General features: G+C 31.4%; 57 protein-coding genes (2 of these 57 cut by a window edge). 49 read left to right on the top strand and 8 right to left on the bottom strand.

Going from position 1 to position 57,671, the window contains the following annotated elements; translation table 11 throughout:
- The 21 genes from rfbD to ACVCZW_RS15510 all read left to right on the top strand — a co-directional run.
- Positions 1-577: the 3' portion of a dTDP-4-dehydrorhamnose reductase gene (gene rfbD, locus ACVCZW_RS15410; protein WP_452232823.1), read on the top strand. 281 nt of this gene lie to the left of the window's left edge; the window shows 577 of its 858 coding nt (coding positions 282-858); the start codon falls outside the window, past its left edge; its stop codon occupies positions 575-577.
- Positions 570-1,364, top strand: a complete 795-nt coding sequence (gene cysQ / locus ACVCZW_RS15415; protein WP_452230580.1) for a 3'(2'),5'-bisphosphate nucleotidase CysQ — start codon at positions 570-572, stop codon at positions 1,362-1,364. The genes rfbD and cysQ overlap by 8 nt, the downstream gene beginning before the upstream one ends.
- Positions 1,365-1,790, top strand: coding sequence for a DUF2061 domain-containing protein (locus ACVCZW_RS15420; protein ID WP_452230581.1), 426 nt, complete (start codon positions 1,365-1,367; stop codon positions 1,788-1,790). It abuts the gene before it with no gap.
- A 94-nt stretch (positions 1,791-1,884) separates the two neighbouring features.
- Complete coding sequence (cysC, locus tag ACVCZW_RS15425) at positions 1,885-2,487, top strand: adenylyl-sulfate kinase (protein WP_452230582.1); 603 nt, start codon at positions 1,885-1,887, stop codon at positions 2,485-2,487.
- A 69-nt stretch (positions 2,488-2,556) separates the two neighbouring features.
- Positions 2,557-3,534: a lysylphosphatidylglycerol synthase transmembrane domain-containing protein gene (locus ACVCZW_RS15430; RefSeq protein ID WP_452230583.1), complete on the top strand. Its 978-nt coding sequence runs from the start codon at positions 2,557-2,559 to the stop codon at positions 3,532-3,534.
- 275 nt (positions 3,535-3,809) lie between these two features.
- Positions 3,810-4,715 (top strand): sulfate adenylyltransferase subunit CysD, encoded by a 906-nt coding sequence (gene cysD / locus ACVCZW_RS15435; RefSeq protein WP_452230584.1) that lies wholly within the window; start codon positions 3,810-3,812, stop codon positions 4,713-4,715.
- A gap of 260 nt (positions 4,716-4,975) precedes the next feature.
- Entirely contained in the window at positions 4,976-6,214 is a 1,239-nt protein-coding gene (locus tag ACVCZW_RS15440; RefSeq protein WP_452230585.1) for an MBOAT family O-acyltransferase, read from the top strand.
- 9 nt (positions 6,215-6,223) lie between these two features.
- A complete protein-coding gene (locus ACVCZW_RS15445; RefSeq protein ID WP_452232824.1) occupies positions 6,224-7,660 on the top strand; it encodes a hypothetical protein in 1,437 nt (478 codons plus the stop codon).
- A gap of 131 nt (positions 7,661-7,791) precedes the next feature.
- The gene (locus tag ACVCZW_RS15450; protein ID WP_452232825.1) at positions 7,792-9,045 is read left to right on the top strand and encodes a sulfate adenylyltransferase subunit 1; all 1,254 of its coding nucleotides are present in this window, start codon (positions 7,792-7,794) and stop codon (positions 9,043-9,045) included.
- An 18-nt stretch (positions 9,046-9,063) separates the two neighbouring features.
- Positions 9,064-9,615, top strand: coding sequence for a hypothetical protein (locus tag ACVCZW_RS15455; protein WP_452232826.1), 552 nt, complete (start codon positions 9,064-9,066; stop codon positions 9,613-9,615).
- A 52-nt stretch (positions 9,616-9,667) separates the two neighbouring features.
- Complete coding sequence (locus ACVCZW_RS15460) at positions 9,668-10,966, top strand: flippase (RefSeq protein WP_452232827.1); 1,299 nt, start codon at positions 9,668-9,670, stop codon at positions 10,964-10,966.
- Positions 10,967-10,968: 2 nt separating this feature from the next.
- Positions 10,969-11,529, top strand: coding sequence for an acyltransferase (locus tag ACVCZW_RS15465; protein WP_452230590.1), 561 nt, complete (start codon positions 10,969-10,971; stop codon positions 11,527-11,529).
- A complete protein-coding gene (locus ACVCZW_RS15470; protein ID WP_452232828.1) occupies positions 11,529-12,410 on the top strand; it encodes a sulfotransferase family protein in 882 nt (293 codons plus the stop codon). Before ACVCZW_RS15465 ends, ACVCZW_RS15470 begins: the two co-directional genes overlap by 1 nt.
- On the top strand, positions 12,392-13,381 hold the full coding sequence (locus ACVCZW_RS15475; protein ID WP_452232829.1) for a glycosyltransferase: 990 nt from the start codon (positions 12,392-12,394) through the stop codon (positions 13,379-13,381). Before ACVCZW_RS15470 ends, ACVCZW_RS15475 begins: the two co-directional genes overlap by 19 nt.
- A gap of 157 nt (positions 13,382-13,538) precedes the next feature.
- Positions 13,539-14,567 (top strand): hypothetical protein, encoded by a 1,029-nt coding sequence (locus ACVCZW_RS15480; protein WP_452232830.1) that lies wholly within the window; start codon positions 13,539-13,541, stop codon positions 14,565-14,567.
- Entirely contained in the window at positions 14,564-15,733 is a 1,170-nt protein-coding gene (locus tag ACVCZW_RS15485; protein ID WP_452232831.1) for a glycosyltransferase, read from the top strand. The genes ACVCZW_RS15480 and ACVCZW_RS15485 overlap by 4 nt, the downstream gene beginning before the upstream one ends.
- Positions 15,734-15,972: 239 nt before the next feature.
- Positions 15,973-17,013: a hypothetical protein gene (locus tag ACVCZW_RS15490; RefSeq protein ID WP_452232832.1), complete on the top strand. Its 1,041-nt coding sequence runs from the start codon at positions 15,973-15,975 to the stop codon at positions 17,011-17,013.
- Positions 16,988-18,088, top strand: coding sequence for a DUF1972 domain-containing protein (locus ACVCZW_RS15495; protein ID WP_452232833.1), 1,101 nt, complete (start codon positions 16,988-16,990; stop codon positions 18,086-18,088). The genes ACVCZW_RS15490 and ACVCZW_RS15495 overlap by 26 nt, the downstream gene beginning before the upstream one ends.
- A 39-nt stretch (positions 18,089-18,127) precedes the next feature.
- Complete coding sequence (locus ACVCZW_RS15500) at positions 18,128-19,525, top strand: UDP-glucose 6-dehydrogenase (protein ID WP_452232834.1); 1,398 nt, start codon at positions 18,128-18,130, stop codon at positions 19,523-19,525.
- Positions 19,526-19,537: 12 nt separating this feature from the next.
- On the top strand, positions 19,538-20,524 hold the full coding sequence (locus ACVCZW_RS15505; RefSeq protein ID WP_452230598.1) for a UDP-glucuronic acid decarboxylase family protein: 987 nt from the start codon (positions 19,538-19,540) through the stop codon (positions 20,522-20,524).
- A 1-nt stretch (position 20,525) separates the two neighbouring features.
- On the top strand, positions 20,526-21,884 hold the full coding sequence (locus ACVCZW_RS15510) for an undecaprenyl-phosphate glucose phosphotransferase (RefSeq protein WP_452230599.1): 1,359 nt from the start codon (positions 20,526-20,528) through the stop codon (positions 21,882-21,884).
- On the opposite strand, the gene ACVCZW_RS15515 is transcribed toward ACVCZW_RS15510, so the two are convergent.
- The 3 genes from ACVCZW_RS15515 to ACVCZW_RS15525 are packed head-to-tail and all read right to left on the bottom strand — an operon-like array spanning position 21,881 to position 25,453.
- Complete coding sequence (locus ACVCZW_RS15515) at positions 21,881-23,047, bottom strand: glycosyltransferase family 4 protein (protein ID WP_452230600.1); 1,167 nt, start codon at positions 23,045-23,047, stop codon at positions 21,881-21,883. The two genes, ACVCZW_RS15510 and ACVCZW_RS15515, sit on opposite strands and share 4 nt — an antisense overlap.
- Positions 23,047-24,141, bottom strand: a complete 1,095-nt coding sequence (wecB, locus tag ACVCZW_RS15520) for a non-hydrolyzing UDP-N-acetylglucosamine 2-epimerase (RefSeq protein ID WP_452230601.1) — start codon at positions 24,139-24,141, stop codon at positions 23,047-23,049. The genes ACVCZW_RS15515 and wecB overlap by 1 nt, the downstream gene beginning before the upstream one ends.
- A 1-nt stretch (position 24,142) precedes the next feature.
- Positions 24,143-25,453, bottom strand: a complete 1,311-nt coding sequence (locus tag ACVCZW_RS15525) for a phenylacetate--CoA ligase family protein (RefSeq protein WP_452232835.1) — start codon at positions 25,451-25,453, stop codon at positions 24,143-24,145.
- A gap of 84 nt (positions 25,454-25,537) precedes the next feature.
- Here ACVCZW_RS15525 and purD point away from each other — a divergent pair, with 84 nt between their 5' ends.
- Complete coding sequence (purD, locus tag ACVCZW_RS15530) at positions 25,538-26,809, top strand: phosphoribosylamine--glycine ligase (RefSeq protein ID WP_452232836.1); 1,272 nt, start codon at positions 25,538-25,540, stop codon at positions 26,807-26,809.
- Positions 26,810-26,812: 3 nt separating this feature from the next.
- Here the strand turns inward: purD and ACVCZW_RS15535 are convergent, their stop codons facing one another.
- Positions 26,813-27,040, bottom strand: coding sequence for a DUF6341 family protein (locus tag ACVCZW_RS15535; protein ID WP_452230604.1), 228 nt, complete (start codon positions 27,038-27,040; stop codon positions 26,813-26,815).
- Positions 27,041-27,087: 47 nt separating this feature from the next.
- Between ACVCZW_RS15535 and ACVCZW_RS15540 the strand changes: the two genes are divergently transcribed.
- Positions 27,088-28,029 (top strand): DUF6427 family protein, encoded by a 942-nt coding sequence (locus ACVCZW_RS15540; RefSeq protein ID WP_452232837.1) that lies wholly within the window; start codon positions 27,088-27,090, stop codon positions 28,027-28,029.
- On the opposite strand, the gene upp is transcribed toward ACVCZW_RS15540, so the two are convergent.
- Positions 28,000-28,659, bottom strand: a complete 660-nt coding sequence (gene upp, locus ACVCZW_RS15545; RefSeq protein ID WP_452230606.1) for a uracil phosphoribosyltransferase — start codon at positions 28,657-28,659, stop codon at positions 28,000-28,002. The two genes, ACVCZW_RS15540 and upp, sit on opposite strands and share 30 nt — an antisense overlap.
- A gap of 213 nt (positions 28,660-28,872) precedes the next feature.
- Between upp and ACVCZW_RS15550 the strand changes: the two genes are divergently transcribed.
- The 3 genes from ACVCZW_RS15550 to ACVCZW_RS15560 all read left to right on the top strand — a co-directional run bounded on the left by ACVCZW_RS15550 (position 28,873) and on the right by ACVCZW_RS15560 (position 33,435).
- Positions 28,873-31,626, top strand: coding sequence for an SdrD B-like domain-containing protein (locus tag ACVCZW_RS15550; protein WP_452232838.1), 2,754 nt, complete (start codon positions 28,873-28,875; stop codon positions 31,624-31,626).
- An 89-nt stretch (positions 31,627-31,715) separates the two neighbouring features.
- Entirely contained in the window at positions 31,716-32,324 is a 609-nt protein-coding gene (locus tag ACVCZW_RS15555) for a DUF4254 domain-containing protein (RefSeq protein ID WP_452230608.1), read from the top strand.
- 97 nt (positions 32,325-32,421) lie between these two features.
- Positions 32,422-33,435 (top strand): glycosyltransferase family 9 protein, encoded by a 1,014-nt coding sequence (locus tag ACVCZW_RS15560; protein ID WP_452232839.1) that lies wholly within the window; start codon positions 32,422-32,424, stop codon positions 33,433-33,435.
- Between the two features lie 276 nt (positions 33,436-33,711).
- On the opposite strand, the gene ACVCZW_RS15565 is transcribed toward ACVCZW_RS15560, so the two are convergent.
- Positions 33,712-34,764 (bottom strand): 2Fe-2S iron-sulfur cluster-binding protein, encoded by a 1,053-nt coding sequence (locus tag ACVCZW_RS15565; protein ID WP_452232840.1) that lies wholly within the window; start codon positions 34,762-34,764, stop codon positions 33,712-33,714.
- A 108-nt stretch (positions 34,765-34,872) separates the two neighbouring features.
- On the opposite strand from ACVCZW_RS15565, the gene ACVCZW_RS15570 reads away from it, so the two are divergent.
- The 22 genes from ACVCZW_RS15570 to ACVCZW_RS15675 all read left to right on the top strand — a co-directional run bounded on the left by ACVCZW_RS15570 (position 34,873) and on the right by ACVCZW_RS15675 (position 55,264).
- The gene (locus ACVCZW_RS15570; RefSeq protein ID WP_452230611.1) at positions 34,873-35,211 is read left to right on the top strand and encodes a PadR family transcriptional regulator; all 339 of its coding nucleotides are present in this window, start codon (positions 34,873-34,875) and stop codon (positions 35,209-35,211) included.
- Positions 35,211-35,975 carry a hypothetical protein gene (locus ACVCZW_RS15575; RefSeq protein WP_452230612.1) on the top strand — a complete coding sequence of 255 codons (765 nt, stop codon included), beginning with the start codon at positions 35,211-35,213 and terminating at the stop codon, positions 35,973-35,975. Before ACVCZW_RS15570 ends, ACVCZW_RS15575 begins: the two co-directional genes overlap by 1 nt.
- A gap of 42 nt (positions 35,976-36,017) precedes the next feature.
- Positions 36,018-37,496: a DUF5687 family protein gene (locus ACVCZW_RS15580; protein ID WP_452232841.1), complete on the top strand. Its 1,479-nt coding sequence runs from the start codon at positions 36,018-36,020 to the stop codon at positions 37,494-37,496.
- Positions 37,497-37,507: 11 nt separating this feature from the next.
- The gene (locus ACVCZW_RS15585) at positions 37,508-38,215 is read left to right on the top strand and encodes an ABC transporter ATP-binding protein (protein ID WP_452230614.1); all 708 of its coding nucleotides are present in this window, start codon (positions 37,508-37,510) and stop codon (positions 38,213-38,215) included.
- A 150-nt stretch (positions 38,216-38,365) separates the two neighbouring features.
- The gene (gene porW, locus ACVCZW_RS15590; protein ID WP_452232842.1) at positions 38,366-40,936 is read left to right on the top strand and encodes a type IX secretion system periplasmic lipoprotein PorW/SprE; all 2,571 of its coding nucleotides are present in this window, start codon (positions 38,366-38,368) and stop codon (positions 40,934-40,936) included.
- A 13-nt stretch (positions 40,937-40,949) separates the two neighbouring features.
- A complete protein-coding gene (locus tag ACVCZW_RS15595) occupies positions 40,950-41,369 on the top strand; it encodes a bactofilin family protein (protein WP_452230616.1) in 420 nt (139 codons plus the stop codon).
- Positions 41,362-41,571, top strand: coding sequence for an AtpZ/AtpI family protein (locus tag ACVCZW_RS15600; RefSeq protein WP_452230617.1), 210 nt, complete (start codon positions 41,362-41,364; stop codon positions 41,569-41,571). The genes ACVCZW_RS15595 and ACVCZW_RS15600 overlap by 8 nt, the downstream gene beginning before the upstream one ends.
- Positions 41,564-41,950, top strand: a complete 387-nt coding sequence (locus ACVCZW_RS15605; RefSeq protein WP_452232843.1) for a DUF6168 family protein — start codon at positions 41,564-41,566, stop codon at positions 41,948-41,950. Before ACVCZW_RS15600 ends, ACVCZW_RS15605 begins: the two co-directional genes overlap by 8 nt.
- A 141-nt stretch (positions 41,951-42,091) precedes the next feature.
- Positions 42,092-43,237: a F0F1 ATP synthase subunit A gene (atpB, locus tag ACVCZW_RS15610; protein WP_452231165.1), complete on the top strand. Its 1,146-nt coding sequence runs from the start codon at positions 42,092-42,094 to the stop codon at positions 43,235-43,237.
- A 36-nt stretch (positions 43,238-43,273) separates the two neighbouring features.
- Positions 43,274-43,462, top strand: a complete 189-nt coding sequence (gene atpE, locus ACVCZW_RS15615) for an ATP synthase F0 subunit C (RefSeq protein WP_013993139.1) — start codon at positions 43,274-43,276, stop codon at positions 43,460-43,462.
- A 92-nt stretch (positions 43,463-43,554) separates the two neighbouring features.
- Positions 43,555-44,055, top strand: coding sequence for a F0F1 ATP synthase subunit B (locus tag ACVCZW_RS15620; RefSeq protein WP_452230619.1), 501 nt, complete (start codon positions 43,555-43,557; stop codon positions 44,053-44,055).
- Between the two features lie 9 nt (positions 44,056-44,064).
- Entirely contained in the window at positions 44,065-44,601 is a 537-nt protein-coding gene (gene atpH, locus ACVCZW_RS15625; RefSeq protein WP_452232844.1) for an ATP synthase F1 subunit delta, read from the top strand.
- 4 nt (positions 44,602-44,605) lie between these two features.
- Positions 44,606-45,067, top strand: coding sequence for a hypothetical protein (locus ACVCZW_RS15630; RefSeq protein WP_452232845.1), 462 nt, complete (start codon positions 44,606-44,608; stop codon positions 45,065-45,067).
- Positions 45,068-45,131: 64 nt separating this feature from the next.
- Complete coding sequence (gene atpA / locus ACVCZW_RS15635; RefSeq protein WP_452230621.1) at positions 45,132-46,712, top strand: F0F1 ATP synthase subunit alpha; 1,581 nt, start codon at positions 45,132-45,134, stop codon at positions 46,710-46,712.
- A 116-nt stretch (positions 46,713-46,828) separates the two neighbouring features.
- Positions 46,829-47,689 carry an ATP synthase F1 subunit gamma gene (gene atpG, locus ACVCZW_RS15640; protein ID WP_452232846.1) on the top strand — a complete coding sequence of 287 codons (861 nt, stop codon included), beginning with the start codon at positions 46,829-46,831 and terminating at the stop codon, positions 47,687-47,689.
- Positions 47,690-48,022: 333 nt separating this feature from the next.
- A complete protein-coding gene (locus ACVCZW_RS15645; RefSeq protein WP_452232847.1) occupies positions 48,023-48,559 on the top strand; it encodes a hypothetical protein in 537 nt (178 codons plus the stop codon).
- A gap of 64 nt (positions 48,560-48,623) precedes the next feature.
- Positions 48,624-50,087 carry an oligosaccharide flippase family protein gene (locus ACVCZW_RS15650; RefSeq protein ID WP_452232848.1) on the top strand — a complete coding sequence of 488 codons (1,464 nt, stop codon included), beginning with the start codon at positions 48,624-48,626 and terminating at the stop codon, positions 50,085-50,087.
- A 91-nt stretch (positions 50,088-50,178) separates the two neighbouring features.
- Complete coding sequence (gene dut / locus ACVCZW_RS15655; protein ID WP_452232849.1) at positions 50,179-50,613, top strand: dUTP diphosphatase; 435 nt, start codon at positions 50,179-50,181, stop codon at positions 50,611-50,613.
- A gap of 205 nt (positions 50,614-50,818) precedes the next feature.
- The gene (locus ACVCZW_RS15660) at positions 50,819-51,838 is read left to right on the top strand and encodes a sugar phosphate nucleotidyltransferase (RefSeq protein WP_452232850.1); all 1,020 of its coding nucleotides are present in this window, start codon (positions 50,819-50,821) and stop codon (positions 51,836-51,838) included.
- 61 nt (positions 51,839-51,899) lie between these two features.
- Positions 51,900-53,261, top strand: a complete 1,362-nt coding sequence (locus tag ACVCZW_RS15665) for a tetratricopeptide repeat protein (protein ID WP_452232851.1) — start codon at positions 51,900-51,902, stop codon at positions 53,259-53,261.
- On the top strand, positions 53,262-54,032 hold the full coding sequence (locus tag ACVCZW_RS15670; protein ID WP_452230628.1) for a DUF4292 domain-containing protein: 771 nt from the start codon (positions 53,262-53,264) through the stop codon (positions 54,030-54,032).
- The gene (locus tag ACVCZW_RS15675) at positions 54,032-55,264 is read left to right on the top strand and encodes a murein hydrolase activator EnvC family protein (RefSeq protein WP_452230629.1); all 1,233 of its coding nucleotides are present in this window, start codon (positions 54,032-54,034) and stop codon (positions 55,262-55,264) included. Before ACVCZW_RS15670 ends, ACVCZW_RS15675 begins: the two co-directional genes overlap by 1 nt.
- 181 nt (positions 55,265-55,445) lie before the next feature.
- Here the strand turns inward: ACVCZW_RS15675 and ACVCZW_RS15680 are convergent, their stop codons facing one another.
- A complete protein-coding gene (locus ACVCZW_RS15680; RefSeq protein ID WP_452230630.1) occupies positions 55,446-55,961 on the bottom strand; it encodes an acyl-CoA thioesterase in 516 nt (171 codons plus the stop codon).
- 364 nt (positions 55,962-56,325) lie between these two features.
- A complete protein-coding gene (locus ACVCZW_RS15685; protein WP_452230631.1) occupies positions 56,326-57,264 on the bottom strand; it encodes an HU domain-containing protein in 939 nt (312 codons plus the stop codon).
- Positions 57,265-57,367: 103 nt separating this feature from the next.
- On the opposite strand from ACVCZW_RS15685, the gene dprA reads away from it, so the two are divergent.
- A protein-coding gene (gene dprA / locus ACVCZW_RS15690) for a DNA-processing protein DprA (RefSeq protein ID WP_452230632.1) crosses the window boundary here: on the top strand, positions 57,368-57,671 show its start. 800 nt of this gene lie beyond the right edge of the window; 304 of the gene's 1,104 nt are visible here — the first part of the coding sequence; the start codon lies at positions 57,368-57,370; its stop codon lies beyond the right edge, outside the window.

Genomic DNA, 57,671 nt, shown 5'->3' on the forward strand with positions numbered 1-57,671 from the left:
AAACGCAACCTTGATTCAAGTGTCTACCGATTTTGTGTTTAATGGCGAAAAATCTGTAGCATATACAGAAACAGATACCACAAATCCAACAGGGGTTTATGGAGCAACAAAACTAGATGGCGAATTAGAAGTCGCTAAAAATCTAGAACAACATTTTGTTATAAGAACTTCTTGGTTATATTCTGAAAATGGTAATAATTTCATGAAAACCATGATTAGATTATCCGAAAACAGAGAGGTATTAAATGTCGTCGCAGACCAAATAGGGACACCAACTTATGCTACAGACTTAGCAGAAACGATTATTGAAATAATAACTTCACAAAACCAACAATATGGTGTTTATCATTACAGTAATGAAGGAGTAGCTAGTTGGTATGATTTCGCAAAAGCGATTTTTGAAGAAAGTAATATTCAAATAAAAGTCTTACCAATTCCATCGGAAGCATATCCTACACCAGCCAAAAGACCACATTTTAGCGTGTTAGATAAAACCAAAATAAAAACGAATCTTCAAATAGAAATACCACATTGGAGAGACAGTTTAAGAAAAGCAATTGCCAATAACCATGAATAAAAATTTAGAAATAGCTATTCAAGCAAGTTTAGAAGCAGGAAAAGTCATCATGGAAGTATATGATACTGCCTTTGATGTAGAAATTAAAGATGACAAATCTCCTTTAACCGAGGCAGATAAAAAAGCCAATGATGTGATTAACGCATATTTGGTAAATACAGAATTTCCAATTATTAGTGAAGAAAATAAGCAAACCGATTACGCAGTAAGAAAAACATGGAAGACTTGCTGGGTTGTAGATCCGGTAGATGGAACCAAAGAGTTTATAAAACGTAACGGAGAGTTTACAGTAAATATAGCACTAGTGACTAATGGTAAACCAGAATTAGGAGTTATTTATGTGCCAGCGACAAAAACTATTTATGTTGCAGATGTTACTAATAAGGAAGCTTTTAAAGCAGAATTAAACAGTCATGACACTTCTTTGCAAGATGTTGTTAAAGCTGCTGTAAAACTACAACCAAAAGAGGCAGGATCAAATCCAGTGCAGGTTGTAGGTAGTCGATCGCACATGAGTCAAGAAACTTTAGATTTTATTGAGACCATTAAAACAGAAGGCAAAGAGGTTGCTGTTGTTTCTAAAGGAAGCTCACTAAAGTTTTGTTTAGTTGCAGAAGGTAACGCAGATGTGTATCCAAGATTTGCACCTACGATGGAGTGGGATACTGCTGCAGGACAAGCTATTTGTAACGCAGTAGGTTTACAGGTTATTTCTAAAGACACCAATAAACCGCTTCTATACAATAAAGAAAATTTATTAAATAGTTATTTCTTAGTAACTAAATAAATGGCAGACGTATCTTATAAAAGGCATATTGCTAAAACTATTACGTGGAGGTTTGTAGGTACTATAGATACTATTATTTTATCTTGGATCATCTCAGGAGATCCATTTATAGGGCTTCAAATAGGTTTTGCTGAGGTACTCACAAAAATGACTTTATACTACCTGCATGAACGTGTTTGGTTTAAAATAAACCTATCTAAGGAAGGGGAGATTTTAGAAAGTAGAAAAAGACATATAGCAAAAACCGTTACTTGGCGATTTATAGGTACTATGGATACGATGTTATTAGCTTGGCTAATTTCAGGAGACCCATTAACAGGTCTTAAAATAGGATTTGCAGAAGTAGTAACAAAAATGATATTATATTATTTACACGAACGTGTTTGGTATAAAGTGAATTTTGGACTTGTAGATCGAAAGAACTAATAAATAAGCACTGTAACGAATTGCGCTAGAAGGAAATTAACCTAGTTCATTATTTACACATTGCATCTGCAAATAAAATAATAAAACGATACAGATGAAAGAAAATATTATAGCACATAACTATCAGGTTTCTAAAGAGGATAGACAAGAAAAAAATAAACATAAGTCTTTTTTATTATGGTTTACAGGACTTTCAGGTTCTGGTAAATCTACCATTGCAAATGTCGTTGAGCAAGAACTATATAAATTAGGAATAAGCACCTATACACTAGATGGTGATAATATTAGAAAAGGTATAAATAGTGATTTAACTTTTGCTCCTCAAGACCGAACAGAAAACATAAGACGAATTGCTGAAATAGGAAATTTAATGGTAGAAGCTGGCTTGGTTACATTAGCAGCATTTGTTTCACCATATAGAAAAGATAGAGAGAATATTAAAGACATCATTAAGGATGTTAATTTTATCGAAATATATATAAATACTAGTGTCGAAGAGTGCGAGCGTAGAGATGTTAAAGGGCTTTATAAAAAAGCAAGAGCTGGTGAAATAAAAAACATGACAGGTATTTCTGCTCCTTATGAAGCTCCAGAAAACCCAGATATAGAAATTAAAACGGAAGAGAAAACCGTAGAAGAAGCAGTGCAGCTTATTATGGAATTTATTAAACCTAAATTAGCATTGGGAGTGCTTTAACTTCGTTTTTTAAATGAATTATAGCATTGGGATATCCATATAATTAAGCAGCGTTTTTTTTAATATAACATGAGTAACAAAAAGAATTTTTTTTTAAAAAATATAAAGCTAATACTTCCCATCGTATTGGCTGTTTTTTTTGGGTGGCTAACTTTTTCTAAGCTTCCAATTTCTGAAATCATTCCCTATTTTAAATCCGCTAATTATTGGTGGATTGCTTTAGGTTTGTTTTTTGGAGTTCTTAGCCATTTATCAAGAGCGTATAGATGGAATTACTTACTACAACCAATGGGGTACTCTATAAAAACCCCAAACAGTATCATGTCTATATTTATAGCATACTTAGCCAATTATGGCGTGCCAAGATCTGGGGAAGTTTTACGTGCCGCAGTTGCTACTAATTATGAAGGTATTCCTTTTGAAAAAAGCTTTGGTACTATTGTAACAGAGCGCATTTTTGATTTAATTATGATGCTTACAATTTGTGTTATAACATTGTTTTTTCAGTTCGATTTTATTTATGGTATTCTAGTAGCAAAGTTTAATCTAGTTAATCTTATTTTTATGCTACTGGGTTTATGCCTATTGTTTGGTGTTATCCTTTTCTATATTAGAAAGTCTAAAGGGAAGTTTGCTAATAAAATTAAAGGATTTACATTAGGTCTTTTAGAAGGGATTACTAGTATTTATAAAATGAAGCATAAAGGTGCTTTTATTTGCCATACTATTTTTATTTGGTTAATGTATATCTTAATGTTTTATGTAACATCCTTTTCTGTACAAGAATTGGAAGGAGCGCCTTTTTCATCTATGATTGTTGCATTTATTGCAGCAAGTTTTACTGTTGCAGCAACAAATGGAGGTGTATTTTTTTACCCAGCAGCCGTATTATCGGCACTCACGTTATTTGGATTGGCAGAGGAACCTAGTTTTGCTTTTGGCTGGATTGTTTGGACCTCTCAAACGGTAATGATTATTGTAGTAGGTGTTCTGTCGTTTGTTTTTTTACCAATTTATAATAAAAACAGTATGCCATTAAATAAATAGAATAACATCAATATTTAATGTCTTGATTATGAAATGGGTTAATATATCTACTATCATAAAAAAAATGGTTAAAGAGTTTAAAATACCGTCAAAGATGTTAACTTTGGCGATATTCATAGAAACAATATTATGAATAAATAGGAAAGTACAACGGTAATTCCGTTTTATTTAGTATATAGATAAAGTCTTGATAATTAAGAAAGAACGGAAAAAGGATGTTCTGTGAAAAATTAATATATTAGGAAAAATATAAAGACAATATTAAAATTCGAGCAATGAGTAAATATTACTTAAATTATTTAGATGAATTAGAAAGTGAAGCAATCTTTATTTTACGTGAAGTTTGGGCACAATTTGAAAACCCAGTAATTCTGTTTTCTGGAGGAAAAGATTCTATTTTAGTAACACATTTAGCTAAGAAAGCTTTTTACCCTGCTAAAATACCATTTCCATTAATGCATGTAGATACGGGACATAACTTTCCTGAAACTATAGAGTTTAGAGATGCTGTTATAGAAGAATTAGGCGTAAAACTTATTGTTGGTTCTGTACAAGAATCTATAGATGATGGTCGAGTAGCAGAAGAAAAAGGTAAGAATGCTACGCGTAATGCACTTCAAATTACAACGCTTCTGGATGCTATTGAATCTAATAAAATAGATTGCGCAATTGGTGGAGGAAGACGTGACGAAGAAAAAGCAAGAGCAAAAGAACGTTTCTTTTCACATAGAGATGATTTTGGACAATGGGATCCTAAAAACCAAAGACCAGAATTATGGAATATATTTAACGGTAAACATTTTGAAGGAGAACACTTTAGAGCGTTTCCTATAAGTAACTGGACAGAAATGGATGTTTGGAACTACATAAAAAGAGAAAACATTGCCATTCCATCTTTATATTTTGCACATGAACGTGAAGTAGTTTGGAGACAAGATACATGGATTCCAAACTCAGAGTTTTTAATTTTAGAAGCGCATGAAGAGGTCGTAACTAAAAAAATTCGTTTTAGAACTTTAGGAGATATTACCATTACTGGTGGCGATGAATCGGAAGCAGATACTTTAGAGAAAATTGCGACAGAAGTTGCGGGTATGCGTAACACAGAAAGAGGAAATAGAAGTGATGATAAGCGTTCCGAATCTGCAATGGAAGACAGAAAACGTCAAGGATACTTTTAATAAACAACCCGATTTACTAATTACTTATGCTGTTTAATTCCTTAGACTTTGCTATATTTTTTCCAATAGTTTTTGTTCTTTATTGGCTCGTTGCTAAAAATAGAAATTATAGAAATATACTTTTACTTGTTTCTAGTTACGTGTTTTACGGCTGGTGGGATTGGAGGTTTTTATTACTAATAGCTTTTAGTTCTTTGGTTGATTTTTTAATTGGCCAAAAAATTTATAATACGGATAACAAGAAAAAACAAAAGCAATATTTGTTAGTTAGTCTTGTCATTAATTTAGGTTTCTTAGTCTATTTTAAATATACGAACTTTTTTATAGACACTTTTGTAGATTCTTTTAGGTTATTTGGTACTGAGTTAGAAGTTTCTACACTAAATATCATCTTACCAGTTGGGATTAGTTTTTACACCTTTCAAACGCTTAGTTACACTATCGATATTTACAGAAAACAGCTAGAACCTACTAAAGATTGGCTTGCTTTTTTCTCGTTTGTGTCTTTCTTTCCGCAACTAGTTGCAGGACCTATTGAGAGAGCATCCCATTTATTACCTCAGTTTTATAAAACCTACAAGTTTAATTATAATCAGGTTAAATCCGGATTATTATTAATGGCTTTTGGGTTGTTTAAAAAGATGGTTATAGCAGATCGTGCTGCACTTTATGTTAATGAAGTTTATAATAATACTTCAGATCATGATGGTGTTGCATTCTTTTATGGAACCATTTTATTTGCCTTTCAAATTTATTGTGATTTTTCTGGTTATTCAGACATTGCCATAGGAATTGCAAGAACTATGGGGTTTGACTTAATGAGAAACTTTGATAGTCCTTATTTTTCTAAATCCATAACTGAATTTTGGAGACGTTGGCATATATCCTTATCCACATGGTTTAGAGATTATGTATACATTCCATTAGGAGGAAGCAGAAAAGGAAAGTACAGAACCTATTTTAATTTGTTCTTGGTCTTTCTCGTTAGTGGCTTATGGCATGGAGCAGCTATGACATTTGTAATTTGGGGAACAATACACGGCTTAATCATTGTTTTTGAAAAAGCTACTTATAATTTGAAAAAACCACTATTTGAAAAAATAGGATTAGGTAAAAGTAACTATGCAAACAACTTTTTTTTTAGCACGATAACCTTTTTTATAGTTTGTTTTGCTTGGGTATTTTTTAGAGCAAACTCCTTACAGGATTCTTTTGATATTATTAGTGGAATCTTTTTTAATTTTGATTTTGGAGAAATTTTTAAAAAGGAAACTTATTTAATTGGTTTTAAGGTAAATGAATTTAGGGTAATTGTATTCTTTATACTTACACTACTGCTTTTCGAAGTGCTTCACAGAAAGTATAATTTAATAAAGTTTTTGAATCATCAAGGTGTTGTGTTTAGATGGAGTATCTACTTAATGATTGTCTTTACAATTACTATATTTGGTATCTATGGAGATAGAGCAATTCAGGAATTTATTTATTTTCAATTTTAGAGATATAAAATGAAAACATTAATTTTAAAAATATTTTTATTCAGTATATTAATTAGCGTTATAGTTTATAACGTTGATGGCTATTTTGTTAAAGATGATCCTGCTTTTGAAAAATATAAGTTTTATAATGAAAAAGAAAAGAATACAGTAGATGTGCTTTTTTTAGGAAATTCACATTTAGCAAACGGAGTTAACACCAAAATTATAAACGCAAAATGTAAATTAAGTTCCTATAATTTAGGTTTACGTGCAACAAATATTTTTCATACTTATTATAATTTAGTAGAAGCATTAAAAAATCAAAAACCTAAACTAGTAGTAATTGAAAATTTTACTTTTTTAGAAAATGCAGCTGAATCTGAATTTTTAAATGAAGAAGGTAAAATGTTTGTTAAAAACTATGGAGCTATTCATGCAAAAAAACCAGGTTTAAACAAGTTTGAAGAAATTAATTTAGCATATAAAGAAAACAAACTTTATAACTTTTTTAATCTTTTTAGAGGCCATGAAAATTGGAGTGATTTAGAAAATCAATCTAAAGTTTTATACAAGTATACTTCTAGTAATTTTAAAGATAAAGACTATAAAGATCATTATCAATCTTTAAAAATATTGAGAAAAGAAAGAGCGTCAAAAATTGACAATTTAAAAATTAAGGACACAATTAATATTTCAAAAGATCAAGAAGTATTTATTGAAAGAATTATAAAACTTTCTCAAGAACATGATTTTGAACTTTTATTTGTAACTATTCCTTTTTATAATAATTATTACGCTAAAATAGAAGACCAATTAAAGCAAGTAAACAAAAAGCTGAACGCTATTATTAAAGAACATAATAATGTTAAGTTTTTAGATCTAAATACGATGTCTGATTTTTCTAGAACTTATTTTCTGGATGAAAAACCATCAAGAAATCAACACCTAAACTATAAAGGAGGTATTAAGGCTACAAATATATTAGCCAATTATATTAATAAAGAATACAATTTTAATCTAAATAAAGTAAATAGATTAAAACCCGAGTCTTTTGTTTATAATAAAAAGGCAATAGATACCTTAATTGAAAAAGGACGTATTTTATCAAACCTAGAGAGAATTAATGGGCTTAAAGATAAAAAGTTCTCCTTAAGGCAAGGAAAGTCTTCTATTGTTTTTGAAGGTTGGATGGTTATAGAAAATCAAGAGTCCAAATTCAATGAATTATTTATTGCATTAGAAAAGAATGAAGATTTCATCCTGGTTAGGCAGATGAATAATAGAAAAATAAGAAAGGATGTTTCTAAATTTTTTAAAAAGGAAGCAATTTATGATCATTCGGGATTTAAATTAGAAATCGAAAGCGAATTATTAGAGAAAGGAAACTATTCTATATCGCTTATTATAAGAGATGAAAACGGGAAGGTTTTGGTAAAGCCAGTTAAGAATAAAATTAAAATTTTATAAGTTCATTTATTTACCATAAATGAAATATAATTTTATTAAATTATATTAATATAGAGATAAGTTACTTTTTATTTAGTAATAGATAAAAGGTAAAGTATTAGTAAAAAACGAATAGAAATAATATAAGAACCATGTTAGACAATAATCAATTATTACGTTTTACAACAGCAGGAAGTGTAGATGATGGAAAAAGCACCTTAATTGGACGTTTATTATACGATTCAAAATCTATTTTCGAAGACCAATTAGAAGCCATTACAAACACAAGTAAGAAGAAAGGCCACGAAGGTGTCGATCTAGCTTTGTTTACAGATGGTTTACGTGATGAACGTGAACAAGGTATTACTATAGATGTTGCTTATAGATATTTTACAACACCTAAACGTAAGTTTATTATAGCAGATACTCCAGGGCATATTCAATACACTCGTAATATGGTTACAGGAGCATCTACCGCAAACGTTGCAACTATTTTAATAGATGCAAGACACGGTGTAATAGAACAAACTAAAAGACACGCATTTATTGCTTCTTTATTACAAATACCTCACATTATTGTTTGTGTTAACAAAATGGATTTGGTTGACTTTTCTGAAGAGGTATACAATAATATCGTTAAAGAATTTGAAGACATTTCTTCAAAAATGTTAGTAACAGATGTTCGTTTTATTCCAATGAGTGCTTTATTAGGAGATAATGTAGTTCACAAATCAGAGAATATGCCTTGGTTTCAAGGAGCTCCAATGTTACATACTTTAGAGACCATGCACATTAGTAGCGATATTAATAAGGTAGACGCGCGTTTTCCAGTACAAACAGTACTAAGACCACAAAGTGAAGGCTTTATTGATTACAGAGGGTATGCAGGACGTGTAGCAAGTGGTGTTTTTAGAAAAGGAGATGACATAACAGTTATGCCATCAGGATTTACTTCTAAAATTAAAACCATTGATACTTTAGATAAAGAGTTGGATGAAGCTTACGCACCAATGTCTATTTCTATAACACTAGAAGATGATATTGATATCAGCCGTGGTGATATGATTGTACGTTCTAACAATAAACCAGAAGCGGTACAAGATATTGAAGTGATGTTATGTTGGTTAAATAACTCTGCTGCAAAACCAAGAACAAAATACACTATAAAACATACTTCAAACGATCAAAAAGCAATGATCAAAGAGGTGATTTACAAATACAATATCAATACTCTAGATCGTATTAATGACGATAAAGAAATGAATATGAATGATATTTGTAAAGTTAAAATACGTACTACTAAACCATTAATGGTGGATACGTATAGAGAAAATAGAACTACTGGAAGTATTATTTTAGTAGATGATGCAACAAACGAAACTGTTGCAGCAGGAATGATTGTTTAATAATAAAATAATAAAATAATGAAAAAAATACTATTAGGGGCATTTTTAGCCTGTATGTTAGGGGCTAATTTTAGTTGTAAAAAAGCTTCAGAAAAAAAAGAGGATACTAAAGAAATTATAGTAGAAGAAACAGTTGAGAAGTCTGTTTTTAAGGTGGTTCTAGATGTTATTATTAATAATGACGAAAAATTTCAAATGTATTATTTAGAATATGGCGATACTAAATGGAATCAAAAAAAGAGAATTCCGAAATTAGTAAAAGGAAACACACAACCGCAATTAGTTGAGTTTAATATTCCAGAAAAAATATTCCCTTCTAAATTATTATTTGATTTTGGAGAAAATAAAACAGAAGAAAACATTACTATAAATTCGGTTTCATTGTCTTATGAAGATTTTAAGTTAAATCTTACACCACAAGAGTTTTATGCGTTCTTTACTCCAAACAAGTATATCAAATATAATAAAGAAACAGGGGTTATGAATTGTATATCAGTAGATGGTAAATATGATCCACATTTTAAATCTCGTCCAGTATTTGATAAAAAATTAGAATTAGAAGAAAGATAGAACTTACTTATAAGTATCTTACATCAATCGTAGTATCTAAATAAAGAGTGAAATGAATTTTAAAACAGTATTAAAAAAAAAATTTGAAGGCGAGTTTGCTAAAAAAACGCTGTTTTCATTTTTGCTTAAATTTTTTGGTCTTGGTTTAAGTTATTTTTTTACTCTTTTAATATCAAGGTTTTATGGTGCAGAGGTTGTTGGTCGCTTTTCTTTAACTTTTACAATATTAAATTTGTTTGCACTTTTTTTTGCTTTAGGTATTCCAGATACCATGGTGAAAATTATTGCGGACAGCAACTACAAACAGCAGTTTGATTTAAAAAAAACAGCCCTAAGAGCTATACTTATCTCAAGTGTTATTGGAGCAATTGTACTTTTTTTATCAGCAAAACCACTCGCATTATTTTATACCGACAGTGTTTTGTATGATTATTTATTGATTGCAGCAGCAGCATTGGTTCCATTGGTTCTTTTGCGTTATAATTTTGAAATATTAAGAGGGAGAAATGAAATTGTAAAATTTGGTTTTTTGTCTCATATAATTCCTTATTTGATTTCAGTCTTAGCAATTTTATTTGTGTTTTTTGTTTTTGAAGAAAAAAATGGATTACAAACTATAAAAGTTTATTTTTTGGGTACAGTAATTGCTTTTATATTAAGTATTTTTTTGACAAAGCATAAGGAAGAAATTAAACGAAAAGCATTTCCTTTAAAAAAAATGATGAATTATTCGCTACCAATGCTAGCCACAAGTTCTTTTATTTTTTTAATGGGATGGACAGACACTTTAATGCTTGGGTATTATAATGATAAAGCTGATGTTGGTATTTATAGTGTAGTTATTAAAATAGCACGAATAGCTATAATTGTGCTAACTTCTGTTAATCTTGTTTTAGCTCCAAAAATTTCGGAATTATATAGCAAATCCGAGCATGATAAAATGAAAGAGCTTATAAGAAAGGCTACAAAAATTATTTTTATAACTACCGCACCTATGGTAGGACTGATTTTAATAGCAAATAAATTTGTTTTGGGTCTTTTTGGTGATGAGTTTATTATAGGTAGTACTGCATTAATAGTAATTATGTTGGCTCAACTTTTCAATGCCATGACAGGTAGCGTTGGACAGGTTATGAATATGACAGGCAATCACAAAAAACTTAGAGACTTTACTATAATTAGCGTTATTTTAAATATTGTTTTAAATTTAATATTAATTCCTTTATATGGTATTTTAGGAGCAGCAATTGCTACAGCAACTAGTAGTGTTGTTATTAATATAATTTCGGTTATTTTTGTAAAAAGAAGATTGGGGATTATTACTTATATATCTCCGTTTAATTCCAAATAGGCATGAACGTATTACTTTATAAAATCTATTTTAAAATTAAAGATAAGATAACTACATCCTGGTTTTTATTAAAATATAATGGGATGGTCAAAAAACAAGGAAAAATTAGCATTGGCTCAAATGTTAAAATAACTCCTTTTTTGTGGCGAGATTCTAAATTACTTATTAGCCTTAATAATAACTCGATTAAATCGAATGTTCTTATTCAAGGTTCTGGAAAATTAACATTGGGTGAAAACTCCTTTATTGGACAGTTTTCGGTTATTGGAGTAAATGATTCTATAACAATAGGTAAAAATGTTATGATTGCACAAAGTGTTTCAATAAGAGATACAGATCATGCTTTTTCTAATATAGATAAACCAATGCTATTTCAGGGTATAACCACAGCCCCTGTAGTTATTGAAGACAATGTATGGTTAGGACACGGCGTAGTAGTCACAAAAGGCGTTACAATAGGTTCTGGCGCTATAGTAGGTGCTAATTCAGTAGTTACAAAAGATGTGCCTAAAATGGCAATTGTTGGAGGTGTACCAGCACGATTAATTAAAATGAGAACATAATGACACATAAATTTGATTTTTTCTGTATAGGAGCTCAAAAATCAGGGACAACATCTCTACATGATATCTTATTGCAGAATCCAAATATCGGTCTGCCAATAAATAAAGAAACCCACTTTTTCTCTCATGATGACTTGTACACAGGAAATCTAGACGAGTATTTTAAAATGTTTAATGACGATTTAAATGAAAAAGAGGTTGTTGGCGAAATTGATCCAGAATACCTGTGTTCAGAAAAAGCACCAGAAAGAATTCTTAAACATTTTGGAACCGATTTAAAATTCATTGTTATTTTAAGAAATCCGTATGACAGAGCTTTTTCTCAGTATTTGATGAGTAAACGAAGAGGTTTTGAAGATTTAGAGTTTGAAGAAGCTATAGAAAAAGAAGCATCACGTACCAAAGATGATTTTGGTGAGTTATATTTTAGCTATAAAACAAGAAGCTTGTACAGCAAGCAAATTAATAAGTATTTTAAGTTTTTCAATCCATCTAATTTTTTGTTTATTCGTTTTGAAGACGATTTTATTGCTAATAAACAAGCCACTATAAATAAGGTAAATGATTTTCTGGGTTTAGAGCCTTTTAGCTACGATTTAAGCATTCAGAGCAATGTGGCTTCAACTCCTAAAAGTAAATGGATTAGAGACTTTGTAAACAAACCTAATATTATTAGAAAAATAGGAAAGAAAATTATTGCTTCTCCGCAAATTAGAAAAAATATTATTAGTAAAATAGATCATCTTAACAGAAAGAAAATAACGTATAATACCAATGTAGATCTTAAAGAAAAGCTTACTAAGTCTGTGTTTTTAGACGATATAAAAGCTTTAGAAAGTTTAATAAATCAAGATTTATCTTCATGGTACAAGAAAGAATAGGAATAGTAACCGTTACTTATGGAAATAGAGCCGCTTATTTTTCAAAACTAATTGATTCTGTTGTAAAAAATCCCAATGTTGCAAAAATTGTGGTAGTTTCTAATGGCGTTGATGAAGAAAGCAGCGTTCGTTTAAACCAATTGCAAGAGGTTAATAAAGCAAAACTTATAGTTCATGATATGGGCTATAATTCTGGTTCTGCATTAGGTTTTAAAGAAGGAATAAAAAGAGTCTTAGAAGAAGATGTTGATTTTGTTTGGCTTTTAGATGATGATAACCTACCTAAGAATAATGCTTTAGAAGTGTTATTAAAGTCTTGGGATAGTTTTAAAGACAATACTACTAAACCTCTTTCATTATTATCCTACAGACCACAAAGAAAGATATACAAGGATGCTATTTCACAGCATAATCCATATTTAATGTTAGGTACGGAAAATTCTTTTTTAGGATTTAATATTTTAGATAAACTAAAGAAGCCTAAAGCTAATAAACCAGAAGAAGTAGATTCTGGTGTGGTAGCTGTTGCACCTTATGGCGGTATGTTTTTTCATAAAGATACTATTAGTCAAATAGGACTTCCTAATGAACACTTTTTTCTATATGCAGATGACCATGAGTTCTCTTATAGAATAACAAAAAAAGAAGGTAAAATAATTTTAGTTTTAGATAGCGAATTAGAAGATTTAGAAACCTCTTTTCATTTAAAAAAACCAAAAAAAATTCTGCATACAAGATATTTTTCAACCGATTCAAAAAACGCAATTTATTACTCTGTGCGTAACAATGTGTTTTTTGAGAAAAACTTTGTGAATAGTAAGTTGGTGTATTCTATAAATACCTTAAGTTATCTTTTTATCTTATTTTTGGCAATGATTTTTAATCCAACTGACTTCTGGAAGTTTCCTATAATTTTAAGAGCTGTGCTCTCTTCTAGAAAACATTTTAAAACAAATGATAAAATTAAATAAGTTATACTTAGGTGTTTTTTTATTAATTGTAGCTTTTTGTTTTCTAATAGGAGGTTTTACTCAATTTTTTATAGGTATTCCTAATACTGTTTTTTCTTACGGTGTAATGGGGTTGCTTTTTTTATTTTATTTCGTTTATGTAATAGTAAAAAAAAGAGTGATTTTTGACAAAATAGTCTTGCTTTTCTTCGTTTTATTTCTGCTCATTATTCTCAGCTCTGTAGTAAACCAAACCAATATATTAAAAACAATTATTTACTTTATTTTTATTCTTATTCCTTTAGGTAGTTATTTGTTCTTTAAAATAAATCAAAAAGAAAGATATATTTCCTCTAGAACAATTAGTAAAATCTATTTATTTATAGCTTGTTTGCAATTACCGGTTATTTTAATCCAGAATTTTGGATATGATTTTCTTATACGGTTTAATAATAGTAGCCAAGCTATTGCTTCTTTCGACTTTATGTTTGGTACCTTTTTTTTAAAAGCCGATCATGCTTTAGGGTTCTTTTTGTTGTTAAATATTTTTAACATTTTTGAAAACAACATAAACAATAGCATTACCAAAAGGCCCAAACTAATTGTTTTCTATCTGTCTTTAACCATATTTATTGCAGAATCAAATATTACCAAACTATTACTAATTTTATTTTTTGGTTATTTAATTTATAAAACATTTCCGAAAAAAATAAAAGTATTTGGTATTTTAGTTGTTCTATTGTTAATGCCTTTAGTATTTTCACAGGCTAAAAAAATAAAAGCTTTTGAAAGGGAAATTTACTTTTTTCATCAAGAATATAATTCTAAAAAATCATTTTCAAACTATAACAGGGGTATTGCTAAGCGGCCCCAAGTGGTTATAACCTATGCAACAGTGTTACCGCTAAGAATAGTAGGGGAAGGACCGTATTCTTATTTTAATGTATTAAAAGGGGAGTTTGCAGCAACAAAACACTTTTCCCAATTAATATGGGCGTATGCAGATTTAGGAATTATAGGTCTAATTCTATTGATATTACTTTTATATTTGCTTGTAAATAGTTTTAATCTCGATTCAAGTGTTAAATTTATTCTTTTTGGTGTTGTAATTATCTATGCTTTTATGACAACCATTTTTTCAGATTTAGCAATAATGATAACCCTAACCAGTTTATTACAAAACAATAATAAGATTAGAAAAGAATGAATATACTTATAGCGCCTTTTCACGATTGGAGAAAAATTATCCTAGAAGGTTTTAGAACTAGAGATGCACACTTTATAGAACATTTAAATAAAAATAGTTCGGACGTAAAAGTTATTATCAATAGGCCAACAACCCTAGTAGAGATATTACTTAAAAGAAAACCTAATTTAATAAAAGGGAAAGTTATTTATTCAAAATCTAACTTTAAACTTTATGAAGTAAGCAAAAATTTTTATGTCATAGATTTTGTTTCAAAGGATATTTTTGGTCAAGTATTAAACGGCTATAAGTGGTTTATTTCACAATATGAAAACCCAAAATATATTAACTTTATTAACGAGTCTTTAAGTAAACTTGGTATTCATGAAGATTACTTTTTACTCAATCAAAATATCTTTGCAAGTAAATTATCGAAATCCTTAAATCCTAAAAAATCCGTTTTTGATGCTTGGGATAATTTTGCGAAATTTAATGTATATTCTAAAATTAAAGAAGAAATTTTTTCTGCTTACAAAGAATATGCTAAGATTTGTGATTTTTGGATTACAAACTCCAATGATAATATTAGAGATTTTTCAAAAGCATATCATCCTAAAGAACTAGTGCTAATTAAAAACGGTGTTGACGTTTCTAGATTTGCTAAGGATATACAAGCAGAAATCCCTGAGGATATGAAAAATATCCCAAGGCCAATTGTTGGTTTTGGTGGAAAAATAACGCACCTTTTGGATGTTGATTTGTTAAATGAAACCATGAAGTTAACTAAAAACGCTTCTTTTGTTTTTGTTGGTCAGATTTTAGATAAACAAGTATTTAATAGTATTTTAAAATTAGATAATTTTTATTATTTAGGAGACAAGCACTACGAAATCTATCCAAACTATGTGAAAAATTTTGATATTTGTACCGTGCCTTATGTGGTAGATGAAGACAAGAAATCAGGAGCTAACTCTATTAAAGTTTATGAGTACTTAGCTACCACAAAAAAAGTTATTGGTACAGACTCTAATGGCTTAGAAGAATTAAAAGAGCATGTGTATATAATTAATAATGCCGAAGAGTTTTCTGCAGAAATTACAAACAAACAAAATTCAAAAAAAGCAATAGATTTAAATACACACGCTTGGAATACAAAAGTAGAAGATTTAATTAAACTGCTTCATTAGTGAGGTTTGTAAAAAACATTATAGAAAAGTACGATGTAGCAACAATTTTGTTATGTCTAATTGCTGCAACAATACCATTTCGAATTAATGTTGGTAATGCCGCCATTATTCTTGCTTCCGCATATACTTTATTTTTTTTTCAAAAAGATAATTTCAAAAAACTAAAATCTTTTAGTGCTGTTTTTCCCATAGCATTCTTTTTCATTGTAATCATAAGTAGCTTTTTAAGTAATAAATACATGCTAGGTTTAAAACGTCTAAACTTAGAGGTTTTATTGATTTTACTCGTTTTTATTTTAGTGAATAACAAAATAAACAAAACCAAAATAATAAAAATATTAATTTGGTTTACGTATGCAACCGTTCTAAGTGTAAGTATTTTATTAATTAATAATCTAATAAAAATTGCACAAAATAAAGGGCTTGAAGAATTAATATTTCACAACTTCACACTACTATATGATTATCACCCCATTTATTATTCTTTAAATATTTCTTTAGCCCTATTCTTTATTATTAACACGAAAACCAAGTGGTTTTATAAAAAGAGTCAAATAATTAAAATAGGCTTTATAATAGTGCTTCTTTTAGGGTTAATATTTTGCGTTTCAAAAGCAATATTATTTATAAATGGAATAATTTACGTACTTTACTTTTCGTTTAAAATAAAGCACTTAAAAAAAAGAATTGCGTATTTTACAATATTAGCCATGCTATGGATAGGTGTATTTAATATTAAATTTATTAAAGAACGCTTTATAGATGGATTACGTTTTAGTCCGGAGATCTCAAGTTTTCAACCCACTAATGATTTTAGTCAGAAAAAAATATTTACCTACGAAGAAAAAACAGAGATAAGTGATCTCGAGTTAAGATATGTTTTAAGTAGTATTGGGGTTTATCATTTAGTAAAAGATAATAAATTACTGTTAGGTTACAAGCAGGGCGATACTAAAGACTATTTAAACTATTATTTTTTTTCCTATAACTTAGGGCCTAATTGGTATGAAGATTTTAATTTGCATAACCAATATACACACATACTTGTAACATATGGTATTCTGGTATTGTTGTTTTTTTTAAGTTATTTGTTTTTTAGTTTTTACGCTGCCATTAAACATAAGGATACATTACATGTTTTTTTTCTTATCCTTGTCTGCTTCGGCTTTCTTTTTGAAGTTAACCTAGTAAGAAGCAAAGGCATCGTATTTTTTTATTTTTTTAACACACTTTTTTTACAAAACTATTTAAATTTTGAAAGTAGCAATAATAGGAACTAGAGGAGTTCCAAATCATCACGGAGGCTTCGAGCAATTTGCAGAGTTTTTTTCAGTTTTTTTAGCTAAAAATAACCATGACGTATATGTGTATAACTCTCACACACACCCTTATCAAGAAAGTACCTTCAAGGGAGTGAATATAATTCATTGTAAAGATCCAGAAAACGTTATAGGTACACCCGGACAATTTTTGTATGATTTAAACTGTATTAGGGATGCAAGAAAAAGAAACTTCGACATAGTACTACAGCTCGGTTATACAAGTAATTCTATTTGGTATAAATTTTTGCCTAAAAAAGCAATTATAATAACCAATATGGATGGCTTAGAATGGAAAAGAAGTAAATATTCCAAACCAGTACAAACCTTTCTAAAGTACGCCGAAAAATTAGCTGTAAACAGTAGTGATTATCTAATTTCGGATTCTATAGGAATACAGGAGTATATAAAGAATACATATCATAAAGAATCTACATACATTGCTTACGGAGCTAATAACTTTACAAAGGAAGATAGTGCCGTTTTAGCAGCATACAAGGTAACTCCGTATAAATATAATATGCTAATTGCTAGATTTGAGCCCGAAAATAATCTAGAAACCATTTTAGACGGTGCTAGTCTTGCAGATAATGAGGATACGTTTTTAGTGGTTGGAAAACATGATGCAAATGAATTTGGGGAGTATTTAAAGAAAAAATATATAAACCATAAAAACATACGTTTCATTGGTGGTGTGTATAATTTAGAACATTTGAATAACTTAAGACATTTTTCTAACTTATATTTTCATGGGCACTCTGTAGGAGGAACAAACCCTTCTTTATTAGAAGCAATGGCATCAACCACATTAATTATTGCTAATGATAATATTTTTAATAGAGCAATTTTAAACGATGATGCATTCTACTTTACCACTAAAGAAGAAGTAGCGAAATGTATTGAGACTATAAAGAAAGAGGATTACCAATTTAAAATAATTAATAATTTTAAAAAAATAGAGGAAACTTTTAATTGGAATAAAATTAATAATGAATATTTAAAGCTTTTAACAAAAGCTTTAAAAGAAAAAAAATAGAAAAAAAACACTATTTTTATCACAATAAAAGAAGTAAAAATGAAAATAAAAAACATTTGTTGTATTGGAGCTGGATATGTTGGAGGACCAACTATGGCCGTAATAGCAAAGCAATGCCCTCAAATAAAAGTAACCGTTGTAGATATTAACGAAGCTAGAATTGCAGCTTGGAATGATGAGAACTTAGATAATCTTCCTGTTTTTGAACCTGGTTTAGATGCTATTGTTAAAGAAGCAAGAGGAAGAAATTTATTCTTTTCCACCGAAGTAGATAAGGCTATCGATGAAGCAGAAATGATATTCATATCTGTAAATACCCCAACCAAAACTTACGGAAAAGGTAAAGGGATGGCTGCAGATTTAAAATATATTGAGTTATGTGCTCGCCAAATAGCTAGAGTTTCTAAACAAGATAAGATTATTGTTGAAAAATCTACACTTCCTGTCCGTACAGCTTCTGCTATAAAAGATATTTTAGACAATACAGGTAATGATGTTGCTTTTCAAATATTATCAAATCCAGAATTTTTAGCCGAAGGTACAGCGGTTGAAGATCTTTTAAGCCCAGATAGAGTGCTTATTGGTGGTGATACAACTCCAGAAGGAACGAAAGCTATCGAAGCTTTGGCAGCAGTATATGCGCATTGGGTACCACAAGAAAGAATTTTAAGAACTAATGTGTGGTCTTCCGAGTTATCTAAACTTACAGCAAATGCCTTTTTAGCGCAACGTGTTTCATCGATAAATGCGATGTCAGAAATTTGTGAGAAGACAGGAGCAGATGTAAATGAAGTTTCTAAAGCCATAGGTATGGACAGCCGAATAGGTTCTAAATTCTTAAAATCATCCGTTGGCTTTGGTGGATCATGTTTCCAAAAAGATATACTTAACTTAGTCTATATAGCTAAAAGCTATGGCTTAAATGAAGTTGCCGATTATTGGGAGCAGGTTATATTGATGAACGAACATCAAAAACAACGTTTTTCAGATAATATTGTAAGTACACTTTACAATACCGTATCTGGTAAAAAAATCGCGTTTTTAGGATGGGCATTTAAAAAAGATACTAACGATACTAGAGAATCGGCAGCAATTAAAGTAGCAGATAACCTATTGAATGAGCAGGCAGAAATAAGTGTTTATGACCCTAAAGTTGTAGAAGAACGTATTTATGCAGATTTAGAGTATTTAAACACAAGATCAAACGAAGAGAATAGAAACCTTCTCCAAGTAGAGAAAAGCCCGTACGATGCATGTAAGGATGCACATGCTATTGCTGTTTTAACCGAATGGGATGAGTTTAAAACTTACGATTGGAAGAAAATTTTTGATAACATGCAAAAACCTGCTTTTGTTTTCGATGGAAGAGGTGTTTTAAATAAAGAAGTTTTAGAAGATATCGGGTTCGTCTATTACAAAATAGGAACAGGTAAATAATTATATTAAAAAATGAAAAAAGTACTTATAACAGGAGCAGCAGGTTTTTTAGGTTCCCATTTATGTGATAGATTTATCTGTGAAGGTTTTCATGTTATTGGTATGGATAACTTCATTACTGGAGACAAAAAGAACATTGCCCATTTAACAGATAATGCTAACTTTGAGTTTATAGAACACGATGTAACAGAGTTTATTAAAATAGACGGCGAACTAGACTATATTCTGCATTTTGCTTCACCAGCAAGTCCAATAGATTATTTGAAAATACCAATCCAAACTTTAAAAGTAGGATCCTTAGGTACTCATAATTTATTAGGTTTAGCAAAGGCTAAAAATGCGAGGTTACTAATTGCATCCACATCCGAAGTATATGGAGATCCTTTAGTGCACCCACAAACAGAAAGTTATTATGGAAATGTAAATACCATTGGACCTAGAGGTGTTTATGATGAAGCAAAACGTTTTCAAGAATCTATAACCATGGCTTATCATAGATTTCATGGTGTAGAAACACGTATTGTTCGTATATTTAACACATATGGGCCAAGAATGAGGCTAAATGACGGTAGAGTTATTCCTGCATTTATGGGGCAAGCCTTAAGAGGGGAAGATCTAACCGTCTTTGGAGACGGTATGCAAACACGATCTTTTTGCTATGTAGATGATCAAGTAGAAGGTATCTTTAGATTAATGTTTAGCGATTATGCAAACCCTGTAAACATTGGTAATCCAAATGAAATTACCATTAAAGATTTTGCAGAAGAAATAATAAAACTAACAAATACCTCTCAAAAAATAATTTATAAAGAGTTACCAGTAGACGACCCATTGCAAAGACAGCCAGATATAACACTAGCAAAAAAGTTGTTAGGTTGGGAGCCAAAAGTGGAACGTGAAGAAGGGATGCTTAAAACATTTAGTTATTTTAAGTCTTTATCTGATGAAGACTTATATAAAAGCGAACATAAAGATTTTTCTAAACACATAAAAAAGTAAATTGAGCACATTTAAACAAGGAAGATATTCTGTCTATTTAAGACCTATATCATATATAATAGATTTAATCATAATAAACAGTTTAGCATTACTTTATTTTTTTAAAAGTGTGGAGCCTGTTTCTTTTGTATTTGTAATCTCTTTAGCTTGGATACTTATATCTACACTATCTAAATTTTATGGTGTTTTTAGGTACACAAGAGAGGTCGTTATTATGACACTTGTTTTTAGACAAATGGCGCTTTTTACACTCATCGTATTTGCCTTTTCTGGTTTTTACTACGAGTTAGACATTCTTCCATTAACCATTTTTAAATACATTCTTTGTGTATTTGTTCTTGTAACGCTATTTAAATTTACTCTGTATTATTTATTACAAAGATATAGAGTGTCTTTTGGTGGTAATTATAGAGTTACCGCTATTTTAGGTAAAAATAAGCAGACGCACGCTTTAGAAAATTTTTTTAACGATAAACCAGAATATGGCTATTCGCATACAAAAACCTTTAGTTTTAAAAATATTTCGGAAGAAGGATTACAAGAGTGTTTCGCTTTTTTAAAGGAAGAAAATGTGGATGAAATCTATTGTTCCTTATCACAACTAACAAATAGTCAGTTGGTAAAAGTTATCGATTTTGCAGATAATAACCTTAAAATATTAAAGTTTTTACCAGACAATAAAGATATATATTCTAAAAAATTAAAGTACGAATACTATAACTACACACCCATTTTATCTTTTCGTAATATTCCTTTAGAAGATTCTGTAAACCAGTTCCTTAAAAGAATATTCGATATTGTATTCTCATCTGCCGTGATCATTTTATTACTTTCGTGGTTAACACCAATTATTGCAATACTTATTGTTTTAGAATCTAGAGGACCAATTTTCTTTAAACAACCTAGAAACGGCTTTAATTATAAAGAATTTGATTGTTATAAATTTAGATCGATGACTCCAAATAAAACGGCCAATGTGCATCAAGCAACAAGAGGAGATCAACGTGTAACTAAAATTGGTAAGTTTATTCGTAAAACGAGTATAGACGAATTACCACAGTTTTTTAATGTATTGTTTGGTGATATGTCTGTGGTAGGTCCTAGACCACACATGGTAAGTCATACCAATATGTATGCAAAGCGAATCGATAAGTTTATGGTAAGACACTTTGTGAAACCAGGAATTACAGGATTGGCACAAGTAAGTGGTTTTAGAGGAGAAATTGAAACAGACAAAGACATTATTAATCGTGTAAAACTAGACATCTTTTATATTGAAAACTGGTCTCTATTGCTAGATATTAAAATAGTTGCCCAAACCTTTATGAATGTTGTTAATGGTGAAGACAAAGCTTATTAAAGCATCGTAGAGAGCGTTATTAATTGATCTTCTAAATTAAAGTTAGTGGTTGCTGTTTCTTTTATTTTTTGTTTATAAACCAATGTGATTTCTGAAACATCTATACCAGCAATTATCGTATTTAAATCTTGATAATCTCCTGCCTTAGCAATCCAACCCAGTTTGTTGTTGTTTATAATATCTTCTCCTTCTCCTCCTCCAAAATATAGAATAGGTAAACCAAGTTTTGCGTATTCAAATATTTTGGAAGGCACAGAACCATAAATCCTATTTAATAAAGGGATAATAGCTACATCATACTGTAAAAGTACCTTGTGTAATGCGTCTCTAGATACTCTACCATGAAAATATATTGGCAAATCAGGATGTTTTTCTATAAAGGCTTCAATACGCTTCTGTTCTGCGCCAGAGCCATAAATATGAAGTTCTATCTTGTTATTAAAGTCTAATGCAGTACAGAGCTTGTAAACGCCTTGTGCAATACCTAAAAGACCAGCGTAAACTAGTTTTATTTTTTCTTCGGAAGTATTTCTGACTTCCATTTCAGGAGCTTCAAAATCTGGGTAGTTTCTATATAAAAAGGTTTCTTTTTCCGGAAATAAAGAACATATATGTGTTATTATTTCTTTGCTTTGACCTAAAATGAAATGTGCTTTATTATAATTAAACCGTTCAATTTTCTCCAGCATTCTATAGCTAAAATTCCTTTTAAAAGCACCAAGTTCTAATCCTGCAATTGGCCATAAATCACTAACATTTAAAATAAGCTTTCGGTTTTTAGAACGTAAAAAAAGCATCGCAGTAAAAGCAACTAGTAAAGGTGGGGATTGTACAATTATGGTTTTAGGTAATTTGTTGGAAGCGAAAAACCAAACCAAACTAAAACTGTAAGATAGCATTGCAATTAAACGTAAAAACTTGTTTTTAGAAACCGTAGCGTAAATCCATAACCGATGAACGATAATATTTTTTTCAACATTGGTTTGCTTGAATTTTCCTTTATAATCCTCAAATATTTTACCTGTTGGATAATTTGGTAAAGGAGTTATTACTTGTACTTTAAAATTGCGTTGTTGTAATCCTTCCGCAAGATGAAAAATACGGTTGGAAGCAGCGCCAATTTCTGGAGGATAGTAGCTAGTTATAATAAGAACATCTTTCATTACAACGAATATGTTTTAACCAAACAATCTATAATTCGTTTTGCGGCGTTACCATCCCAAAGCTCTGGTGTTTGCCCTTGTTTCCAATTGCCAGAAAGTAAATCTTTAAAAGCAGATTTAATTTTTTCCGAATCATTTCCAACCAAAACATTGGTTCCAATAACACAAGTTTCTGGTCTTTCTGTAGAGTCACGAAGTGTAATACACGGCACATTCATTACTGTCGTTTCTTCTGTAATTCCGCCAGAATCCGTAAGCATGGCAAAAGCGTTTTTCACCAAATAATTAAAATGTAAATAACCTAAAGGTTCTACATAATGGAGGTTTTTAAAGTTTAAATCTAAACCTTCTAAAAGCTTTTTTGTTCTTGGATGTACAGGGAAAATGATAGGATAGTCTTTACCAAGATCTACAATTTGTTGTATCAGATTTTTTAGTTGATTTTCTTCATCTACATTACTTGGTCTATGCAAAGTCATAACCATGTATTTTTTTTTCTGAAGGTGTAAAGTATCCCAAAGTTGTGGTTTTTCAAGTCTTGGAATGTTTTTTAGTAACGTATCAATCATAACATTCCCAACAAAGAAAATTTTGCTTTCAGGAACTCCAAGATTCGCTAGGTTTTTATTAGCATAGCTTGTAGTGGTAAAAAAGTAATCGGTTAAACTGTCGGTTACAATTCGATTAATTTCTTCTGGCATATTCATGTCTCCAGAGCGTATTCCTGCTTCTATATGTGCAACATCTATTCCCGCTTTTTTAGTAACAATAGTGCATGCCATCGTTGAGGTTACATCACCAACAACTAGTACTAAATCACAAGGATTTTGCTGTAGTTCTTTTTCAAAACCGATCATAATGGCAGCCGTTTGTTCTGCTTGTGTTCCACTTTTTACCTCTAAATTAATATCAGGAAAAGGAATGTTTAGTTCCCTGAAAAAGGTGTCGCTTAAATTTTTATCATAATGTTGCCCAGTATGAACTAGCCTGTAATTCATATTATAACCTTGTGCTTTTTTTTCTTGAATAGCTTCTATAATTGGAGCTATTTTCATGAAATTAGGCCGTGCTCCTGCAATAATAGTTATGTTCATATTAGTTAAGTAAAGATCTAAATTGTTTTAATTTACCACTTTTAGATCGTTCTATTTTATCTTGTCTTTCAAAAATAACAGTCAATCCTTTTTCTAGGTAATTCGCCATTTCTGCTTTAATGTTTTTAACTTTTTCTTCCGAAATATTTTCAGCACTAGCATAAATAATTTTAAAAGTATCTAATGCATGCTGCTCGATAATAAACTCGGTAATTTTGCTATCGACTTCTATGATACTTTTAGTAATATAGTAAAAAGTTAATCCAGCGGCTTTTTTTCCGCTAGGCAAAATAGCAATATCATTCGTTCTACCAATTAGCTTTTCTAATATAGGTTTTTGTAATGTACTGTTTTTAGAAAGTATACCGATATCACCAATATCATAACGTATAAAAGGATGGGCTTGGTTGTAAAGCGATGTAATTACAATCCTTCCTTCTTCACCAAAAGGTAAAATATTGTCTTGGGCATCTAAAATTTCAACAAAAAGAGTCTCGCTATTTACTTGCCAATCGCCTTCTGGGTTTTGGAAAGCAATTAAGTCCAATTCCGAAGCGCCATATTCGTTAATTATAGGAACATTAAATTGTTTTTCTAGTAGCTTTTTATCGTCTTCAAAAAGCATTTCAGAAGTTACAACACAGGCATTTAATGTCGGACAAACATTTTTTAGAATCACGTTTTTTTTCTGAAGAAACTTGGCAAATTGAACGATTGCACTGGTATAACCATTAATATAATGAAAGGTGGTGTTTTCAAATTGCTTCAAGCATTTTTCGAAAGCAATATCACTTAAATCAAAAACCGAAAACCGATGGCGATTACTTAAAACATCTTTTAAATGTTCCTTATAATACCCTTTTTTGTCTAGCGGAATTCCATAAAAACGTGCTTGCTTTGCCCTACTAAAATCTAAACCAAACCAACCAAATCTGTTTAGTATTACAGACCATGTTAATGCGTGACAAAATTTGTCTTTAGCAAAAACAAAAGGATCTCCAGAAGAACCAGAGGTTTTGTTTAAATATACGTTTTTTGTTGTAAATCCAGCAGAAAGCCTTTGCTTTAAAGGTTGTTGCAAATCGCTTTTTGTTAGTATAGGAATGTTTTTCCAATCGCTAACATGTGCGTTCTCCGCAATTTTTTGATAAAACGAATTGTTTTGCATGTGGTAATTAAAAATATCCTTTTTTTTCTGAACCACATAGGCCTCAAAATCGGCTTCGTTTTTACTTTGAATCTGTTCTAAAACACGACAAGCTTTCTGTATAGGAAAGCCATTTAGTTTCAAGGAAATTTTAAATAAATTCAAACAATAAGATATTTTTGTAAAGTAAATAAAAAATATTCGTGTATTCGATGCATTAGTTTTATTTTTGAGCAAACAAAATACAACATGACTATTTTAATTCTTGGTTCTGGCGGAAGAGAACATACTTTTGCTTGGAAAATATCGCAAAGCCCTTTATGTAAAAACCTTTATGTTGCTCCTGGAAACTCTGGAACAGCAGAGATTGCTACAAATATAGATATTGGCGTTACAGATTTTCAATCGATTAAGACATTTGTTTTAGCACATGCTGTGGATATGATTGTTGTAGGACCAGAAGACCCTTTAGTGCAGGGTATTCATGATTTCTTTTTACAAGACGAAGCTTTAAAACATGTTGCCGTTATTGGCCCTGAAAAAGCTGCAGCAGAATTAGAAGGTAGTAAAGAGTTTGCTAAAGAATTTTTATACAGACATAATATACCAACAGCAGCTTACCAAAGTTTTAACGCAGGTAATGTGGAAGCAGGTTATGCTTTTTTAGAAACATTAAAAGCGCCTTATGTTCTTAAAGCAGATGGCTTGGCAGCAGGAAAAGGGGTTCTAATTCTGAATGATTTAGACGAAGCTAAAGCCGAATTAAAAAGTATGTTAGTAGATGCTAAGTTTGGAGCAGCAAGTAACAAAGTCGTTATTGAAGAGTTTTTAGATGGTATCGAATTAAGCTGTTTTGTTTTAAGTGACGGAAAAAATTACAAAATCTTACCAACAGCAAAAGATTATAAGCGAATAGGGGAAGGAGATACTGGTCTAAATACAGGTGGTATGGGAGCTATTTCTCCGGTACCTTTTGCTACAGACGAATTTTTAAGTAAAATTGAAGAGCGCATAGTAAAACCAACCATTTCTGGTTTGCAAAAAGACAATTTACCATATAAAGGTTTTGTGTTTATTGGTATAATCAAAGTTGGTGACGACCCAAAAGTTATTGAGTATAATGTGAGAATGGGAGATCCAGAAACAGAGGTGGTACTACCAAGGCTTAAGAACGATTTAGTGGAGATATTTCAAGCGATAGCTAATCAGACTTTAGATCAAATAGAAATTGAAATAGATGAACGTGCTGCAACAACAGTTATGTTAGTATCTGGCGGTTATCCAGAAGCATATGAAAAAGGAAAAGAGATTACAGGGATAAAAGATATAACAGATTCTATAGCTTTTCACGCTGGAGCAAAACTAATAGACGGTAAAGTAGTAACTTCTGGAGGACGTGTAATGGCAATTACAAGTTATGGAAACACCTACCAAGAGGCCATAAAAAAATCTTACCAAAGTATAGATAAACTACATTTTGATAAGATGAATTATCGTAAAGATATTGGTTTTGATCTGTAATTCTTATAAATAAGAATGTGCAGAAACAGTTTTGTTTTCTTCGTTGTTTTTATCAAACGTTCTTAATTGAAGCATCCAGTAAACCATTGCTACAAATCCAATAAGAATAAAAATCCAAGAAATGGTGTTTGCGCCAAACCAGTTTTCTAATTCAAATTTTGCTAAAGCACTATAAGGTGCTAATAATACATCAACAAATAGGTCCTGTATTGCGTAAAAAAAGTCTTTCATAATAGTAATAATAGTATATTTACAATACAAAAGTACAAAAAGAGTTAATGATTACAAGTATTTTTAGTAAATCTAAGCCAATAAATTTTTTAATCGTTTTTGTAATTACTGCTTTGGCGTTTTTAAGCGTGAAGTTAAAGTATATACAAGGGCCTGTTACTACCGTGTTTGTTACACAGCAAGTAGGAACTTTTATGGTTGCCTATTTTTCCATTTTGCTATTGAATTTTATTGTAACAAAAAATGAATTAACACTAAAAAGTAATATAGAAATTATATTATTTAGTCTTTTTTTGCTACTAATACCCGAATCACTAGTAAGCTCTAGAGTCATTTGGGCTAATTTTTTTATCCTCTTTGCTTTAAGACGACTAATAAGCTTACGAACTAAAAAAAATATAAAAAGTAAATTGTTTGATGCTGCTTTTTGTATTGCTATTGCTTCTTTGTTTTATTTTTGGGCTATTTTATTTCTTTTTTTAATTCCATTAGTTTTATTGTTTCATTCTAGTGATAATATAAAACATTGGTTAACACCTGTTTTTGGAGTTGCCACCGTTTTTATATTATGTATTGGTGCATCTGTGCTAATAAATAATACCTATTTAGGGTTTTTTAATAGTAATTATCAAATAAGTTTAAACTTTAATAATTATAACACGTTGCCATTTTTAGTAGCGCTAACCTTACTGTTTTCCTTTGGGTTTTGGTCTGTTTTCTACTATTTAAAAAACTTTAGAAAGAAAACAAGAACAATAAGGCCAGCGTTTAAAACCATTTTTTCGGCTTCAATAATAGCTTTTGTATTATTTGTGATTGTGCCTAACAAAAACGGAAGCGCACTTTTATTCTTATTTGCTCCTTTAGCAATAATAATCGCTAGTTATATTGAGACTATCACAGAAAAATGGTTTAAAGAGATGTTTTTTGGTATTTTATTAATTACACCATTTATATTATTAGTGTTGCAGTTTTTTACCAAAAGCTAAATCACCAGCATCACCTAAACCTGGAACGATATAGCCTTGGTCACTTAATTCTGGATCAATAGTAGCAATCCATAAATTAGTGTCTTCACTAAAATTATTGTTTAAAAAATCTACACCTTCTTGAGCACCAATGACACTTACTAAGTGCACGTTTTTTGGTTTTCCAAAAGGTTTTAAAGCTTCAAAAGTGGCAAGCATAGATTGTCCTGTAGCCAACATAGGATCGGCAAGAATAAGTGTTTTGTTTTCTAAACTTGGGCAAGCTAAATACTCTACTATTATTTCAAAACTATCTGGATCTTCTTTATGATGTCTATAAGCAGAAATAAATGCGTTTTCCGCATCATCAAAATAATTTAGTAGTCCGTTGTGTAATGGTACTCCAGCTCTTAAAATAGAGCATAAAACAATATCATTGTTTAGTAAACTCATTTCACAATTTCCTAAAGGTGTTTCAATAGTAGTTGTATTATAGTGGAGTGATTTGCTCATTTCATATCCCAAAATTTCACCTATGCGTTCTATGTTTCGTCTAAAACGCATACTGTCTTTTTGAATGTTCACATCTCTAAGTTCAGAAATAAAAGAATTTAAGATAGAATTCTCTTTAGCTAGATTAAATATTTTCATGCCATAAAAATAGTGATAAAATCGATAATACGTTTAGATGTTAAGCCGACTTTTATGAGTTTTATCTAAAAATTTTGTAATTTTTTAAATTATCTGTGAATAGTTGTAATTTGTTTTATATTTGATTGCCCCCTTCAAAAAATCTACCAAAAATTTTATGCCTGTTTTGTGTTATAGTATGCTGTAATTTAAACATAAAACTAACTAACAAACATGAAATTAAAAATTACAATTCTAGCCTTTTTTACTTTTGCATTTGGTTTTCATACCATGCAAGCTAATGCGCCCTTGTATTTAGAAGGACAAGCTGCAACTGTAATGATGACCACAGATGATAATTCCTTAATTGTTTCTGCAGGTTGTCATATTTATACAGTAAATATGCAATCGTATCAAGCTACTTTATTAACATCCTCTCCTTATGTATCTGAGATAAATTCATTAGCAGTAGATGCTAATACAGGATGGATTTTTTACGTAAGTAATCAAGCTTCAAGATACAATTGGACGGTATATGGTTACAATGTCTATTCGAATACACATAAATCTTTTGGAGATATTAAATCTTATTTTACTTCAAGCGGACATGCAAATTCATCTAGAGGATTAGGTTCTGGAGGAGCCACTTTTTACAATGGTAAACTTTACTTCGCAATGGAGTACCCTACAAGTTGTTATAATTATAGAACATCTGGTGGTGTGGTTAATGTAAAGGATGAATTGAAGAGAGAATTAGAAAGCAGGAAAGTTGAAAACGGTTCAATTTTAAACACTGCTGCCGAAACAAGTACTAGTAGATCCTCGTCAGGAGAAGTTTTACCAAGCGGTAATGATCTTGCAACTAAAAGTTTAACAAAAGAAAAAAGCAACTTTAATGTGCTTGACTATGTTTCCGAGTCTAGTTTAATCGATAACACAAACGATGTAAGTGGTTCTACTAGTATGGGAAGTATTTCTTCTAGTCCAAGAAGTAGTTCGAGTACCGTAAGCGCACAACGTAGTTATAACAGTTATAATAATAGAATTTACCTATTAGAGGTTTGTTTTAACAACCTTTCCGATTTTAGTGGAGATTCTTCTAATATTTCAAATGCTAGTCCTAAATATGATAGTTATGGGTATTCTAGTTTCTTATATAAAGGGGAGCTTGGAGATATTGCTGTAAGTGATGATGGTCAAATTTATGCGGTTACAACCTACCAAATGCAACATTTCGACTTGAATACAAATACGTTTAGTTGGGCAAATAATGAAGATGTCTATGCGCAAATAGCAAAAGATAAAAACAGTAATCTTCATTTACTTAAAAACCAAAAGGTTTGTTCGCATTACGGATCTTGTTCTTCAAGCTGTACTAGAAAAAGTTATGTACAAAGCTATACGCAACCAGGGCAATTGCAAACATGTAACAATATTCAATTAGGAAGTTTAATCGAGATTCAAGGTTTATCTCCTGAAGATCGAGGTAAAATAACAGATGCTGCAGATTATCTAAACTTAGTGGTAGATGTAGTAGTTTCTTATAATTTAGAAGGAACTATTTTTGATGACGATAACGAGAACGGAATACAAAATACACAAGAAGGTTATGTAGACGATGTAAGAGTAACTTTATATGCAGATAGTAATAATAATGGCGCTTTAGACGCAGGTGACCAAGAATTAGCGGTTACTTCATCGGATGAAAACGGGTATTATAACTTTACTAATATTAGTGAAGAGGATGTCTTAGTAATTGTAACAGTACCTGAAAATACTGAAGAAAATACATATACTTCAACAACCAATGAAGTGGTAGTAATTACAACAACAGAAGATGTTTCTGGAGTTGATTTTGGAATCCATCAAAATGCCTTAATTAACTATACTATTGATGGAATTGTATTTGATGATGATAATGAAAATCAAACGTATGAAAACGAAGAAGCTTATTTAAATAACGTTATCTTATTTTTATATGCCGATAGTAATAACGATGGTGTTTTAGATGAAAATGACGAGAAATTAGCAGTAACTAGATCCGACGAAAACGGTTATTATAGTTTTGGTAATGTAAGTGAAGAAAACGTATTTGTGGTTGTTGTTACACCTGAAGATACAGATGAAAACACATATATATTAACAACAGATGCTGTGGTTGCAATTAGTGCCACTGAGGATGTTGCCGGAGTCGATTTTGGAATTAATGAAGATGTTGTTTTAATATTCAATATCTCTGGTATAGTATGGGATGATAATAATAGAGATGGTGCGCAAGATGTAAGTGAAACGCCTTTAACAGATGTTGTTGTTAATTTGTATAATGACTTAAATGAAAACGGCGTTTTAGACTCTGGAGATGAATATGTAGATACTAGATTTACATCTTTCTCTAACCCTAATTATACCTTTAGTAATGTTACAGCAGGTATGAAAATTGTACAAGCAATAACACCGGAAAATAACCCACCATTCTTATCTTTCACTACTACTTTTGATTTAGATAATGGAACGAATAATCCAGATGGTTTCTATGCATTTAATTTACAAGAAACAACAGAAGGAGTTGATTTTGGTATCGATAAAATATTTGGAAACTCTAAAATAGAAGTAGATGGTGGAAAAGATCTAGGGAAATCGGATACAACGGTTACTAATGAGCAAACACTTGATAATACGGTAATAAAAGAATTTACGCAAAATAGTCAAGATTTAGATGAAGAAACAGTAGCCTTATATAAGGATATAAAATTATATCCTAATCCTGCAACGAAATACATAATTGTAAAATCAGATATATTAGATACGAATACTATTATTAACGTATACAGTATTACTGGTAAGCTAATTATGACTAAAGATTACAGTGCAGAATCTAATTTAAGGGAAGTGAAACTCAATTTAGATCAATTAAGTGCTGGATTATATCTTGCAAAAATTTCAACTAGTGATAATAAAACAATCGTTAAACGATTTGTTAAGCAGTAATTAAACTAATCTAATTTGATTCCAAAAAGCCGCTTTAAGCGGCTTTTTTGGTTTCATTAATGTATATTTGCAATCAAATAAATTAAAATATGTTTTCAGAAAAAGCCAATAAAATATTTCAAGACGTAATTAATACCTACCACGTTTTAAATACTGTAGACCAACCTTTCACTAACATTTATGATAAAGAAGCGAATGTATTAGAACATTTGTTATACCGAAAATGTTGGATAGATACAGTGCAATGGCATTATGAAGATATTATAAGAGATCCACAAATAGATCCTGTTGCTGCTTTAGCATTAAAACGTCAAATAGATGCTTCTAACCAAGACAGAACAGATATGGTAGAGTATATTGATAGCTATTTTTTAGAAAAAAATAAAGATGTTTCTGTAAAAGAAAATGCTACAATTAATACCGAAAGTCCTGCTTGGGGAGTCGATAGATTATCTATTCTAGCTTTAAAAGTATATCATATGCAGGAAGAAGCAACTCGTACCAATGCAACAGATGCTCATAAAGCTGCTTGTCAAAAGAAATTAGACATCTTATTAGAACAACGTGTAGATTTATCCACAGCAATAGATACTTTGTTAAAAGATATCGAAAATGGAGATAAATACATGAAAGTGTATAAGCAAATGAAAATGTATAATGATGATGAGCTTAATCCAGTTTTAAGAGGTCAGAAGTAAAAAAAACATACAACTGTCAGTCTGAGCGCAGTAAAAGACTAAAGGAGAGACAGGACATAAAAACACTTTTACTGCGCTCCGTGTGACCGTATTTATAATGTCTAAAAAACCAAAACACATATTAGTTATCCGGCTTTCTGCAATGGGAGACGTTGCTATGACGGTTCCTGTTTTAAGAGCGCTTACCCAACAGCATCCAGAAGTGAAGATCACCGTTTTAACACGTGCGTTTTTTGCTCCTTTTTTTAGAGATTTAAAGAACGTTACTGTTTATCCAATAGATTTAAAAGGAAAGCATAAAGGGGTTTTCGGACTTTTTAAACTTTCAAAAGAATTAAAAAAATTACATATTGATGCCGTTGCAGATTTGCATAATGTGTTGCGTACTAAGATTCTAAAAGTCTTTTTCTTCGGAAGAAAATATATTCAGATAAATAAAGGTAGAGCAGAAAAAAAAGCATTGGTTTCTGGTGCACATTTCAAACCACTAAAAACATCTCACGAGCGCTATGCAGATGTTTTTAAAGCACTTGGTTTTCCTGTAGATTTAAGCAATCCTACTTTTCCGGAAACAATTAAACTTCAAAAAAATACACGTTCTAAAACAGGAGATAAAACCAAAAAATGGATAGGTATTGCGCCGTTTGCTGCTTTTAAAAGTAAAATGTATCCTTTATCTGCAATGCGTGTGGTAATTGAAGCACTGTCTAAAGAGGATACTGTTTTTCTATTTGGAGGAAAACAAGATATTCAAGAACTACAAGGTTTAGTGATAAACAAGAACGTAGTTAATTTAGCAGGACAATTAAGTTTAAATGAAGAATTAGATGTTATTTCTAATCTAGATGTAATGTTGTCTATGGATTCTGGTAATGCGCACCTTGCAGCAATGCTTGGTATAAAAGCAGTTACTATTTGGGGAGTTACACATCCTTTTGCAGGTTTCTCTCCATTTAATCAACCAGAAAATTATGCACTGTTGGCAGATAGAAAACAGTTTCCCTTGATACCAACTTCTATTTATGGAAATTCGTTTCCTGAAGGCTATCAAGATGCTTCAAAAAGTATTTCTCCACAAAAAGTGGTAGACACTATAAATGCTATAATTTAAATATTTAAGGTATTGTTATTGAGAATTTTAGGTCTTAAAATGGAAAACCCTACTCCGAAGAGTAGGGTTTATTTTAAACTTACCATAAAATAAATAATCCCTAACTATTATCATTTATCGTTTAAAACTGCAACGAATATATTTCGTTTATTTTTTAAAAAAAATTAACCTCTAGGAAAAGATAATATAATCGTTAAAGTGTATATTTTTTAAGCTAAAACCAGATTTTCATCGATAAAATGTTGTTACAAGAATGATTTTAAATATTTTTTCTGTTTATACATCGTCGTAGTCCACAATAATTTTAGAAGTTGTTGGATGTGCTTGACAGGTTAAAATTAAACCTTCCGCCAATTCACTTTCTGTTAAAATATTGTTTTGTCTCATTTTGGCTTCTCCTTCTGTAATTCTAGCAATACAACTACTACAAATTCCGCCTTGACAAGAATACGGCGCATCTAAATCTTTGTCTAACGCAGCTTCAAGAATAGATTGTTTTTGAGACATAGTAAATGTGGTTGTTTCATCATCTACAGTAATCGTTATTTCGGTTTCCCCTTCTACAGCATCTTCATTTACAGGAGCTGGTTTTGCAGCCTTAAAAAGCTCGAAATGAATTCTTTCTTGTGGTATTTCATGTTCTGTTAAAACATCTTTAACCGTATGAATCATGGTTTCTGGACCACAAAGGTAAAAAGCATCTACATCAATATGTTTATGCTTGTTTTTCATAACATAATTCACCGTACTTTTTTCAATTCTACCAAAAATAGCATCCTCTTCATCTTCTTGACTAAATACAAATTGAATAGAAAAACGCTCTTTGTAATTATGATGCAAGGCTAGTAGCGCATCCAAAAACATAGTGTCTTTAGTCGTTTTGTTTCCGTAAACTAAAATAACTTTACTGTGTACTTCTTCTTCCAAGGCACATTTTATAATGCTTAATACAGGAGTAATCCCGCTTCCTGCAGCAAATGCAGCTATATTTTTAGTTTTAGAGTCGTTAGGTGTAAATACAAACCTTCCTTTTGGTGAAGCGACTTCTAGAACATCTCCAACTTTTAAACTATTATTTGCATAGGCAGAAAATGTCCCACCTTCTACTTCTTTTACGGCAACTTTTAATTCGCCACTCTTTGGAGAGGAACATAAAGAGTAATCTCGTCTTACTTCATTACCATTAATTGTGGTTTTTACCGTTATATATTGTCCTGCTTGAAAAGTAAAAGTCTCTTTTAGGTTTTCTGGTACATTAAAGGTTATCGTAACTGATTTTTCAGTTTCTCTATGGATATCTTCAATGGTTAATTTATGAAATTGCGACATATTATAATTTTTTGTAAAAATAATGAAGCATTTCCGTTTTGTCTTTCTTTTCTATTAAAATTTATACCTAATTCTTTTATGCATAAGAATTTTATGTATATTTGATTTATGGCAAATAATAAATTGTATAAAGGGAGTTTAACAACCATTATATTAAAGCTTCTTAATGAAGGAGATAAAATGTATGGCTATGAAATCACGCAAAAAGTAAAAAGTATTACCAACGGAGAATTAAAGATAACGGAAGGTGCTTTATATCCCGCTTTACATAAATTAGAAGCAGAAGGCTTGTTGGAGGTTGAGGTAGAAAAGGTAGATAATAGATTGCGAAAATACTATAAGCTAACCGAAAAAGGAAGCAAGGAAACCCAAAGTAAACTGCAAGAACTTCAGGATTATATTAAAACCATGCAACTTCTGGTAAACCCTAAATTTAGTCTAGATTAATGAATAGTTTAAGTAAAGAAAAGCAACAGTTTATTTCGAAAAAAACAGAAAAGCATAAAATTTTAAGCCCTACTTTGAAGGTTAATAAAGAACAGGTAGAGGATCTTTATACATTCACTATAAAACATTTTGTAGAACATTACGATTTGCAAACAGAATTAGTAGATCATCTAGCAAATGATATAGAATCTATTTGGATAAAACACCCCAATGTATCCTATGAGGATGCGCGGGATAAAGCGTTTAAAAAGTTTGGTATTTTTGGTTTCATGAGCGCTATTGAGCAACGTCAAAAAGCAATGCATAAACGCTATTTAAAGTTTTTATGGACAGAGCTTAAACAATGGTTTACTTTACCTAAAGTACTAAGTGCGATTTTACTTTTTTTACTTTTTCACACCGCTTTTTCTACGTCTTTGGCTAATTACTTTTTTGTTGCCTTTTATTCTATAATGGTTGTTTTGGTTCTTATTAAAAGTGTGCAGTTAAAAAGACAATTTAATACACGAAAAAAAGCATCGCACAAAAAATGGTATTTAGAAGAAATTATATTTAAACAAGCCGGAAGCTCTAGCATTGGATTAATTGCACAATTACATCTTTTGGTTAATTTTTCAAATAATATCTTTGAAAACTATTATTTCGTATTCGGTTTTTCTGTGTTTTCCACATTACTTTCTCTTTGGCTTTTTGTAACTTTTCAAGTCTTACCAAATAAAGCAGAACAATTATTAAAAACAACATATCCAGAATTTTGTTTGTAACAAAAACAAGTTCGGGAGTACTAATACTCAAAACCAACCATAATGATAAAACGTTTTTTAGACTTAGAGTGGAAACAATTTACTAGATCGGCAAGTTTTGGTAAAAGTGTAGCGCTAAAAATAGTAATGGCCTTTTTTGCCTTGTATTTTGTTGCCATGTTTTTAATCATGGGAATTGCAATGTATCCATTACTTAAAAAAGTATTTCCAGAAAGTGATCCTTTTGTAATGTTTAATGGGTTTATTTTCTTTTGGATTTTAGGCGATTTAGTAATCCGTTTTTTCTTCCAGAAATTACCGGTAATGAGTGTCAAACCGTTACTTACGCTTCCTATAAAACGAAGTAAAGTCGTAAATTTCGTATTGGGAAAATCTGCATTGTCCTTTTTTAATTTCTTGCCTTTATTTGCAATAGTGCCATTCGGTATTACACTTATTCTAAAAGATTACAACGTTTCTGTTGTTTTGGTTTGGATGCTTACTATCGTGCTAATTACACTGATAAATAATTTCTTAAATTTTATTATTGAAAGCTTATCGGCAAAAACAGAATTATCTTTTTTACCGATTATACTTTTTGCAGGATCTCTTTTTGCATTAAACCATTTTGAAATAATTAATATTGCCGGGGCTTTATCTCATGGTATTCAAGCTGTTTCTAATAATCCGTTATTATTAATAGTGCCCATGCTAACTTTAGGGGGTCTATACCTCTATAATTTTAAAATTCTTCGTGAAAAATTATTTTTAGACAGTTCCTTAAAAACCAAAACGGAAGCGGTAAACGCTTCTAGTTTCGAATGGACTAAAAAGTTTGGAGATATTGCTCCTTTTATGCAATTAGATTTAAAATTGCTTTGGCGTAATAAACGTCCAAAATCAGCAGTATGGATGGTTTTATTTGGTCTTTTATATGGCTTATTCTTTTATCCAAACCCGATGTATCAAGATAAAGAGTTCTTGTTTGCATTTGTTGGTATTTTTGTAACTGGAATTTTTCTTATCAACTTCGGGCAATTCATTCCTGCTTGGGATAGTGGTTACTACAAGATGCTAATGAGTCAAAACATTAAGTACAAACAATACTTAAAATCAAAATACACTTTAATGACTTTAAGTGTTATTATTTTATTTGTGTTGAGTATTCCTTACGTGTACTTTGGTTGGAAAATTTTACTAGCGCATTTTGCAGCAGCAGTTTATAATATTGGAGTGAATACGTATGTCATATTGTTAGGAGGTTCTTTTAATCGAAAAAAAATTGACCTAAGTCAAAGAGCAGCGTTTAACTTTCAAGGTACAGGAGCTGTACAATGGATTATTGGTTTACCACTAATGCTTTTACCAATGGGCATATTTGCAATTTTCAATTTTGCTTTCAATTTCGAAATAGGTATTCTAGTACTTATTCTTTTAGGTGTAATAGGAATTATTTTTCACCAAAAAATAATGAAGTTTATAACCAACAGATATTTAGCTTCAAAATATAAAATGATTGCTGCTTTTGATCAAGATAACTAAAATATAAAAACATGATAACTACAACAAACCTTACCAAAAAATACAATTCAAATCCCGTTTTAAACATTGAAAGTTTAGAAATCCCTAAAGGACAAAGCTTTGGTTTAGTTGGTAATAATGGGGCAGGAAAAACCACTTATTTTAGTTTGCTTTTAGATTTAATACAACCAACAACGGGGTCTATTAAAAATAACGGTATTCAGGTAAACCTTAGTGAAGACTGGAAACCGTTTACTTCTTCTTTTATAGACGAAAGCTTTTTAATTGGTTACCTAACCGCAGAAGAATACTTTTATTTTATTGGGGAACTTAGAGGACAAAATAAAGCAGATGTAGATGCATTAGTAGCTACTTTTGAAGACTTTTTTCATGGTGAAATTATTGGACAGAAAAAATATCTTCGTGACCTAAGTAAAGGAAACCAAAAAAAGGCTGGAATAGTTGCTGCGCTTATAGGGAATCCAGAAGTAATTATATTAGATGAGCCTTTTGCTAATCTAGATCCAACAACCCAAATAAAGCTAAAACAAATAGTGAAAAATTTAGCACAAGAACAAGGCGTAACCGTACTTATTTCTAGTCATGATTTAATGCATATTACAGATGTTTGTGATCGTATAGTTGTACTTGAAAAAGGAGAGATTGTTAAAGATATTGTAACTAGTGAAGCTACTCTAAAAGAATTGGAAGCACACTTTGCAGGAACAGAAATAATCTAAAAACACTTCGTTTTTATAGCTAAATTAAAAAAGATGCGTATTTTTACGTGCTTAGGCGGTTTTTATATCCTTTCTAATTTAAAATTAGGGATGCCATTTATAATATATGCTTGAGTTTACAGTTATTTATTTGAGTTAAATACACAGCTTTTGAAAACATCTTACAAAATTATAGTAGTCCTTTTAGTTTCTGTAACTTTAATAACTAGCTGTTCTAGAAAAAAGAACAGCTTTATTAGTAGAAATTATCATGCATTGTCTGCTCGAGATAATACGCTTTTTAATGGTTATAATTCGCTGGAAGAAGGTCGAGAAAACCTGAACCAAAGTTATACCGATAATTATTGGGAAATCCTTCCAATAGAGCGAATGCAAGTTTTTGAAGAAGTGACACTTCCTGGGCAAAACAAAAACGAAAGTTTTAGTAGAGCAGAAGAAAAAGCGGTAAAAGCGATTCAGAAACACGGTATGAATATTCAAGGAAAAGAATATAATTACCAAATAGATGAAGCGTATTTACTTTTAGGAAAAGCACGTTATTTTGATCAACGTTTTGTTCCTTCCTTAGAATCTTTCAATTACATTTTATACAAGTATCCAGCCAGTAATAAGATTAATCAAGCTAAAATCTGGAGAGAAAAATCCAATATTCGTTTGGAAAATGAAGAACTTGCTATTAAAAATTTAAAACGTCTTTTAGATCAGGAAGAATTAAAAGATCAAGACTTAGCAGATGCCACTTCTATTCTTGCGCAAGCCTATATTAATACAAAATCTTTAGATAGCGCTTTAACACAAATAGATATCGCATCTAGTACTACAAAAAGTAATGATGAACGCGGAAGATATCGTTTTATACAAGGACAATTGTACAATGCTTTAGGGGATAAAGATAGCGCAAACATTGCTTTTGATAGGGTTATAGATTTAAACCGAAGCACGCCAAGAATGTACCTTATTAGTGCACATATTGAAAAAGCAAAAAACTTTGACTATAACGAAGGAAACAAATTAGAGTTCTTAGAATTACTTACCGATTTAGAAGAAAATCGTGAAAACAGACCTTATTTAGATAAGATTTACCATCAGATTGGGGAGTATCATTTAAAGAATCAATCCGATTCTTTAGCGCTTGCATACTATAATAAATCCTTAAGAACAGATACTAGTGATAAGGTTTTAAAAGCTAGAACCTATGAGATTATTGGGGACATGAAATTCATAGCTGCCCAATATAAAAGTGCTGGTGATTATTATGATAGTACCATGGTTAATATGGTGGTAAACACCAAACCATATAGAGTTATTAAGCGTAAAAGAGATAATCTTGAAGATGTTATTTTGTATGAAGATATCGCGAAAAATAACGATAGTATTTTAAGGTTGGTTTCCTTGTCTAAAGAGGATAAGCTTGCGTTTTTTGAAAAACATGTAGCGAAACTTAAGGTGGAAGCCGAAAAGGAGCAAGAAAGACTAGAAGCTGCAGAAAGAAATAAAGGACTTGTTATCAGCAACAATAGCTTTGGTAATAAAACTTCTGCTTTAGGAGGAAAAGGTTCCAGAGGTGGCCCAACACCAGGACAAGGTTCTTCTTTTTACTTTTACAATACTTCAACAGTAGCTTATGGTAAATCCGAGTTTGTTAAAGATTGGGGAAGCCGTAAATTAGAAGATGATTGGAGATGGTCTAGTAATTCAAATTCGTCTATAAGTGCTATAGAAGAAAATCCGGTATTAACAAATGCTTCCAAAGAAGAATTATACGATCCTCAGTTTTATGTAGATCAAATTCCTTCCGAAGCGAAAGCAGTAGACAGCATCGTGAAAGAAAGAAACTTTGCATACTACCAATTAGGTTTAATCTATAAAGAGAAATTTAAAGAATATCCTTTAGCGAAGCGTAAATTCACACAACTTTTAAATAATAATCCGGAAGAAAATCTAGTGCTTCCTTCCAAATATAATCTATACAAGATTTATCAATTGCTAGGAGATCAAGGAGAAGCGGAGTTCACTAAAAAGGATATTACCACCAATTATCCAGATTCTAGATATGCAACTATTTTAAATAATCCAGAAGCAGCAAACCTGGAGGATGCGAATAGTCCAGAAACTATATACAAAAACCTGTATAATCAATTTTTAAATCAGGAATATACGCAAGTACTTTCGGATATAGAAAAGTATATTACCGCTTTTGAAGCAGAGGCAATAGTTTCTAAATTTGAGCTTCTTAAGGCAACAGCAACAGGACGTTTATATGGCTATGAAGCCTATAAAAAGGCCATTAATTTTGTAGCACTTAATTATGCGAACACACCAGAAGGACAACGAGCAAAAGACTTGTCAGACAATGCATTACCTAAGTTGGCTGAAAAAGAATTTGCTTCCGATAGTTTAAATGGTAATTATAAAGTGTTGTACAAATTCAATACCGCGGATACAGAAGAAATAACAAGTTTTGTAAAAACATTAAACGAAGTAACAGCTCATGTTCCACATTATAGATTAACTACTTCGGTAGATGTGTATAATCCAGAAACAACATTTGTTGTCATTCACGGACTAAAAAGTATCGATGGAGCAAAAGGATTTGCATATATATTAAGAGATGAGGATCGATCTAAAATAACAAAACCATCTATAGCTATTTCCTCTCCAAATTATCAAATTGTTCAGATTCATAAGAATTTAGACGATTATATTAAAGCTGACCAATAATAAAATAATAGCCATGTTTTCAGATAGTAAAAAAAATAAAAACGATTACGAGAATTGTTCGAGCCAAAACATTGTTGCAAAAGGAACCAGTATTATTGGAGACTTTTCTAGTGAAGGTGATTTAAGAATTGATGGGACTATAGAAGGAAACTTAAAAACACCAGGAAAAGTAGTAGTAGGAAAATCTGGTGTTATAAAAGGAACACTAATTGGTTCTGATGCTTATTTTGAAGGCAAATTTTCAGGAAACCTTACGTTAACAGGAACCTTAACCTTAAAATCTTCTGCTCATATTGAAGGCGAAGTGGTTTTAGGGAAACTAGAAGTAGAGCCTGGAGCAACATTTAATGTAAACTGTGTCATGAAAGGTGATTTGAAAGAAGTAAACAATGACAACACTTCACAGAAGTTAAAGAAAGGACAAAGTGCCTAGTAAGTTTTTACGGTTTACCTCTACCGCTTTTCAAATGGGAGGAACCATTTGGTTAGGTAATGTACTTGGAGAATGGTTAGATAATAAATACCAAACCACGTATTTAGAAAATAGCATTACACTTCTCGCTGTTTTTATTTCTATGTACCTTGTAATTAGCCAAGTTTTAAAAATGTCAAAAGATAAGGAAGACAATGATTAAGAGAATTGTTTTCTATTGTATTGGTTTTTCATTTTTATTTGCAGCTTCTTATACAATTCACGTATCGGGTTTAAAAGATTTAAATCTTACACTAAGTGTTCCACTATTTTCCATCTATCTATTTCATTTTATAGTGTCATTGCTTATTTGTACCGGTTTTGCTGTGCTTGATACCACTAAAAAATGGTCGCAACAACTTGGTTTTGTGTATCTGTTTACTTTTATTACAAAGCTTATGTTATTTGCTGTAATCTTTAAAAATTCTGTTTTTAAAGTGGAGAGCCTGAGTAAAATAGAAGGTTTTAACCTATTAATACCAGTGTTTCTTTTTCTTTTTTTAGAAGTCTATTTCATAGCGAAGATATTAAGTAAAAAATAGGGCTAAATATTATTAAAAAAAAAGTAATTGTTTTTTCAATAATTTCCGTAGTTTTGCACCGAATTTAGAAACACAGTTTTTTTGATTTTTTTAACAATGAAGGTAGCTACACAAACTTTTAAAATTTACTCACTAGTATTAATGCTTTTCGTAAGTGCTTTCGCAATGGCTGAAAACACTACAGATCCTGTAGAAAATTCAGGAGGTCAAGTAGATACAAAAGCAGAAGTAGAAGCGTACATTTTGCATCACATACAAGATTCGCACGATTTTTCATTATTCTCATATACGAGTGATGAAGGTGAACGTAAACATTTCGGATTTCCATTACCTGTAATTTTATGGTCAAGTGAAGGTTTAGTCACTTTTATGTCTTCGGAGTTTCATCATAATGATGATGGTCATGTAGTTGTAGAGAAAAACGGAGTAAAATTCGCAAAGATTCATTCTAAGATCTACGAACTAGATGGCGGAGCTGCAACAGTAGCTTTTGATGAAACACACCACGCAACAAACGCACACAGAATATTAGATTTCTCTATTACTAAAAGTGTAGTAGGAGTTTTACTAATTGGTTTATTAATGTTGTTCTGGTTTACTGGTTTAGCAAGACAATACAAAAAGAGGCAAGTGCCAACTGGTTTTGGTCGTGTATTAGAACCGTTAGTGTTATATGTAAGAGACGAAATTTCAAGACCAAATATTGGAGAAAAACACTACAGGAAATTTACAGGGTATTTATTAACAGTATTCTTTTTTATCTGGATCTTAAACTTATTAGGATTAACACCATTTGGTTTTAATGTAACAGGTCAATTAGCAGTTACTGCTTGTTTGGCAATCTTTACACTAGTAATATATACCGTAAGTGGTAATAAAGATTACTGGATGCATATTTTATGGATGCCAGGAGTGCCAATTTTAATTCGTCCAGTTTTAGCTGTGATTGAATTAGCTGGAGCATTAATCATTAAGCCATTTTCATTATTAGTACGTTTGTTTGCAAATATATCTGCAGGACATATTGTAGTAATGAGTTTAATAGCAATTATGTTTACACTTAAAAAATCTTTAGGTGTTGTAGGTGCAACAGGGTTATCATTAGTATTATCTTTTTTCATAACATTAATTGAAGTATTAGTTGCTTTCTTACAAGCGTATATCTTTACCATGCTTTCTGCATTGTTTATTGGTATGTCTGTAGCAGAGCACGATCATGAACATGCACATGATGATCATGGTCACGAAGTTGCCGATGCAGAAGATGTGCGAGGAGATTTCATTTAACAAGAGTTTTTTTAATTTAACTATAAATTTTTTATTATGTACAATTTAATTGGAGCAGGTTTAATCGTAATCGGAGCAGGAATTGGTCTTGGTCAAATTGGTGGAAAAGCAATGGAAGGTATTGCACGTCAACCAGAAGCAACAGGAAAAATCCAAACAGCAATGATTATTATTGCAGCACTTTTAGAAGGATTAGCATTCGGTGCTTTATTCTTAGGGAAATAAGCAGCAATCAAATTAAAAACACAAATCTGCAACGGTTGGTTGCAGATTGTGTTTATTAAATTAAAAAAGAAGAAATTTAAATACATTTAGAAATGGATAAGTTATTAAATGATTTTTCACCTGGGTTATTTGTAGTGCAAACAATACTACTTTTATTATTAATCTTATTAATGGTGAAATTTGCATGGAAACCAATCATGAATTCTTTAACGGAAAGAGAAGAAGGAATTCAAGGTGCTTTAGATGCTGCTGAAAAAGCAAAATTAGAAATGCAAAACCTGCAAGCAGATAATGCAAACTTATTAAAAGAAGCACGTGCAGAGCGTGAGTCTATGCTTAAAGAAGCAAGAGATTTAAAGAACAAAATGATTGAAGACGCGAAGGCAGAAGCACAAACGCAAGCAAACAATATGATTGCTCAAGCGCAAAGTGCTATTGAAAGCGAAAAGAAATCGGCGATGGCAGAATTAAAAAGCCACGTTGCAGGTTTGTCTATAGAGATTGCAGAAAAAGTAGTACGTCAAGAATTAGCTAACAAAGACAAGCAATTAGAATTAGTTGCCTCTATGTTAAATGATGCTAAATTAAACTAAGTTTAAGTTATGGCAGGAGAAAGAGCAGCAATACGTTACGCAAAAGCGGTTTTAAGTTTAGCAACAGACAAAAATACAACGGAAGTTGTAAATAGTGACATGGAGCTAATTAACAATACAGTGGCGCAAAGTAAAGACTTAAAAGATATGCTTTATAGTCCTGTAATTACTTCGGCTATAAAAAAATCGGCTTTATTAGAAATCTTTAAAGGAATTAGTCCAGCAACGGTTAGCCTAATAGATACGCTAATTGCGAATAAAAGAACAGATTTATTACCACAAGTAGCTGCAAAGTTTATAACTTTATACGAGCAACAAAAAGGTAGTCAAATTGCAATAGTTACAACAGCTGTATCTTTAACAGAAGCTTTAGAAACGCAAGTTTTAGCAAAAGTTAAAGAACTTACAGGAAAAGAAACTGCAATAAAAAATATAGTAGATGAAAGCATTTTAGGTGGTTTCATTTTAAGAGTTGGAGATACGCAGTACGATGCAAGTATTTCTAGCCAATTGAATAAGTTGAAAAGAGAGTTTACAATTAATTAATACGATGAGAAATACTTTATCTATCCTATTCTTACTTATTACTTTTAGTGGAGCAGCACAAAAGGTGAAAATAAAGAAAGGTAAAGTGTTTGTTAATAAAGCAGAATACGTTCTTTCTGAGGAAGATAAATTATCTGATGGGTCTTTTATCATTTCCAATTTAAAAGGAGAAGAGCTATTCTATTTAAAGTATAATACATATAGTGACCCTAAATATAAGAGAGATACAAATCCAAATGGAATGGTTGGATATTTTGAACTTATATCTAAGGATTTAGAAACGGTTTATTTTGAATCTGGAACACACCCAAGTTTAAGTGCTTCAGGAATGTCAAAAAAAACGTTTAAAATATTATATAATGGAGAAGTCATTAATGATGATGGAACTATTAATAAGGATAAATTAGAAATGGTATCTAAAAAGATTGGTTTCGAATTTACAAAAAAGAGAACAGAATTAAATTAAAAAAGAGTTATTCAAAAGATGGTAACATCTAGAGTGTAACGTCTAATATCTAATTATAACAAAGATGGCAGAAGTAAAACCAGCTGAAGTATCAGCAATCTTAAAACAACAACTATCCGGTTTTGAAGCAAGCGCTTCCTTAGACGAAGTTGGAACAGTATTAACAGTAGGTGATGGTATTGTACGTGCTTACGGATTAGCTAACGCACAATATGGTGAGTTAGTAGAATTTGATGGTGGATTAGAAGGTATTGTACTTAATCTTGAAGAAGATAATGTAGGTATTGTACTTTTAGGAACTTCAGTAGGAGTGAGAGAAGGTTCTACAGTAAAACGTACTAATCGTATTGCCTCTGTAAAAGTAGGTGAAGGTATTGTTGGTCGTGTGGTAGATACTTTAGGTAACCCAATTGATGGTAAAGGTCCAATCGCTGGAACAACTTATGAAATGCCTTTAGAGCGTAAAGCTCCTGGTGTTATTTATAGAGAGCCGGTAACAGAACCATTACAAACAGGTATTAAAGCAATTGATGCTATGATCCCAGTTGGTAGAGGACAACGTGAGTTAGTGATTGGTGACAGACAAACAGGTAAGACTGCAGTTTGTATTGATGCTATCTTAAATCAAAAAGAATTTTATGATGCAGGTGAGCCTGTATATTGTATATATGTTGCTATTGGTCAAAAGGCTGCAACAGTAGCTTTAATTGCTAAAACTTTAGAAGAAAAAGGAGCTTTAGCATACACAACAATAGTAGCTGCAAATGCATCAGATCCTGCTGCAATGCAAGTGTATGCACCTTTTACAGGAGCATCTATTGGAGAGTATTTTAGAGATACTGGTAGACCAGCTTTAATTGTTTTTGATGATTTATCAAAACAAGCAGTTGCGTACCGTGAGGTATCCTTATTATTAAGACGTCCACCAGGACGTGAAGCGTATCCTGGAGATGTATTTTATTTACACTCAAGATTATTAGAACGTTCTGCAAAAATCATTAATAATGATGCTATTGCTAGAGAAATGAATGACCTTCCAGATGTTTTAAAACCTTTGGTTAAAGGTGGTGGTTCTTTAACAGCATTACCAATTATTGAAACACAAGCAGGAGATGTTTCGGCATATATTCCAACAAACGTAATTTCAATTACAGATGGACAAATTTTCTTAGATGGAGATTTATTTAACTCTGGTGTACGTCCGGCAATTAACGTAGGTATTTCTGTATCTCGTGTTGGTGGTAATGCACAGATTAAATCTATGAAAAAAGTATCAGGTACTTTAAAATTAGATCAAGCACAATACCGTGAGCTAGAAGCTTTCGCTAAGTTTGGTTCTGATTTAGATGCGGTTACTTTAAATGTAATTAATAAAGGAAAACGTAACGTAGAGATCTTAAAGCAAGGTCAAAACGATCCGTTTACAGTAGAAGATCAAGTTGCAATTATTTATGCTGGGTCTAAAAACTTATTAAAAGACGTACCTGTAAATAAAATTAAAGAATTCGAAAGAGATTATCTTGAATTCTTAAATGCGAAACATAGAGATGTTTTAGATACTTTAAAAGCAGGGAAATTAACAGACGAGGTTACAGACACATTAATGACTGTTTGTAAAGACCTTTCTGCTAAATATAGAGCATAAAGAAGTTATAAGTTTAGAGTTATGAGTTAAGAGTTTTTCTTACTCATAACTTTAACTTTAAATTATTAAACTAATGTCACTCAGAGCGTATGCGAAGAGTCTTTATAAAATAAAGAATGGCTAATCTTAAAGAAATACGTAACAGAATATCTTCAGTATCTTCAACGATGCAGATTACTAGTGCCATGAAAATGGTATCTGCTGCAAAATTGAAAAAAGCGCAAGATGCTATTACAGCAATGCGCCCTTATGCAGATAAATTGACTGAACTTTTACAAAGTTTAAGTGCAACTTTAGATGCAGATTCTGGAAGTAAATTTGCAGAACAACGTACCGTTAATAATGTATTAATTGTATCTATAACTTCGAATAGAGGATTATGTGGTGCTTTTAATTCCAACATTATTAAGCAAACCAAAAACTTGATTTCTAATGTACATACAGGTAAAAAAGTATCTGTATTAGCAATAGGAAAGAAATCGAACGATGCCTTTGCGAAACAAGGAATCGTAATCGATAACAAAAGCACTATTTTTGACGACTTAACTTTCGATAATGTAGCGGAAATAGCAGAAATGCTAATGGAGAAGTTTGTTTCTGGTGAATTTGATCAAATTGAAATTGTTTACAACAAGTTTAAAAATGCAGCGACACAAATTGTAATGACGGAACAATTTTTACCAATTGTACCAGTTGCAGGTGAAGCAGTAAATAATGCAGATTATATTTTTGAACCTTCAAAATTAGAAATCGTTGAGCAATTAATTCCGAAGTCTTTAAAAACACAGTTGTATAAGGGAATTAGAGATTCTTTTGCTAGTGAGCATGGAGCACGTATGACAGCAATGCATAAGGCTACAGATAATGCGACAGAATTAAGAGATCAACTTAAATTGACATACAATAAAGCACGTCAAGCTTCAATTACTAATGAAATCTTAGAAATTGTTGGTGGGGCGGAAGCATTGAACAATTAGACTAAGCACAGTGAGTCAAATTATTCAAAAAGGCGGAAGCATTGAACAATTAGACGAAGCACAGCGAGTCAAATTATTCAAAAAGGCGGAAGCATTGAACAATTAGACGAAGCGTAGCAAGTCAAATTCTTCAAAAAGGCGGAAGCATTGAACAATTAGACGAAGCACAGTGAGTCAAATTTAGTAAAGGAGCGGAAGCTTTAAATAACTAGTGTTATTTTACAGGATTGACTTCTGTATCTTATTATAATAAAATTAAACCTCACATATCGTGAGGTTTTTTTATGGAACACTATTTGATTTACTATCTTTATAATCATTAAATCCATTTTCATGAGTTTTATTAAAACATCTATTTTATCTCTTTCTCTACTTTTTTTGATGGTAAACTTCTCCAATTGTTCCAGTACAAAACAAGCGAGTAACCAAACGAATAAAATAAGTATGCAAGATTTTCAAGAAAACCCATCGTTTATATTAGGGGAAACCAGTTTTAAGTATTGGACTGCGGGAGTTAAAGGTGGCGGTTCTGGTGTTAATTTATTTATTCTTATGGAAAAGAATAAAAATAATATAGTGTTAGATACTGTTTATTTTAGAGGTAGGGAATCTAAACTAGAAGCCATTAACTCGGGTTACGTAGCAAATTTTAGAACATTAGCAAACCAAAAGGAGGATATAATAATGAGTACCAATAAAAGTGCGGAATATGGTAATGAAATACCAAACCAAGCAACTTTTCCTTTTCAATTAAAAGATAACGAATGCGTAATTAGCTATATAGAAGATAATATTACCAAATATTTTAAAATTGAAAATCTAGTCGAAAAAGCTAGAGACATGTATCCAAGTGCTCCACCACAGCACTAATACTATTTAGCATTGTACATCGTTTTTTATATATGTATATTTAGCAGAATTAAAAAAAAGCTTCTTGAGCACATTAAAAACACTTTTTAAACAAACTTTTATTTATGGTCTAGCAACGGTGCTACCTAGAATGTTAAGTGTTTTGTTGGTGCGTTTGCATACCGATAAAAGTGTGCTAAAAACGGTTGCCGATTATGGAGATGTCTCGTTAATATTTTCCTATTTCGTTTTATTTAACGTCATTATTGCCTACGGAATGGAAACCGCATTCTTTCGGTTTTACAATAAAGAAGAAGATAAATCTAAAGTGATTGGCACCTCTGCCGTTTCTTTGATACTTAGTTCTTTGAGCTTTTTTGTTTTAGCATTAATTTTTCAAAATAATATTGCAAGCTTTACAGATATTAAAGCCGAGTACATTAATCTAGTGATCTGGATTTTACTGTTAGATGCTTTAGTTATTATTCCCTTTGCTTGGTTAAGAGCAAATGCGAAACCCATGAAGTATGCGGCAATTAAAATACTAAACGTACTTATTAATGTTGGTTTAAATCTATTCTTCCTACTTTGGTTAAAAGATATAGCCGCCGAATCTGCTGTGTTTGCATCTATTTATAAACCAGATTTCCAAATCCAATATATATTTATCGCTAATTTGGTAGCAAGTGGCGTAACGCTTTTATTGATGCTTCCGTTTTATTTTAAGATAAAGTATACCTTCAATATGATTCTTTGGAAACAAATGATGCGTTATGCTTTTCCAGTTTTAATTGCTGGAGTTGCCTTTTCTGTAAACGAAGTTTTTGATAGAATTTTATTAGATAAACTACTACCAGAAAGCATTGCTAAAACCGAAATAGGGATGTATTCTGCTTGTTACAAACTAGCATTGTTCATGACACTTTTTGCAACCGCATATCGATTAGGAATAGAACCTTTCTTTTTCAGTCATGCTAAAACAGAAAATCCGCAAAAAAACTACGCTAAAATTTTAGAGTACTTTGTTATTTTCGGATCCGTAATATTATTAATTGTAATTGTTTTTGCAGATTTCTTAAAAGTTATTTTTATAGGAGATGAAGCATATTGGGAAGCCATGTGGATTGTTCCCATTGTATTATTGGCAAGTTTCTGTTTAGGTATTTACCACAATCTATCGGTTTGGTATAAAATAACAGACAGAACTAAGTTTGGAGCATATATTTCAGTTTTCGGAGCTATTTTAACAGTCGCTTTAAACTTTTGGCTGATACCAATAATGAGTTATAAAGGTTCTGCAATTGCAACACTTGCAGCGTATACTTGTATGATGTTTGCTTCCTATTATTTTGGTAGAAAGTATTATCCAATTCCGTATAACATGAAGAAAATAGGATTATATCTATTGGTTTCTATCGTTTTTTCCGCTTTAAGTTTTTATAGATTTAGAGGAAATTATTTTATAGGAATTGGTGCAATAATTGTATTTTTAGGTCTCGTTTTTCAATTAGAAAAGAACGAATTAAAACGAATATTTATCCAGAAGTAATTGTCCTGCGGAAGGTAACGGAAGCATCGCAATAAAATCAAAGTATAATTTAAAACAGTTTCTTCCCTTTTTAGGAAGACCGAAGATGATAATGAAAATAAATATAATAAACAAATCCAGTCACGCAGTACCGCACTATGAAACCATAGCATCTGCAGGAATGGATTTAAGAGCAAATATCACAGAAGCAATACTACTTAAGCCCTTAGAAAGAACCATTGTTAAAACAGGTTTATTTATAGAATTACCAATAGGTTTTGAAGCACAAGTAAGACCAAGAAGTGGTCTAGCAGCCAAAAAAGGAATTACAGTCTTAAATGCGCCTGGAACCGTAGATGCAGATTATAGAGGAGAAATAGGTGTGATCTTAGTAAATCTATCCAATGAAGATTTTACAATAGAAAATGGAGAACGTGTTGCTCAATTGGTAATTGCAAAGCATGAAAGAGCAGAATGGATAGAAGTTACAACACTTTCTGAAACAGATCGTGGTGAAGGTGGTTTTGGGAGTACAGGAGTAAAATGATTGGAGATTAACGAATACTGATTTTTGATTTTAGAATACTAAAGAATAACATTTGTGTTTCCAATAGTTGTTGGGACGTAGCAAAGCAAATCAACAACGGAACAAATAGATAGTTTTCCTGCAAGGTTTTTAAAACCTGGCAGGTATAAAAGGATAAAGTTTAATAAGAGTTCCGTTTTCACGGAAACGAAAAATATATTTTTCGATGAAAATAATAGTACCAATGGCAGGACGAGGTTCTCGTTTACGTCCACATAGTTTAACCGTACCAAAACCATTAATCCCTGTAGCAGGGCAGCCAATAGTGCATAGGCTAGTAAAGGATATTGCAAAAGTTTTAAACCAACCTATTGAAGAAATTGCATTTGTTCTTGGCGATCCAGCCTGGTTTGGTGACGAGGTAGTTTCTAGTTTAAAAGCATTAGCAGAAAGCCTTGGTGCAAAAGCATCTATTTACAGACAAGATAAACCGTTAGGAACCGGACACGCAATTATGTGTGCAGAGCCATCCCTTTCTGGTCCTGCCGTTATTGCGTATGCAGACACTTTAATTCGTGCAGATTTTAATTTAGATCCAGAAGCAGATGCTGTAATTTGGACTAAAAAAGTGGCAAACCCAGAAGCATACGGTGTTGTAAAATTAAATGCCGAAAATAATATTACAGAACTTGTAGAAAAACCGGAAAGCTTTGTCAGTAATCAAGCCGTAATTGGTATTTATTACTTTAAAGATGTTGCGGTTTTAAAAGGGAAACTACAGGAGGTTTTAGATGAAAATATTATGAATGGCGGCGAATATCAAATTAACGATGGTATTTTACGCATGATGGCAGAAGGAAAAGTCTTTAAAACAGGAACTGTGGATGAATGGATGGATTGCGGAAACAAAGCCGTTACCATTGAAACAAATACGAGAATGTTAGGCTTTTTAAAAGCCGATAATGAAGAGCAATTAATTGCAGATTCCGTAACTTTAGAAAACGCTAAAATTATCGAACCTTGTTATATTGGCGAAAACGTAAAACTTACAAATTGTACCATAGGACCAAACGTATCTATTGGTAATAATTGTATCGTAGAAAATGCAAGCGTTAAAAATAGTTTAATACAAAGCAATACAAGTATAAAAAATGCTAATTTAGACGAAGCTATGATTGGTAATCACGTGAAGTATAATGGCGAGTTTACTAAAATTAGTATTGGTGATTATTCTATTTTAGAATAATTATTGACTTTATTGTTTAACTAAATGTCACCTTGAGCGCAGTCGAAAGGTCTCGTGATTTATGAAAAAACAACTATACATATTACTTTTTATCTTCGGAATACTTCTGTTTCCGCAGGGAAACTATGCACAAGTTGATTTTAATAAAAAGCCAGATGATGATTTAGGGGATAATGAAGATGCATACCAAGAACTCTTCTTTGAAGCATTAAAACAAAAAGGAATAGAAAACTACGACCGTGCTATTGAAGCCTTATTAAAATGCGAAAAATTAGACGATTCAGATGCCGCTTTATATTTTGAATTAGGAAAAAATTATAATAAACTTAAAAACTTTGGAGCAGCAGAAGATGCATTGCAAAGAGCCATAAAAAAGCAGCCCGACAACGAATGGTATTTAGATGAGCTTTATGATATCTATGCAAAACAAAATAACTTAAACAAAGCTATTAAAACGGTAAAACAACTTGTAAAGTACCATCCAGATTATAAAGAAGACTTAGCAACATTGTATGTGAAAACTAAAAAATACGAGGATGCACTTAAGGTTTTAGATGAAATGGATGCAGAACTTGGCGTTTCAGATACAAGAGATCGTGTAAGAAATAGAATTTATAATGCTACCGGAAATAAAAAAGAACAGATCGAAAACCTGGAAGAACGCGTAGAAGAAAATCCAGATAAAGAAAAAAATTATCTTTCTCTAATCTTTAGATATAGCGAAAATAACGAAAAAGAAAAAGCTTTCGAAACGGCCAAAAAACTTCTAGAAAGCCATCCTAATTCGCAAATGGTACATCTAGCTTTGTACAAATTTTATTTAGATGAAAACAGTGCGGATAAAGCGGTTGCTTCCATGCAAATTGTACTAAATTCTAGTCAGATTAAACCAGAAGCCAAAATGATGGTGCTTCAAGATTTTGTAAAATTTGTTGGTAAAAACCCAGAATACGAAACCCAACTAGTTGAAATTACCTCACAAATCACAGAAACGGAAAAAGGGAAATCGAATATAGAAGTAGCGCAATACTTTTTAACGAAAGGCGATAAAGTAAAAGCAGTAACTTATTATGAAAAAGCACTAGAAAAGGAACCAGAAAATTTTGGGGTGCTTCGTAATGTATTGTTGTTATATATAGATGTAGAAAACTATACTAAAACGGTAACCATGAGTAATGAGGCTTTAGATAAGTTCCCTTCGCAACCCATATTTTATTTGGTAAATGGCGTTGCTCAAAATAAACTAAACCAACCCGAAAAAGCGATTCGTGTTTTAGAAACCGGTTTAGATTATGTGATAGATGATACTAAAATGGAAGGCGATTTTTACAAACAAATAAGCATTTCGTACACACAATTAAACAATACAGACAAAGCAAAGACGTTTAGTGATAAAGCAAAACAATTAGAATCTACAAATTAAATGCATACAAAACGCGTTATATACACACTTTCCTTTTTTGTTTTCTTGTTTATTGGTTGTAGATCCTCCAAAACAGTAGCTACAGGAAATAGTAATTTAAACCTTTCAGCCAAACAGCTTATTAAAGAGAATAATAAAAAGACTCCAGATTTTAAAACACTGGTTGCTAGAGTGAAAATAGATTATACCGAAGGTTCCAATTCTAAAAGCACGACAGTAAGTTTTAGAATGGAAAAGGATAAAGTGATCTGGATGAGTAAATTAGGTTTTATAAAAGCGCTAATTACTCCAGAGCGTGTAAGCTTTTATAATAAATTAGATAACACGTATTTTGATGGAGATTATAAATATTTAAGCGATTTGCTCGGAACAGATTTGGACTTCAATAAAGTGCAAAATATGCTTTTGGGCGAAGCTTTATATGATTTAAAGGATGGTGATTTTGAAGTGCTAACCCAAGAAAATCAATACGTTTTAAAACCTAAAATACAACCGGAAGCTTTCGAGTTGTTTTACCTTTTAGATGCCTCACATTTTAAAATAAATTCACAACAATTAGCGCAAGCAAAAGAAAAGAGAATGCTTCAAATAGATTATACTAGTTATCAAGAAGTAGGCAAACAAACGTTTCCGAAACAGATACAAATAAATGCTGTGGAAGGTTTTGAAGAAACAAGGTTGCATTTAGAGTTTAAGTCCATAGCTTTAAATGAAAAACTAAGCTTTCCGTTTAATATTCCTTCTGGGTTTGATGAAATTATACTTAAATAATGCAGCGTAAACTTACATACAAAATAGCCTTTTTAGTAGCACTGTTTTTCTACACTTCGCTGTCGTTTTCACAAAGTAAAAAACAGCAAGAATTAGAAGAACGTAGACAAGAATTGCGTAGAGAAATTCAGCAAATCAATAGTTTACTTTCTAAAAACAAATCGCAGCAAAAATCACAATTAACCTTAATTGAAGATTTAAATTATAAAGTTAGCGTACGTAGAAATTTAATTAAAGTTACTAACCAACAAGCCAATTTACTCACTAGAGAAATTAATGATAACCAAAATAAAATATCCCAATTAAGAGAGGAATTAGCGACGCTAAAAGACAATTATTCTAAAATGATTGTTACTTCATATAAGAGTAAAAGTGAGCAAAGCCGCGTGATGTTTTTATTGTCTTCTAGTAATTTTCAGCAAGCATATAAACGGGTAAAATACATTAATCAATATGCCGAATACCAAAAGGAACAAGGCGAATCTATAAAAGCTAAAACAGCAGAATTACAAGTAACTAATAAAGCGTTATTAAAGCAAAAAGCAGATAAACAGCAGTTAATTAATGAAAATAAAATAGCACAAGTTGAATTAGAAAAAGAACTAAAACAACACGAAACATTAATGTCTGCTATTAATAAAGATGTAAGTAAATATGCTTCGCAAATTAAAAACCGACAAGCAGAAGCAAATCGAATAGATAGAGAAATAGAGCGTATTATTAAAGAAGCGATTGCAAGTTCGAATGCAAAATCTGGAACGAAATCTACTTCAAAGTCCACCGCTTATGCAATGACACCAGAAGACAAAGTGTTAGCTAATAGCTTTATTACTAGTAAAGGTAAATTGCCTTGGCCTGTAGAAAAAGGCGTTGTAAAATTACGTTATGGTAGACAGCCAAGTCCGATTGTAAAAACTATTATGATACAAAGTAATGGGGTTAGAATCGCTACAGAAAAGGACGCGAAAGTACGTGCGGTTTTTAACGGAGAGGTCTATCGAATTATAGCGTCTAAAAATGGAAACCCTTCCGTTTTAATTCGACATGGTAATTATTTTACAGCATATTCTAACCTAGGGAAAATTTACGTTAAAAAAGGTGATAAGGTAACTACCAAACAAGAAATTGGCGAAGTTTTTACGAACCCTTCTAATGGGCAAACGACCTTAAGTTTTAGTATTTTCAATAATTCTAAAACGGAAAATCCTGCTTCTTGGATATTTAAAATGTGATAAGCAGTTGTTTGCTCTGACTACGATGAAGGAACCTCTTTATGAATTTTGTGTATCTAAATAGATTTCTTGGTTAGTCATCGAAATGATAGCATAACTTGAAATAATTATATAATCAGGAATTGAAACACGATGTCACTCTAACTGTAATGAAGCAATCTCTATTTTAAATTTTCAGAATCTATTCTGCCATAAACAAAGCCTTCAACTCCGTAGCTTCATTAGGTTTCATTTTTCCGGCAAGTACTAAACTTAATTGTTTTCGTCTTAAAGCACCTTCAAAACGTTCTTTTTCTAAATCGGTTTCCGGATTTATATCATCTACTCGAACAGGTCTACCAGTTTCATCAACAGCAACAAAAGTATAAATAGCCTCATTCGCTTTTGTTTTATCACCAGACTCTCTGTCTTCAATCCATACGTCCATATAGACTTCCATAGAACTTTTAAAAGCACGAGAAACTTTTGCTTCTATAGTAACAACACTTCCTAAAGGCACGGCACGATTAAAAGCAACGTGATTTACAGACGCTGTAACAACAATACGTCTAGAATGTCTTCTAGCAGCAATACTAGCAGCACGATCCATTCTAGCAAGTAATTCACCACCAAATAAATTGTTTATTGGGTTGGTTTCGCTTGGCAGTACTAAATCGGTCATGATCGTTTTAGATTGTTTTGGAGTTTTTACAGGCATTTTGTGTTTTTTAAATGAGCCGCAAAGGTAAAGCGATTTTAGAGTTTACTCGTTAAGAAAAACAAAAATATAACGAGAAGATTTGGTGGTCTTAAAAACCCTTCCGTCTTTAAACTCTAAGGAGCTTAAAGCCACCTTCCCTTGAAAAAAGGGAAGGAATTAAAAAGTGCTACTTATATGTATTCCGTATAGTTGGAAGTTTCGTGAAATTATAATTTAAAAAATTCTCCTACTTATTTAAAAGCAGGAGTGGATTCCGTTTCCCAACAGAAACGGAAGACGAGGTGGTTTTTAAAATGTATTATAAAAAAGAAAACCTTCGCTTAATAAAAGGAAGGTTTTAATTTTAGGTGTTAGTAAAAAACTAGTTAAGGTCTTTAACCAATAACCAAGCTTCTTTATTATGCGTTTTTTTAACGTCACGTAAAGTTTGTAGCGCTTCTAATCTGTCCGAATGACTAGAGTAAACAACTTGATGTAAACCATATTTATTTACGCCAATTTTTCTAGCATTATAACCTTCTGATTTCAATTGCTGTACTTTTTTGTCGCAATTTTCTTCGGCTCTAAAAGCACCAGCAATAATATGGTATTTACCCGTTTGCTTGTTCACGGTAAGAGTTACAGCTGGAAGCGGATTATCAATTACAAAAGTAGCTTCTTGAATTTTGCTTTCTAATTGCGTATTCGCCTCTTCTTGTGCTAATTGATTATGTGTTTTAATTCCGTTTACGTAGTAATTAGAAGAAACCAAACCTCCAGCAGTTAAGGCTAATAAAGCAATAGCAGCATATTTTAAATACGGTCTAGCTTTGCGTTTTTCTGGAGTTATAGTAATCGGAATTACTTTTTCTATAGCTTCCACTTCTTCTTTATAAACCTCTCTAGAAATTGCAGGAGAAACTAATTGGTTTAAACCAAAAGCGTCTGTTAAATAGTTTAAATGATACGATGGCTCAAACAACATCTTGCCTTCGGTATTAAACGATAAATCACCAATATTATCAAAAGTAAGCGTTTCGCCTTCTGTTAAATAAGACTTCAAAGATTTTACTCTTTTTTCAATTTTTTTAACAGCAACTTCAAAAGGAATCTTTTCTACATCTGCAATGTAATGCGCTAATAAACCATCGTTTGTTTGTATTTGCTCGTTAAAAGATAATACTTTTTTTGGAGGATAAAAGGCGTTGGTAGACTCGTGCACTTTTGCTGAAACACGTTGTGTTAAAAACGAACCAAAACTTGGTACAGTAACACAGTCATATCTATATAGTAAATCGCTTATGTAAATTTCTAATTGCATAAAACAAAGTTAGATTTTTTTGGCTTTCTATAAAATTTACGCGTAACTATTTATTAACAGTGCAAAAATTAATTAAATTGTAGGTTGAAAATCAAAACACTAGATGATAGAAAATAATTTGATTTATGTTTTAGCATTGCAACATGTTGCCAAAATTGGAGATATAACAGCTAAAAAACTGATTGCTCATTGCGGTTCTGCGGAAGCTGTTTTTAAAGAAAAGAAGCAAAATCTATTAAAAATTGATGGTATTGGAAGTATTGTAATTAGTGATTTGTTTAGTAGTGCGCATATTAAAGCGGCAGAAAAGGAATTACAATTTATAAAAGACGAAAATATTGTTTGCCACTATTTTACGGAGGAAGGATATCCAGAAAAACTGAAACATTGTATAGATAGTCCTATTG

The sequence above is a fragment of the Lacinutrix sp. MEBiC02595 genome (genome assembly GCF_053601555.1).

Bases quoted from the DNA above. Each gene is read 5' to 3' on its own strand.
- cysQ (WP_452230580.1), top strand. From the start codon at position 570: ATGAATAAAAATTTAGAAATAGCTATTCAAGCAAGTTTAGAAGCAGGA.
- ACVCZW_RS15420 (WP_452230581.1), top strand. From the start codon at position 1,365: ATGGCAGACGTATCTTATAAAAGGCATATTGCTAAAACTATTACGTGG.
- cysC (WP_452230582.1), top strand. From the start codon at position 1,885: ATGAAAGAAAATATTATAGCACATAACTATCAGGTTTCTAAAGAGGAT.
- ACVCZW_RS15430 (WP_452230583.1), top strand. From the start codon at position 2,557: ATGAGTAACAAAAAGAATTTTTTTTTAAAAAATATAAAGCTAATACTT.
- cysD (WP_452230584.1), top strand. From the start codon at position 3,810: ATGAGTAAATATTACTTAAATTATTTAGATGAATTAGAAAGTGAAGCA.
- ACVCZW_RS15445 (WP_452232824.1), top strand. From the start codon at position 6,224: ATGAAAACATTAATTTTAAAAATATTTTTATTCAGTATATTAATTAGC.
- ACVCZW_RS15450 (WP_452232825.1), top strand. From the start codon at position 7,792: ATGTTAGACAATAATCAATTATTACGTTTTACAACAGCAGGAAGTGTA.
- ACVCZW_RS15455 (WP_452232826.1), top strand. From the start codon at position 9,064: ATGAAAAAAATACTATTAGGGGCATTTTTAGCCTGTATGTTAGGGGCT.
- ACVCZW_RS15460 (WP_452232827.1), top strand. From the start codon at position 9,668: ATGAATTTTAAAACAGTATTAAAAAAAAAATTTGAAGGCGAGTTTGCT.
- ACVCZW_RS15465 (WP_452230590.1), top strand. From the start codon at position 10,969: ATGAACGTATTACTTTATAAAATCTATTTTAAAATTAAAGATAAGATA.
- ACVCZW_RS15470 (WP_452232828.1), top strand. From the start codon at position 11,529: ATGACACATAAATTTGATTTTTTCTGTATAGGAGCTCAAAAATCAGGG.
- ACVCZW_RS15475 (WP_452232829.1), top strand. From the start codon at position 12,392: ATGGTACAAGAAAGAATAGGAATAGTAACCGTTACTTATGGAAATAGA.
- ACVCZW_RS15485 (WP_452232831.1), top strand. From the start codon at position 14,564: ATGAATATACTTATAGCGCCTTTTCACGATTGGAGAAAAATTATCCTA.
- ACVCZW_RS15490 (WP_452232832.1), top strand. From the start codon at position 15,973: ATGCTAGGTTTAAAACGTCTAAACTTAGAGGTTTTATTGATTTTACTC.
- ACVCZW_RS15500 (WP_452232834.1), top strand. From the start codon at position 18,128: ATGAAAATAAAAAACATTTGTTGTATTGGAGCTGGATATGTTGGAGGA.
- ACVCZW_RS15505 (WP_452230598.1), top strand. From the start codon at position 19,538: ATGAAAAAAGTACTTATAACAGGAGCAGCAGGTTTTTTAGGTTCCCAT.
- ACVCZW_RS15515 (WP_452230600.1), bottom strand. From the start codon at position 23,047: ATGAAAGATGTTCTTATTATAACTAGCTACTATCCTCCAGAAATTGGC.
- wecB (WP_452230601.1), bottom strand. From the start codon at position 24,141: ATGAACATAACTATTATTGCAGGAGCACGGCCTAATTTCATGAAAATA.
- purD (WP_452232836.1), top strand. From the start codon at position 25,538: ATGACTATTTTAATTCTTGGTTCTGGCGGAAGAGAACATACTTTTGCT.
- ACVCZW_RS15535 (WP_452230604.1), bottom strand. From the start codon at position 27,040: ATGAAAGACTTTTTTTACGCAATACAGGACCTATTTGTTGATGTATTA.
- ACVCZW_RS15540 (WP_452232837.1), top strand. From the start codon at position 27,088: ATGATTACAAGTATTTTTAGTAAATCTAAGCCAATAAATTTTTTAATC.
- upp (WP_452230606.1), bottom strand. From the start codon at position 28,659: ATGAAAATATTTAATCTAGCTAAAGAGAATTCTATCTTAAATTCTTTT.
- ACVCZW_RS15550 (WP_452232838.1), top strand. From the start codon at position 28,873: ATGAAATTAAAAATTACAATTCTAGCCTTTTTTACTTTTGCATTTGGT.
- ACVCZW_RS15555 (WP_452230608.1), top strand. From the start codon at position 31,716: ATGTTTTCAGAAAAAGCCAATAAAATATTTCAAGACGTAATTAATACC.
- ACVCZW_RS15560 (WP_452232839.1), top strand. From the start codon at position 32,422: ATGTCTAAAAAACCAAAACACATATTAGTTATCCGGCTTTCTGCAATG.
- ACVCZW_RS15565 (WP_452232840.1), bottom strand. From the start codon at position 34,764: ATGTCGCAATTTCATAAATTAACCATTGAAGATATCCATAGAGAAACT.
- ACVCZW_RS15570 (WP_452230611.1), top strand. From the start codon at position 34,873: ATGGCAAATAATAAATTGTATAAAGGGAGTTTAACAACCATTATATTA.
- ACVCZW_RS15575 (WP_452230612.1), top strand. From the start codon at position 35,211: ATGAATAGTTTAAGTAAAGAAAAGCAACAGTTTATTTCGAAAAAAACA.
- ACVCZW_RS15580 (WP_452232841.1), top strand. From the start codon at position 36,018: ATGATAAAACGTTTTTTAGACTTAGAGTGGAAACAATTTACTAGATCG.
- ACVCZW_RS15585 (WP_452230614.1), top strand. From the start codon at position 37,508: ATGATAACTACAACAAACCTTACCAAAAAATACAATTCAAATCCCGTT.
- ACVCZW_RS15595 (WP_452230616.1), top strand. From the start codon at position 40,950: ATGTTTTCAGATAGTAAAAAAAATAAAAACGATTACGAGAATTGTTCG.
- ACVCZW_RS15605 (WP_452232843.1), top strand. From the start codon at position 41,564: ATGATTAAGAGAATTGTTTTCTATTGTATTGGTTTTTCATTTTTATTT.
- atpB (WP_452231165.1), top strand. From the start codon at position 42,092: ATGCTTTTCGTAAGTGCTTTCGCAATGGCTGAAAACACTACAGATCCT.
- atpE (WP_013993139.1), top strand. From the start codon at position 43,274: ATGTACAATTTAATTGGAGCAGGTTTAATCGTAATCGGAGCAGGAATT.
- ACVCZW_RS15620 (WP_452230619.1), top strand. From the start codon at position 43,555: ATGGATAAGTTATTAAATGATTTTTCACCTGGGTTATTTGTAGTGCAA.
- atpH (WP_452232844.1), top strand. From the start codon at position 44,065: ATGGCAGGAGAAAGAGCAGCAATACGTTACGCAAAAGCGGTTTTAAGT.
- ACVCZW_RS15630 (WP_452232845.1), top strand. From the start codon at position 44,606: ATGAGAAATACTTTATCTATCCTATTCTTACTTATTACTTTTAGTGGA.
- atpA (WP_452230621.1), top strand. From the start codon at position 45,132: ATGGCAGAAGTAAAACCAGCTGAAGTATCAGCAATCTTAAAACAACAA.
- atpG (WP_452232846.1), top strand. From the start codon at position 46,829: ATGGCTAATCTTAAAGAAATACGTAACAGAATATCTTCAGTATCTTCA.
- ACVCZW_RS15645 (WP_452232847.1), top strand. From the start codon at position 48,023: ATGAGTTTTATTAAAACATCTATTTTATCTCTTTCTCTACTTTTTTTG.
- dut (WP_452232849.1), top strand. From the start codon at position 50,179: ATGAAAATAAATATAATAAACAAATCCAGTCACGCAGTACCGCACTAT.
- ACVCZW_RS15660 (WP_452232850.1), top strand. From the start codon at position 50,819: ATGAAAATAATAGTACCAATGGCAGGACGAGGTTCTCGTTTACGTCCA.
- ACVCZW_RS15665 (WP_452232851.1), top strand. From the start codon at position 51,900: ATGAAAAAACAACTATACATATTACTTTTTATCTTCGGAATACTTCTG.
- ACVCZW_RS15670 (WP_452230628.1), top strand. From the start codon at position 53,262: ATGCATACAAAACGCGTTATATACACACTTTCCTTTTTTGTTTTCTTG.
- ACVCZW_RS15675 (WP_452230629.1), top strand. From the start codon at position 54,032: ATGCAGCGTAAACTTACATACAAAATAGCCTTTTTAGTAGCACTGTTT.
- ACVCZW_RS15680 (WP_452230630.1), bottom strand. From the start codon at position 55,961: ATGCCTGTAAAAACTCCAAAACAATCTAAAACGATCATGACCGATTTA.
- ACVCZW_RS15685 (WP_452230631.1), bottom strand. From the start codon at position 57,264: ATGCAATTAGAAATTTACATAAGCGATTTACTATATAGATATGACTGT.